Raw genomic sequence first — 55260 nt, 5'->3', positions numbered from 1 at the left:
ACTTCGTCGACGGCGCGTTCGACGAGGGCGGATCGACGTTCGCGAAGCTCAGTCCGGTCACCGGCGAGCAGATCTTCGACGTCTGTGAGGCGTCCGAGGAGACCGTGGACGCGGCCGTGCAGGCCGCTCAGGCTGCCCTGCGTGGTCCGTGGGGACGGATGAGCGAGCAGGAGCGCGCCGTCGTACTGCGCCGGGTCGCGGACGGGCTCGAGCGACGGTTCGAGGACCTTGTCGCGGCCGAGGTCGGCGACACCGGGAAGTCGATCAGCCAGGCGCGGACGCTCGACATCCCGCGGGGTGCGGCGAACTTCCGGGCCTTCGCGGACTTCGCGACGACTGCGCCGACCGAGTCGTACACGACCGCCCTGCCGGATGGCCGGCGGGCTCTGAACTACGCCGTACGCAAACCGGTCGGTGTCGTCGCGATCATCGTGCCCTGGAACCTGCCGTTGCTGCTGCTCACCTGGAAGGTCGCGCCGGCGCTGGCCTGCGGCAATACGGTGATCGTCAAGCCGTCCGAGGAGACGCCGGCCTCGGCGACCGTGCTGGCCGAGGTGATGGCCGAGGCCGGAGTACCGGCTGGGGTATTCAACCTCGTGCACGGCTTCGGTCCGTCGTCGGCGGGGGAGTACCTCACCCGGCACCCGGGGATCGACGCGATCACCTTCACGGGCGAGTCGGCCACCGGTACGGCGATCGCGAAGGTGGCCGCGGACCGGGTGAAGCCGGTGTCGTTCGAGCTCGGCGGGAAGAACGCCGGCCTGATCTTCGCCGACAGCGATCTGGACGCGGCGGTCGAGGGGTCGGTGCGGTCGGTCTTCACCAACGGCGGCCAGGTGTGCCTGTGCACCGAGCGGCTGTACGTCGAGCGGCCGGTGTTCGACGAGTTCTGCACCCGGCTGGCGCAGCGGGCATCGGAGCTGACTTACGGCTGGCCGGCCGACGAGGCGACGATGAACATGCCGCTGATCTCGAAGCAGCACCGCGACAAGGTCCTGTCGTACTACGACCTCGCCCGGGCCGAAGGTGCACAGATCCTGACCGGCGGCGGCGTACCCTCGTTCGGCGATGCCCGCGACGGCGGCTGCTACATCCAGCCGACCGTGGTGACCGGGCTGCCGCCCGAGGCCCGGACCAACACCGAGGAGATCTTCGGCCCGATCTGCCACATCGCCCCGTTCGACACCGAGGACGAGGCATACGCGCTGGCGAACGGCTCCGACTACGGGCTCGCGGCAACCGTCTGGACCCGCGACGTCGGCCGCGCCCACCGGGCCGGCTCGGCCCTGGACGTCGGCCTGGTCTGGGTCAACACCTGGTTCCTCCGCGACCTCCGCACCCCGTTCGGCGGCATGAAACTGTCCGGCATCGGCCGCGAGGGCGGCCGCCACTCCCTCGACTTCTACTCCGAACCCACCAACGTCTGCGTGGAGCTCTCGTGAACGAGCGAAGCGAGTTCACCATCAAGCACAGTCCGCTTCGTGTCTCATCGGCGCCCGGAGCGAAGCGAGGACGTCGATGACCGTCGTACCGGGGAAGGCGGTGCCGCGGGGGCGGTTTCCGCATGTGAAGGTCGTCAACGGGTTCGCGTACGTGTCGGGTACGTCGAGCCGGCGGCCGGACAACTCGATCGCCGGGGCCTCGGTGGACCCGCTGGGCACGGTGGCGCTGGACATCCGGGAGCAGACCCGCGCCGTACTGGAGAACATCCGGGACATCCTGGCCGCGGTCGGCGCCGGGCTCGAGGACCTGGTGTGCGTCACGACGTACCTGGTGTCGATGAACGACTTCGGGGGGTACAACGAGGTGTACGCCGAATTCTTCGACGAGTCCGGGCCGGCCCGGACAACCGTCGCAGTCCATCAGCTGCCACATCCCCAGCTGCTGATCGAGATACAGGCCGTTGCGGCCATCCCACCAGGACACAGCCCGCAAAGGAGCTAGAGATGGTCAATCTGGAGTCGACGAACTTTCCGCAGTGGATCGAGGAGAACAAGCACCTGCTCAAGCCGCCGGTCGGCAACAAGCAGATGTTCCCGACCGGTGACGACTTCATCACCATGGTGGTCGGCGGGCCGAACCAGCGCACCGACTTCCACGTCGATCCGTACGAGGAGTTCTTCTACCAGATCAAGGGACACCTGCACGTCAACGTGATGACCGAGGACGGACCGGCCCGGGTCGACATCGACGAAGGCCAGATGTGGGTGCTGCCGCGGAACATGCCGCACTCGCCCCAGCGCGGCCCGGACTCGATCGGCCTGGTGATCGAGCGCGTCCGCGAGCAGGGCACGCTGGAGAAGTTCCGCTGGTACTGCGAGAGCTGCAACGCGATCGTGCACGAGGTCGAGCTCCAGGTGAACGACATCGTCGCCGACCTGCCACCGGTCTTCAACGCCTTCTACGACAGCGAAGAGGCCCGCACCTGCCCGAACTGCGGCGCGATGCACCCAGGCAAAGGCTGATGACGGTTGATGTTCACACTCACCTGGTGCCGAAGGGCTGGCCGGATCTCTCGGTAGCGTGCGGCGGCTCCGGCTGGCCGTGGCTGCGGATCGACTCCGAGCGGGCCGCGATGATCATGGTGGGCTCGGAGGAGTTCCGGCCGATCGGCCCGCAGACGTGGGATCCGGCCGTCCGGCGGGCCGACATGGATGCCGACGGCATCGATGTCCAGGTGGTCTCGCCGACGCCGGTGTTCTTCGCCTACGACCGGCCGGCCGACCAGGCGGTCAAGGTGGCCCGGATCTTCAACGACCTCACCCTGGAGACACTTGCCGGGGACAACCGGTTCGTGCCGTTCTGCCAGGTGCCGTTGCAGGACCCGGACGCCGCCTGTGCCGAGCTCGACCGGTGTCTCGAGGCCGGCCACGCGGGCGTGGAGATCGGCAACCACGTCGGCGACAAGGACCTGGACGACGCCGGGATCGTTGCTTTCCTCAACCACTGTGCCGGGGTTGGGGCGCCGGTCCTGGTGCATCCGTGGGACATGCCGGGCGGGCCGCGACTCGACCGCTGGATGGCCCGCTGGCTGACCGGGATGCCCGCCGAGACGCATCTGTCGCTGCTGGCGATGATCCTGGGCGGCGCCTTCGACGGGCTGCCGCCGTCGCTGCGGATCTGTTTCGCCCACGGGGGCGGGAGTTTCGCGTTCTGGCTGGGACGGGTGGAGAACGCCTGGCACCGGCGCGGTGACATCGTGCGTGGTTGCTCGCAGCACCCACCGTCGTACTACCTGCACCGGTTCTTCGTCGACACGGTGGTGTTCGAATCGGCATCATTACGGCTTCTTGTGGATACCGTGGGGGAAGACCGCGTTCTGGTCGGCAGTGACTATCCCTATCCACTGGGTGAGCGGCCGGTCGGGGAGGTGGTACGGAAGGCCGGTTTCCTGACCGCGGACCAGCAGCACAAGCTGTTCTCCACGAACGCTCTGCACTTTTTAGGAGATAAGCACAGTCTCGGGAGGTCTGAATGAGCGAGGACCGATCGGTGCTCACGCGCGAGGCGCGCGAGCCGGACGAGCAGTTGCGGTACGGCGACCACGAGGACCACGTGATCGACCACTGGCACGCCAAGGAGTACCGCCCACTCGTCGTCTTCGTGCACGGCGGGTTCTGGCGGCCGGACTACGACCGGGTGCACGCCCGCCCGCTCTGCGAGGCGCTCGCCGACCTCGGCTGGCCCGTGGTGTCGCTGGAGTACCGGCGCGTGCCGGGCGATCCCGACGCCACCACGACAGACGTGCGTACGGCGCTGGACAGCCTGCCGGACCTGGTCGACGTACACGCCGGCTACCTGCTGGTGGGTCACTCCGCCGGCGGCCAACTCGCTCTGTGGGCGGCGTCGACGCTCAATCCGGTCCGGCTCCGTGGGGTGATCGCGCTGGCCCCGGTGGCGGATCTGCTCATGGCTGATCGCCTGGGGCTGGACGATGGCGCCGTACAGGACTTCATCGGCAGCGGCGTACGCAACGACCTCGACCCGGTGCACCTACCGGCCTCGATCGCCCCCGTCAGCCTCATCCACGGCACCACGGACCTCCGGGTCCCCATCACCATCACCGAGTCCTACTTCTCCGCCCACCCCACCGCCCGCTTCCACCGAGTCGAAGGCGCCGGCCACTACGAACTTATCGACCCCGAGTCCGAAGCCTTTCACGAGGTCACGGCCGAACTCACCCGCCTCAGCGGACACTAGAGCCTGAGGAGGGGGTTGGCATGCTCAACGGTGAAGTGGTCGTGCCGAGACCGGGTTCTGGGAGCGTGACGAGGGGACGCTGCTGATCTGGGACCGGGACGACGTGATGGTCGGCCACATCGAGTTCTTCCGGCAGGTCAGCTACTGGGACGCCTACGAGCTCTCGTACCAGCTCTACAGCACCGAGTACGCCGGCCGCGGCTACACCACCGAGGCAGTCCGCCTCCGACCCCCGCCCCTGGCACGACCTCAGCAGCTGATCAAGCCAGGTCAGGAATGCGACGCCAGACGGCGCCGCGGCCTGTCCCCTCCGGACTGACCTTTCCTTCGGACTTGAGCTGCTCCAGCACCAGGCGGATGGTCTGATCGCTCACACCCGGTAAGGCGGTGCGGACGTCGGCGAGCCGGAACACCGGCGCCGCGTGGCGGAGGACATGATCCCTGACTCGTTCTTGCTTAGTTCCGCTCGAGCGGTCCGATGCCGCTCGGTGTGCAAACGTTCGGTAGGCGTCCGCGAGGGTCGAGACGAAGTAGGACAGCCACGGCCAGGGATCTGACTCGTCCTCGTGCCAGTCGTGGGTCGACCGCAACAGGGCTTCGTAGTACGCATCGGCGGAGTCCGCCACGAGTTGCTCGAGAGAGACCCAGCGGCACACTTCGTAGCCTGCGTCGCTCAGCAAGGCGTTGGTCAGCGCGCGGGCGATCCGGCCGTTGCCGTCCGCGAACGGATGGATGACCAGGAGATCGAGGATCATCAACCCGACCAGGAGCACCGGATGATGCCGGCCTTCGCGTTGTGCGGCGAGGTAGCGATCGATGAGGTCGGTCAGGTAGGCGTCGGTCTTCGACGCCGGCACCGGGACGAAGCGGACGGTGGTGCTTCCGTCGGGAGACCGATCGACGACCAGGTTGTCGTCGGTCTTCAGCTGACCGCCCGGGTATGCCGTCTCAGACCAGAGTAGGCGGTGCAGATGGAGCAGCAGGCCGAGGTTCAGCGGATGCCAGTCCTCCTGGAACAGATAGTCGAGCGCCTTGCGGTAGCCGGCAAGCTCCTGCTCGCTGCGGTTGCGAAGCGCACCGGCCTTGCCGTCGATGATCCGTTCGGCCCGCTGGGCATCAGGTACGACGACACCTTCGATGGCCGATGATGCCGTAATGCTCTGGATCCGGGCCCGATACGCCAGGTCGGTGAGCAGCGCCGGAAGCTGATGGCGGTGCAGTGCCTCGCTGCCGCGACCGGTGTCGATCGAGCGGAGGCGCATGACGAGCTCCGCCGGAACGCGGCCGATGACGCGATCGAGGTCGGCGAATGATCGCAACCAATCCTCCAAAGAATCCGACAAACATACTAATCGAAGCTCATCTTAGTATGTTTGTTGGTTTCTTTGGCGGGTTTCTCCTCCTGGGGCCACGCTGAGTGTTTGCTCTGGAGCTCTCAGCTGAGGCGTTTGGCGGCGGTGAGGAGGCCTTCGGAGGTGGGGAGGAGGGCGGAGACCAGGTCGTCGTCGTCGCGGACGGCGCGGATCAGGTCGCGCAGGGCGGTGGTGTCGGGGTCGCGGTGGGCCGGGTCGGCGACGCGGCCGCCGGCGAGGACGCCGGCGAAGGCGACGACGCCGCCGGGGCGGAGCAGCCGGAGGGCCTCGTGCAGGTACGCCGTGTTCTCCCGCCGGTCGGCGTCGCAGAAGACCAGGTCGTAGTGGCCGTCGGTGAGCCGGGTGACCACGTCCAGCCCGGCGCCGGCGATCAGGCGGAACCGGTTCGACGGGACGCCGGCGTCCAGGAACGTCTTGCGGGCCAGTCGCTGGTTCTCGGCGTCGATGTCGACCGTGGTGAGGGTGCCGTCGGTGCGCATGCCGCGCAGCAGCGCCAGCCCGGACACACCGGTGCCGGTGCCGATCTCGACGACCGCCTTCGCGCCCACGCTGGCAGCCAGCATGCTGAGCGCGGCGGCCGCGCCCGGCCCGATCGCGGCGATCCCACTGTCCTGGGCGCTCGCCCGCGCACCGGTGACGACTTCGTCCTCACCGGTGTAGTCCTCGGCGTACGCCCAGGACGTCGGGTCGATGCCGGTGGCGATGGTGCCCTCCCAAGGATCGGCGGGGTGTTCTGCGGCTGCGCTGGTCATCCTGAGACCGAAGCCTAGCGGCACGAGGTCCCGGTTCCGTGTCTCCCACGCTGGGACTGCGCACTCTTGCTCATAAGATGCACCGAAGGATCAGATATGATCGTCCACAGCAGGCAATGCGCGGCCCAGTGAGGGGAGGTACGGCGGATGTGGTGTGAGCTGAACCTGGATTCAGGCCTGGATGACGTCGATGCCGGCTTCCTTGAAGATCGCCAGCTGGGTGTCGTCGGCCTGGGCGTCGGTGACGAGCGTGTCGATCTCGCTCAGCTCGCAGATCCGGGCGAAGGCGCGCTGGCCCAGCTTGGAGGAGTCGGCGACCACGACCACCTTGGCGGCCCGGCTGACGATCAGCTGGTTGATGTTCGCCTCGCCCTCGTGATGCGCGGTGGCGCCGGTCTCGTCGATCCCGTCGACGCCGATGAACGCGATGTCCAGCGACAGGTCGGACAGGATCCGGTGCGACAGCGGGCCGATCATCTCGTAGGACTGCGGCCGGGCCACGCCGCCGGTCAGCACCATCTTCACGTGCGGCCGGACGATCAGCTCGTTGGCGATGTTCAGCGCGTTCGTGACCAGGGTGAACGCGGGCTCGCCGTGTTCGGCGGACAGCTCCGGCCGGGTCGCCAGCGTGCGCGCCACCTCGGAGATCGTGGTGCCGCCGTTCATGCCGATCACCATGCCGCGCCGGACCAGGGTGGCCGCCGCCTGCGCGATCCGCTGCTTCTCCGACGCGAAACGCGCAGTCTTGTAGCGCAGCGGCAGGTCGTAGGACACCGCGTTCGCGACCGCGCCGCCGCGGGTCCGGGTGAGGAGTTGCTGTTTGCCCAGGTGATCCAGGTCGCGCCGGATCGTCGCCGCGGACACGTGCAACTGCTCGGCGAGCTCGTCGACGTCGATGGCGCCCTTCTCGGCGAGCGACTCGAGCAAGGTGTTCAGGCGTTCGTAACGCTTCACCCGGGGCTCCTCCTTCACACAATCGGTCAGCCGGATGGCGGCTGGTTGGACCATTCGATCACGTTTTGAGCAGTTTCGACCATGACAAGTGCGGAGACGACATGACCAACACGCCTTATGTGAGCACTGAGATCGCCACTCAGCCAGACCTCTGGCGGCAGGTCTCGGGCGGTTTCGCGCAGTACGGTGGCGCATTGCCCAACCCCGGTCAACGGGTTGCGGCGGTGGGCTGCGGCACGTCGTGGTTCATGGCGATGGCGTACGCCGCGCTCCGCGAGGACAGTGGTCAGGGCGAGACGGACGCGTTCGCCGGCTCGGAGTTCCCGGCCGGGCGCGCGTACGACGTCGTGGTCGTGATCAGCCGGTCCGGTACGACGACCGAGGTGCTGGACCTGATCCGGGCCACCGACCTGCCGACCGTGGCGATCACCGCGACCGCGGGCTCGCCGATCGTCGACCTGGCCGGCCACACCATCCTGCTGGACTTCGCCGACGAGCAGTCCGTCGTCCAGACCCGGTTCGCGACGACCACTCTGGCGCTGCTGCGCGCGTCGCTGGGGGAGGACCTGCAGCAGGCCGCGGTCGACGCGGAGACCGCGCTGACGGTGGACGTGGATGAGTTGGCGAAGCTGGAGCAGGTCACGTACGTCGGCACGCGCTGGACCGTCGGTCTGGCGCACGAGGCGGCGTTGAAGCAGCGGGAGGCTGCGTCGGCGTGGACCGAGGCCTACCCGGCGATGGACTACCGGCACGGCCCGATCGCCATCGCCCAGCCCGGCCGCGGCGTGTGGATCTTCGGCGAGTCGCCGGCCGGCCTGCTCCAGGACGTCACCGCCACCGGAGCCACGATCGTCCACCACGCCGACCTCGACCCCATGGCGTCCCTGGTGATCGCCCAGCGGGTCGCAGTCGCCAAGTCCCTCGCCCTCGGACTCAACCCGGATCAGCCCCGCAGCCTGAGCCGGTCCGTCATCCTTGACTGACCGCAGCGGTCATGGGCGAGCTGAGCGTCCAGCCCAGCGCGGAGTAGAGCGCCCGCCCGTCCTCGGTCGCCACCAGTACGCCGGTCGTCGCACCGGCGTACTGGGCTGCGGTCGACAGTGCGCCCATCACAGCCCGACCGAGCCCACGCCGCCGGTGCTGCGGGTCGGTCTCGATCTGGTCGAACACAGCGCAACCACCGGCGAGCCCCGCCTTCCCACGAGCAGCCACTGAGTCGTCTCCGGCCCGCACGACGACCTGGATCAGGCTGCTCTCCACTGCAGTGTCCAGTCGGTACGAGCCGCCGACGCGCACTGCCGTCTCAGCCAGCTCGGTCGTCATCAGGTACTCCGGCGGCTGGACCTGCCAGGGCGGATCCAGTGCGACAGTGCCGCAGACCTTCAGCCAGGTGTCCGGCTGGTGCTTCCCGCCAGTCAGTTCGGGGTAGTACATCGGCAGCACGTAGCGCACGTTGTGGCCGGGTTGGCCGACATCGATGCGGTAGCCGCCTCGGAACGCGACAGGGGTTGGGGTGTTGCGGCAGATCGCCCAGCCGTGGACCCAGGCGTCAAGAGGTGTGTGCATGAGCGGGAGCTTTCATCGAGAGGCGGCCGAGAGCCGCGGCGGCCATGACGGTCAGGGCGATGACGAACAAGGCTTTGTCCGTGCCGATGAGGGGAACGAGCAGGCCGGCGCTGACCTGGCCCAGTGCTGAGGTCCCGACGCGGAGGCTGGCGGCTGTGGTGCTCACGCGTCCCTGCAACACGTCCGGGCTGTACTGCTGCCGAGCGGCGAACATCGCCGGCAGCATCGGTCCCTCGGCAAGCCCGGCCAGAGCAGCAAGCAGCAGCAGTACGGCGAAGTTGGTCGCAAGCGGCCACGTGGTCATCACCAGGCCGGAGGCGGCTGCGGCAACGATGACGACGTACTCAGGCCGCCAGCGGGTCTGCAGGCGGCCGAGCAGGAGTGCAGTGACGACGCCACCGATCTCCAATGCGGTCCAGAGGTAGCCAGCCGCGGACTTCGGCATGCCGACCGCTGCCATGTGCAGCGGCAGCGTGATGAGCAGGAGGCCGGAGGCGCCCAGGACCAGCGTGGTGGTCGCTGTGGACGCGCGCAGTCGTGGCGTCCGGAACAGGTGGGTCAGCCCGCCTACAACCGACGGCAGGAACGGCTCTGCTGCGGCCTGTGTGGGCGGCAGGGCGGGCAGCCGGGTGATCGCCAGGATGCTGAGCGCCGTCGCGACGACGATGACCAGCGCTGCAGCCTCGACAGAGACCACGGACGCGATCGTGGCCGCCGCTGCAGGACCCGTGATCGTGGCAGCGCCGAAGCTGGCTGCCTCGAGGGAGTTCGCCCGGGCCAGCCGGTCCGCAGGAACCAGGCTGGGCAGCATGCTGGTGAAGCCGCCGCTCACCATCGGCAGCGTGGCTCCGGCGACGGCTGCGAGGGCCGGAGTCATCCAGTGCGCGCTGTGCCCGACCACAGCCAGCAAGCTGAGCATCACCACGCCGAGCACAGCCTGATTGAGCGCCAGCGCACTCCGCCGGTACGGCGTTCGGTCGAGCCAAGCACCGAGTAGCGGCCCGGTGACGACGGCCGGCAGTGCGTAGGCCGCTCCAGTGATACCTGCCAGAGCCGGGCTGTCAGTCCGCTCCAGCACCAGCAGGACGAGCGTGAACGCCACCATCTCGTCGGCCAACCTGGCTAGGGTCGCCGCCAAGTAGTAGCTGGGCACGCAGTCCTCCTGTAACGCGGAGCTGGCTGTTACGCGTTACGCTATCAAATACGTTACGAGAGGAGTGGCGTGGAGCTTCAGGCACCGGACCGGGCGGTCCGGCTGGCGGTGGACCTGGTCAACACCCGGACCCTTGACCCCGAGGAGCTGAACGCCCCTGGGGACGTCCGGACGTTCCTGCTCGAGCACGGCGAGTCCGAGCCGATCACGCTGGACGAGGGCGACCTGGCCGAGGTGCGGAACGTCCGGGAGCGGATCCGCCCCGTCTTCCACGCCGAGGCCCGGGATGCTGCGGCCGTGCTCAACGGGTTGCTCGAGGAGTACGCCGTACGGCCGTATCTGTCCGACCACGACGGGTCGCCGTGGCACCTGCACGTGGCCAAGCCGGGCGCTACGTGGGGTGACTGGCTGGCGGCGACCACTGCGCTCGGGCTGGCGAGTTTCGCGGCCGCGCACGGGTTCGACGCCATCGGCACGTGCGCTGCCGTCGACTGTGAGCGGGTCTACGTGAACGCAGCCGAGCGCAGGCCGCGGCGGTTCTGCTCGCCGACCTGCGCGAGCCGCACGCGGGTCGCGTCGTACCGGGCCCGCAAGGCCGGAAATCCCAGCGCCTAGGATCGAGGCAGACATCCGGGACTGAGGAGCGCGAGTTGAGTCACACCGTGGTGGCGGAGCTGGTCGCGAATGTGCTGAAGGTCACCGCCAAGGCAGGAGACACGGTGGGACCGGAGGACACCCTCGTCATCCTGGAGTCGATGAAGATGGAGATCCCGGTGCTGGCCGAGGTGGCCGGCACCATCACCGAGCTGAAGGTCGCCGAGGGTGAGGTCGTCCGGGACGGCGACCCGATCGCGGTGATCGAGGAGAAGTAGGGCTGCAACAAAAGTGGCTGCCATGGCGTCCGGTCTTCGGAGGGCACCGGCCGGGAACTTCCGGCCGGAGCGCCGCGTTGAGCCGTCGTACCAGAAACTCAGGGTCGAACCCGGGTGTTCCCGACGTGCGCAGAGGACGGTGACCGCGGCACCATGGCCTTCACGCTCATTGCCGAGAGGACCCAGGGAGGCGTTGCGGTGAAGCCGGCCGACACCTCTGTGGCGCCTGCGCTGCAGCCGGTCCCGGACGCGTTGCCGTCCTGGGACGAGATCGTCCGGACGCACTCCGCCCGGGTCTACCGGCTCGCGTACCGGCTGACCGGGAACAAGCACGACGCCGAGGACCTGACCCAGGAGGTCTTCGTCCGGGTCTTCCGCTCGCTGTCGTCGTACACCCCGGGCACCTTCGAGGGCTGGCTGTACCGGATCACCACGAACCTGTTCCTGGACGGCGCCCGGCGCAAGCAGCGGATCCGGTTCGACGGGCTGCCCGAGGACGCGCACGACCGGCTGCCGGCCAAGGGCGAGGGCCCGGCCGAGAAGCTGGACTCCGACCAGTTCGACCACGACGTGCAGGGCGCGCTGGACGCGCTGCCGGAGGACTTCCGGGCCGCCGTGGTGCTGTGCGACATCGAGGGCATGACGTATGACGAGATCGCCGACGTGCTGGACGTGAAGCTCGGCACGGTCCGCAGCCGGATCCACCGGGGCCGCTCGATGCTGCGCAAGCACCTCGAGCACCGGGCGCCGCGGTCCGGCCAGACCCGGGTCGGCGGTCCGCCCGCGGACGGAGCCTTCGGCGCCGGAGGTGAGTTCCGGTGACTCTGCAGCACCCCCTGGACAAGCTCAGCGCGGTCGTCGACGGCGCGCTCGACCACGACTCGCGAGATCGGGTCCTGAGCCACCTGGTGGGCTGCGACACCTGCCGTGCCGAGGTGGACGCCCAGCGCCGCCTCAAGGCCCGGATGGCGGCTCTGGAGACCCCGGATCCGTCCACCGACCTGATGCAGCGCCTGATGGGCGTCTCGTCGTTCTCGCCGGAGCCGCGCGAGGAAGTCCGGCCGGTGCTGACGCCGGCCATGTCGCTCTTCCCGCAGCGCTCCGCCTTCCCGGCCGGCCGCACGGGCGCCAGCCGCCCCGGTGCACCTCGGACGACGCGCTCCCGTCGCCGTACCGGCGTGCTGGGCGCTGCCGGCTCTGCAGCCGCCGTGGCCTCGCTGCTCGGTACGGCGTTCATCGTCGGCGACCCGTCCCGGGAGGAGCAGCCGCCGACGCTGCAGCCGCCCGTAGCGAGCTTCTCGTCCGACCATGCGACCACGTCGGGCGGAGCGCCGTTCGCCGACCCGGTCGCGCTGCTGAACTCCTACAACGGGGCTGGGTATGCAGGGCTGAGCCCGACGCTGCAGCCGGTGGCCCTGACAGGACGCTGAGCTGTGAGCCTCTCCCGGCTCGCCGTACTGGTCAGCACCGCACTGATCGGCTTCGGCCTGCCCGCACCCGCCGTCGCTGCCCCACCCACCTCGTCGCGTGAGGACTCGCCGCTCGCGATCAGCTGGCTGGCACGCGCCGCCGCAGCGCCGAACACGGTCTCGTACCACGGCACGCAGATCATCACCTCCTGGGGACCGCGGGGCGCGAGTTCGGCGATGCTGGACATCGTCCACGCGGCCTCGCAGGGCTCGGAGATCAGCGTGGTCGGCTCCTCGTCGTCACCGGGAGCCAAGGCTTTCGTGCAGCGTGCGACGAACGCAGGCGCCGCAGTCGACGGTGGGCCGCTGACGCTGCTCAGGGCGACGTACCAGCTCGTCTACAAGTGCTGCACGGACACCATCGGGCGGGCTGCAGTCCTGGTGGAGGCGCTGCGGGACGACCAGACGTTGGCTGCGCGGTTCTGGATCGACAAGGCGACCGGACTGCTGCTGCAGCGGCAGCTGTTCACCGTGGACGGCAAGACGATGGTCCGGGCCACGGTGTTCACCGAGCTCGAGATCGAGGAGTCGGAGTTCCTCGGGCACCTGCCGCCGATGGCGCCGAGCGGGGTCGAGTCACTGGGCCTCGGCAAGGTCGACGGGCTGCGCTCGGAGGGCTGGGTGTGCGCACCGGAGCTGCCCGCCTCCCTCAAGCTGTACGACGTCCACCAGGACACCACCAACGGGTCGCTGCAGTTCTCGTACTCCGACGGCCTGTTCAACGTCTCGCTGTTCGAGCAGCGCGGGGCGCTCGACCCGGCCGCGGTCGCCGGGTTCAGCACCACCGAGACCCCGGGCGTCTACCTGCGCTACGGAATGCCGTCGTACGTCGTCTGGTCGTCCGGTGGGATCGTCTACACGCTGATCGGGGACCTGCCGCCGGAGATGCTCGGGCAGGTGGTCCGCTCGTTCCCGCACGACGTGCCGGTCAAGCTCACCGCGGTCCAGCGGATGGGCGCCGGGCTTGCGAAAATCGCGACGTGGCTCACTCCGATGGGTGCGCTTTCGGGGAAGCTGGGATAATCGAATCCGGTAGTCGCTCCCGAGACCCGGGCGGTGGCCGCCGACCGACGACCACGACCACGACGTGAGGCGGGGGCACCGTGACCAGCGACGACGCCGAGCCGACAGTTCCGACTCCGAGCGCGGATCCGACCCGCATCCTCCCGGCCGAGTCCCCTGCCGCCTTCCAGACCCCGGCGGCCCCGCCCACCACGCCGCCCACCACGCCGCCCACCACGCCGCCCACCACGCCGCCGAGCTCGCCCGACGCCACGACGCCGCTGTCGGCGCTCAAGCCGCCTGCCGTGGATGGCGCCGCCCCACTGCCGTCGCCTGGTGTCGATGCGGCGTACCGGCAGTCGAACGGGCCGACCACCAACCAGCGGTCGGTGACGCAGCGCAGTTTCGGGCGGCCGCAGTCGCAGGAGCCGAACTTCCGGCCGGTGTACCCGGGCCAGGCCTGGCCGACGCAGCGGCCCACGTACCAGCCGTCGTACACGCCGCCCCCGCCGCCGGACTGGCACAACCAGCAGGCCCGCGCCTACACGCCGGAGCCGCCGCAGAAGGGCAACCGGATCATCGCCATCGCGGCCGCCGTGGCGCTCATCATCGGCATCGTCGCCGGCGCCGGCGCGGCCGCGACCGTCGTCGCGATCGACAACAACAACCCGGTCGCCGAGCAGCCCGGACCGCCGGTCGGCACCGGCGCGGACCCGAAGATCCGCAGCGGCTCGGTCTCCGCGGTCGCCTCGACGCTGCTGCCGAGCGTCGTCCAGCTCAAGGTCGAGGGCGCCGACAACACCAACGCGACCGGCTCCGGCTTCGTCATCGACAACGCCGGCCACATCCTGACCAACAACCACGTCGTCGCGTCCGCGGCCTCGGGTGGATCGATCCAGGTGCTCGGCCAGAAGGGCAAGGCGCTGACCGCGCGGCTGGTCGGGCGTTCCCCGGTCTACGACCTGGCCGTCGTCCAGGTCAGCGGCCTGGACGCGCCGTCGGTGCAGTTCGGCCGCTCCGACCTGGCCGTCGTCGGGCAGGACGTGGTCGCGATCGGATCGCCGCTCGGCCTGGCCGGCACGGTCACCTCGGGCATCATCTCGGCCAAGAACCGGCCGGTCACGACCGGCGACGAGTCCGGTGAGACCTCGTTCATCAGTGCGCTGCAGACCGACGCGGCGATCAACCCGGGCAACTCCGGCGGCCCGCTGGTCGACATGAACGCGCGCGTGATCGGGGTCAACTCCGCGATCGCGACGGTCCCCGGCACCAGCGAGCAGAGCGGCAACATCGGGCTCGGGTTCGCGATCCCGATCGACCAGGCCCGGCGGACGGCGCAACAGCTGATCGCGACCGGCAAGGCGTCGTACCCGGTGATCGGGGCGCAGGTCGACATGCAGTTCGAGGGTGGCGCGCGGGTGAGCCGGGTCGAGCCCGCGTCGCCGGCGTTGCGGGCCGGGCTGCGGGTCGGTGACGTGATCACCTCGATCAACAACCTGGCGGTGGCCAGCGCCGAGGAGCTGATCGTGGCGATCCGGACGCACCAGCCGGGGGAGAGCGTCCGGCTGGTGTACGAGCGCGGCGGCAAGGCGCGCTCGGTGACGGTCACGCTCGGGCAGCAGACCGGTTGATTTTGTTGGGGTTGTCCGGAATCGGTTGACCCGGCAGGCGGTGTCACCAGGGTGCGGCTACGCTGGTCGCCGTCGCAGACGACCTGCAGAGAGGTGGGGACATGTTCGGCATCGGGCCACTCGAGCTGGTGGTGATCGCGATCGTCGCCGTGCTCGTCTTCGGCCCGGATCGGCTGCCGGAGTTCGCCCGGACGGCCGGCCGGTTGCTGCGCCAGGTGCGCCAGATGGTCACCAACGCGCAGAACGACCTGCGCAACGAGCTCGGCCCGGAGTTCGCCGACCTGGAGCTGCAGGACCTGAACCCGCGCAACTTCGTCCGCAAGCACCTGCTCGAGGGCACCGACGAGTACGACGACGACAAGCCGGTCAGCAACCCGGACTTCTCCGACGCTCCCCAGCGCCTCCCGGCCGGGCAGCGCGCGCCGTTCGACCCCGAGTCCACCTGACCCTGTCTCACTCCAAGGCGCGGGCGTAGCGGGCTGCCAGCTTGCGCACCTCGTCAGCCAGTTCGGGAGCCTCGGCGACGGAGAAGTCCAGGTCGAGCATGCTCAGGTAGCGCAGCAGCATGCCGGGGTCGTCGGAGCCGGCGTCGAGGTAGCACGAGGACTCGTCGATCTCGGTCAGCACGCCCGCGGTCGCGGGCAGCCGGGCCGCGACGACGGCCAGCGGAGCGAACAGCCGGATCCGGGCCCGGAACTCCCACATCGCCGTCGACACCTTTTGATCGACGTACGACGCGACGCCCTCGGCCGGCAGGTCCCGCGGCTCGAAGCGCGGGCCGGTCGGGATCCTCGGCGTCAGCCGGTCCACGCGGAACGTCCGCCAGTCCGCACGGTCCAGGTCGAACGCGACCAGGTACCACCGGCCACGCAGGTGCGCGAGCCGGTACGGCTCCACGGTCCGGACTGACGCCGTACCCGCGTGCGAGGCGTAGTCGAACCGGAGCCGCTCATGGTCGCGGCAGACCGTGGTCAGGGTCGTGAGCACCGACGGATCCACCACTGGTCCCGACCCCGGGACCTGCACCGTGTAGCTGTGCAGGGTGCTGACCCGGTGCCGCAGCCGTGACGGCAGCACCTGCTCCAGCTTCGCCAGCGCCCGGACCGAGGTCTCCTCGATGCCGGCGACCGAGCCGCCCGCCGCCGTACGGAGTCCGACCGCGACCGCCACGGCCTCCTCGTCGTCGAGCAGCAACGGCGGCAGCGCGGCGCCGGCGCCGAGCCTGTAGCCGCCCGCGACGCCGGGAGACGCCTCCACCGGGTATCCGAGTGACCGCAGTCGTTCGACGTCGTTGCGCACGGTCCGCGTCGTCACGCCAAGCCGCGTGGCCAACTCCGGGCCGGTCCAGTGCTGGTGCGCCTGCAACAAGGAGAGCAGCAGCAGCAGTCGTGCCGAGGTTTCCAGCATTTCTCCAGGATAGTTTCAAACGCGGAACGATCCTTTCCGCATTGGTTCCTAGAGTTGTGGGCATGACGACGAACACAGCAGTTGACAGCCGGATCCGCCCGTTCCGCATCGACGTACCGCAGGCCGAGCTCGACGACCTCCGCGCGCGGCTCGCGAACACCCGGTGGCCCCGCGAGCTCCCCGGCCTCGGCTGGAGCCGCGGTGTCCCGACCAGCTATCTGCAGCGGATCGCGGAGTACTGGCAGAACACCTACGACTGGCGCAAGGCCGAGGCCCGGCTGAACGAGCTGCCGCAGTTCGTGACCGAGGTCGACGGCCAGTCGATCCACTTCGCCCACGTCCAGTCGAAGGAGCCGACCGCCCGGCCGATGCTGATGGTGCACGGCTGGCCGAGCTCGTACACGGAGTTCCTCCGGGTCATCGGCCCGCTGACCGATCCGGTCGCGCACGGCGGCAAGGCCGAGGACGCCGTCCACCTGGTGCTGCCGTCGATTCCCGGGTACGGCTTCTCGCCGGTCACGGAAGCCGGCTGGGGCAACCTGTTCCGCGTCGCCGGGGCGTTCGCCGAGGTCATGACGCGGCTCGGGTATGAGCGCTTCCTGGCACAGGGCACCGACGTCGGCTCCGGGGTCGTCGGGATGCTCGGCATGATCGCGGCGGGTCGCGTGATCGCCGCGCACATCAACGGACCGGCGCCGTTCCCGTTCGGCCCCGAGCTGTCGCTGGGCGGGCTCGAGGGATCCCAGCGCGAGCGCGCCGAGCGGTTCAACGCGTGGCGCGAGGACGGTGTCGGCTACCTGTCCATCCAGGCGACCCGCCCGCAGACGCTGGCGTACGGACTCACCGACTCGCCGGTCGCCCAGCTCGCCTGGATCATCGAGAAGTTCAAGGAGTGGACGGACCCCGAGCGCGAATTGCCCGAGGACGCGGTCGACCTCGACCAGCTGCTGACGAACGTGAGCATCTACTGGTTCAACCAGGTCGGGGCGTCGGCGGCGCACTCGGTGTACGAGGGGATGCAGGCCTACCGCGAGTTCGTCACCAAGTCGGGAGAGCCGTCGAACGGCGGCTGGGAAGCCCCGCAGTTGCCGCCGACCGGGGTGGCGGTCTTCGCCGCCGACATGTCAGTCCGCCGCGACGTCGACCCGTACGGCGCCTACACCTCGTGGAACGAGTACGACGCCGGCGGCCACTTCCCGGCCATGGAGGTCCCGGACGTGCTGGTCAACGACATCCGGACGTTCTTCCGCGACCACCGCTGACGCGGCGAGCGTCAGCGGCCGAGTCTCAGCGGCCGACGGGGGAGAGGCCGAGCTGGCGGCCGAGCAGGCCGCGGGGGCGGCCGCCCAGCTTGGCAGCGATCTGGTCGAGGACCTGGGCGGCGGGGGTGTCGGGGGCGGCTTCGGTGAGCGGGTTGCCCAGGTCGCCGCCGCTGCGCAGGCGCTCCTCGAGCGGGATCTCGCCGAGCAGCGGGATCGGGTAGCCCAGGCGGGCACTCAGGGTCTCGGCGACCCGGGTGCCGCCGCCGGTGCCGAAGATCTCGATCCGGTGCTCGGGGCCGCAGTGCGGGCAGGGCAGGAACGACATGTTCTCGATCACCCCGGCAACCCGCTGGTGCACCATCTGCGCCATCGTGCCGGCCCGCTCGGCCACCTCGGCGGCGGCCTCCTGCGGTGTCGTCACCACGATGACCTCCGCGCTGGTCAGCCGCTGGCCGACCGAGATCGCGATGTCACCGGTGCCCGGCGGCAGGTCGAGCAGCAGGACGTCGAGGTCGCCCCAGTACACGTCCGCCAGCATCTGCACCAGCGCGCGGTCCAGGATCGGGCCGCGCCAGGCGACCACCTGGTCGCGCTTCGGCTTCAGCATGCCGATCGAGATCACCTTCACGCCGTGCGAGGGCACCGGCATGATCATGTCGTCCACCGCGGTCGGCCGCTGGTCGGCGACGCCGAACATGGCCGGCACCGAGTGCCCGTAGATGTCCGCGTCCAGGACGCCGACCGACAACCCCTGCCGGGCCATCGCGACCGCGAGGTTGACCGTCACCGACGACTTGCCGACGCCGCCCTTGCCGGAGGCGATCGCGAACACCTTGGTCAGCGAGTCCGGCCGGGAGAACGGGATCTCCTTCTCCGCCACGCCGCCGCGCAACTGCGTCTGCAGGGCGGCGCGCTGCTCGGCCGACATCACGCCGAGGTCGACCTCGACCCCGGTGACGCCGTCGAGCTTGGTGATCGCGGCCGTGGTGTCGCGCCGCAGCGTGTCCTTCATCGGACAGCCCGCGACGGTCAGCAGGATCCGTACGGCGACGACGCCGTCGTCACGGACGACGACCGACTCGACCATGCCGAGGTCCGTGATCGGCTTCTTGATCTCCGGATCCAGCACACCACCGAGCGCCGTGGTCACCTGATCAGCAGTAGGAGCCATACCCCAAGGCTACGTGCTCGCCCGAAGGCCGCCGACCACGGTCCGTGTGACGTAGGTCCGGGAAGGCAACCCTAACTTCTACAGGCCGGGCGCCCCATAGACCGGGAACCAGCGGGCCAGGTCGGCCTCGAAGCGTAGATCGCTGCCGACGACCGACTTGATCTGGAGCTCGGTGGCGTTGTCGCGGCGGTCGGCGCCGACCGGGACGAACGGGTACCACGAGCCGCGCTTGTACAGGTAGACGAGCCCCAGCGACTTGCTGCCGTTGGTGAACGCGACCAGCGTGCACAGCAGCGCCGACCCGAAGCCCGCGTCGACCAGCGAGGTGTTGACCGCGTGCAGGTCGGTGACGAGCCCCTCGAGGTTGTCCGGGGAAGTGTCCCGGACCAGCCAGGTGAAGCCGTAGGAGTCGGTCTGGCTGGTGAACTTGCCGTTGTCCAGGGCGAGCAGCTTGTCGACCTCCTCGCGCAGCGCCGAGAACCCGCCGCCCTCCGCGGCCTTGAAGCAGACCGACCCGCTGCCGGTCGGCTTGTACCCGGCCGCGGTGTCCAGGGTGATCGCGGCCGAGGGCAGCGAGAAGAGCTGGTCGAGGTTCGGCGGGACGGCTTTGCTCCGGCCGAGCAGGATGTCGAGAAGACCCATGAACCCAATCCTGCTCTAAGCCTGCTCGCCCAGCTCGCGGGACAGCACGCCGAGCCGGTCGAGCCGCGTCTCCAGGGCCGGGTGCGTCGAGAACAGCGACGACAGGCTCGCTCCCTTGCCCGAGATCGCCGGCGCGAAGAAGAACGCGTTGAACGCCTCCGCCTGCCGCAGGTCGCGCGACGGTATCCGGGCGATGTCCCCGCTGATCTTGGTCAGCGCCGAGGCCAACGCCGACGGCCTCCCGGTGAGCATCGCCCCGGCCCGGTCCGCGGCGAGCTCGCGGTACCGCGACAGCGCCCGCGTCAGCAGGAACGAGATCGCGTAGACGGCGACCGACACCAAGATGACGGTCAGCACGACCACGGTGGCGTTCTGGTCGCGGTTGCGGCTCAGCCCGCCGTACAGACCGAAGCGAGTGATCAGGCCGGCGAGTACGCCCAGGAACGACGCGATCGTCATCACCGCGACGTCGCGGTGGGCGACATGGGAGAGCTCGTGTGACAACACACCCTCGAGCTCGTCGGCGTCGAGCCGGCGCATGATCCCGGTGGTCACGCAGACGACGGCGCTCTTCGGGTTCCGCCCGGTGGCGAACGCGTTCGGGAAATCGACGTCGGCGATCGCGACCCGCGGCTTCGGCATGTCGGCCAGCGCGCACAGCCGGTCGATCGCGCCGTGCAGTTGCGGCGCCTCCTCCGGAGTGACGATCCGCCCGCGCATCGCGTACAGGGCGATCCGGTCCGAGAACCAGTACTGCGCGAACAGCGCGCCGCCCGCAATCACGATGGCCAGCACAGCGCTCTTCGTCAGGGCGATCAGCAGCGCGACGAAGCCGACGTACAGCAGGCCGAGCAGGAAACTGGTCACCAGCATCCGGCGGGACAGCCCACGATCAGGCGCGAATCGAGTCTTCATTTCCCACGTCCTCCTCACCTGTGAGCCAGGCTAGCTCGACGCGGAAAGTCAGACCCGGTCGTCCTCGCGGCGATTGACGTCCAGGTCGGCCAGCAGCGAGCGCAGTTCGGAGCGCAGGTAGTCGCGGGTGGCGACCTCGCCGACGGCCATCCGCAGCGCGGCCATCTCGCGGGCCAGGAACTCCATGTCCGCGCGGGCCCGGGCGTCGACGTCGCGGTCGCGCTCGTACTGCACCCGGTCGCGCGCCTCCTGCCGGTTCTGCGCGAGCAGGATGAGCGGAGCGGCGTACGACGCCTGCAGGCTGAGCGCCAGGGTGAGGAAGATGAACGGGTACTCGTCGAACCGCAGCTGGTGCGGCGCGAAGATGTTCCAGCCGACCCAGAACAGGATCGTGCCGGTCATGTAGACCAGGAACTGCCCGGTGCCGAGGAAACGGGCGATCCGCTCGGACAGCCGCCCGAACGCGTCGGCGTCGTACGTCGGCCGGAGCACGAAGGTGCGGCGCAGGTCGCGGGGCACGTCCAGCCGGGCGCTGCTACGGAGCAATCGGCGGTCGTCGGTGCTGCGGTCGTCACGGGGCATGGCGGTCCACCTCCTGCTGTTCCGATTCGCGCCAGTCTTCGGGGAGCAGGTGGTCGAGGACGTCGTCCACGGTCACCGCTCCGAGCAGCCGGCCCTCGTCGTCGAGCACCGGCGCGGCCACCAGGTTGTAGGTGGCGAGGTACTTGCTGACCACGTGCAGGCTGTCGTCCGGCCGCAGTCCGTCGAGGTCGGTGTCCAGTGCGGCGGACACCAGCTCGGACGGCGGTTCGCGCAGCAGCCGCTGGATGTGGCCGACCCCGATGAACCGCCCGGTGGGGGTCTCCAGCGGTGGGCGGCAGACGTAGACCATCGCGGCCAGCGCCGGGCTGAGCTCCGCGTTGCGCACCTGGGCCAGTGCGTCCGCCACGGTCGCGTCGGCCGGCAGGATCACCGGCTCCGACGTCATCAGTCCGCCGGCTGTGCGCTCCTCGTAGGTCAGCAGGCGCCGAACGTCCTCGGCCTCGTCCGGCTCCATCAGCGTCAGCAGTCGCTCGGCCGTGTCGGTAGGCAGCTCGGCGATCAGGTCGGCCGCGTCGTCCGGGGACATCTCCTCGAGCACGTCCGCGGCGCGCTCGGTGTCCAGGGCGGCGAGGATCTCGACCTGGTCGTCCTCGGGCAGCTCCTCCAGGACGTCGGCCAGCCGCTCGTCGTTCAGCGCTGCGGCGATCTCCTTGCGCCGCTTCGGGGACAGGTCCTGCAGCACGCCGGCCAGGTCGGCCGCCTTCATCGATTCGAACGCGGCCAGGATGTGGGTCGCGCCCTGACCTTCCTCGCTCTGGGCGAAGCCGCTCACGTCGATCCAGTCGAGCACATGGGACTGACCGCGCCGCCGGAACCGCTTGGCGCCCTCCCGGACCGCCACCTTGGACAGCACCCAGTCACGCGTCCGCCACTGCTCCATGGCCATGTCGAACACCACTGCGGTCGCACCGGACTCGCGGATGGTGACAGTGCGGTCCAGCATCTCGCCGAGCACCAGCACCTCGGTCGGCCGCTGTTCGAAGCGACGCATGTTCACCAGGCCGGTGATGATCACGTGGCCGACGTCGATCGAGGTCACCCGGGTCATCGGCAGGAAGATGCGCCGCCGGGTGAACACCTCCACGACCAGGCCCAGCACCCGCGGCGGCTGGGTGCCCTGCCGCAGCATCACGACGACGTCGCGGACCTTGCCGACCTGGTCACCGTTCGGTGCGAACACCGGAAGACCAGCCAGCCGGGCCACGTACACGCGCGACGACTGCGAGCCACTCATGTTCGAAGGCTAACCCCCGAACGTGCACTCTCAGCTCAGGCGCGGGCGGCGGCGGATGCCGCGGTGCAGGGTGACCGGTGGCTTGCCCCTGGTGGTCGCCGGCGTTCCGATGGGCGCCTCGGCCCGCGGGCGGTCGTCGTACTGGCCTGTTCGCTCGGTGATCTGACCGGTGGGCTCCAGGACGAGCAGGTCGGCCTCGGTCTTCCAGCGCTCCAGTTGGGTGTCCAGCTCGGCCGCGTTCAGCCGCTCGGTCCGCAGTACCAAGGCTGCTGCGGTCCACTCCTCGCTGCCGGGCTCCAGCCGCCGTACTGTCGCCGTCCAGCTCGCCAGCCGGTTGGTGGCGGGCTTGGCCGGTACGACGATCTCCGCCGTACCCGCCGTGGCCAGTCCGGGGAGTGGCTGCTCGGCGCTGTCGGCAGCATCGGCCAGTACGACGAACTGCCCGTCGACTGTGGAGAACCAGGCCGGTGCGGGCCGGCCGCCGTTCCAGGACAGCCAGACGAGGCCGGCCTTCTTCATGACACCGGCGATCTCGGCAGCAGCGTCCTCGATGGTCACGGCTCCAAGGGTGTCACACCCAGCTCCCGGATGGCGGCCTGCGCGCGACCAGAGTCTCGTGGTCGCTCGACTCCACCGGCAGCGCACGCTCCCACAGTTGCTCGAACAGCTCGGCATAGGCGTCGAACAGTCCGCACGGCTGCAGGATCACCGCGGAGTCCGCACTCAGCAGCACCGGCGCCAGCCGGTCGTCCGCCAGGTACAGCTGGAGCGGCACCGACGGCAGCACCCGAGCGGCCTCGTTGCCAGAAGCATCGAGTACGGCGGTTTCGCATACGGTCCGGCAGTCAGCGCGGTGTGGTGCCGGTACTCCTCGGCCAATTGATCCACCCGTGCACGCGCGTCCCGCAACAACCGCTCTTGGTCGAGCAGCAGCACCTCCAGCGCGATGTCCGGGGCGACTGCGAAGTAGCAGCCGTCCAGGCCTGCAAGCGGGTGTCTGCGCTCAGCCGGTGCCGCATTCCGACGATGCGCGTCCGGACCGTCCGCTCGCTCAAGCCGAGGTGCGCCGCCATCTCGAGATCGGTGAAGCCGGACATCAGCAGCGCCAGCAGGTCGCGCTCCTCTGGTGTCGGGCGGTCGACGACGGGCTGGCCGACGTACGTGGCCAGCGGGACGGCTCTGTCCCAGTACAGCTCGAACAGCGTGGCCAGTCCGGCCACCATGACAGGGTCGTGGACCAGCAGCGCGGTCTGCCGCGGCGGTCGTAGACCACGCGGAACGTGACACCGCGCTTGAGCTGGTCCAGCTCGAGCTGATTCACGTGGTTGGGGTCGTCCCGGTACGGCGGGGCGTCCCAGCCGCACACCTCCCTACGGGCGCTGAGCAACAAGCTGGTCATGCCCTGGACGATCTCCTGCTCGCCGTGCAGCACCTCCATCAGGACAGCGCCTCGCGGCGCGCCGTACTGCCGTGGAACCACACGTCAGCTCCACCATCTTCCGGCGGGCACCCGCCAGCTCCCGCTCGCGTCGACGTGCCAGCACGTCGAGTGCAGTGTCCGGCGGCAGTACGACGTACTTCGGCGGCTCGGTGTCGATCGGAGTCACCAGGCTGAGCTCGACGAGCCGGCAGAGCGCCGGGCTGTCCGGTGCATTGGTCGGCGGACCGGACACGACCGACTCGTACGGGTCCCGTACGTCTACTCGCTGTCGTACCCGGTCGAAGGCCGCATCCCCGCCCAACTCCAGAAGTCCGTCAGCTCTCGAGACCTCTACCAGTTCGACAGCCGCCACCACGCCGATGCGCCGGGCGAGCTCAGCTTTAGCTGGGGTCCGGCGATGAAGCCCGCCCGCAGCCTTGGCTCGGTGAAGCTGACCATGCGAGCCCAGGCACCCTCACGGAGTACGTCGGCCCGATGCAGGACGGCGTACTGCGCACTCGCGGAGTGAGCATCATGTACGACGCACCCGCCGACATGAACGCCTTCCACCGCAACGGCTGGCTGCAGAGCCGCGAAGACGTGCTGACGCGGCCCGGACGCCGTACCGACATCTTCGGCGCCCAGCCGCTCGTGCACGCGGCGACGCGATCGATCACGCCGGAGAGGCGAGCTACCCGGCGCCGTTCAAGCCGCAGCGCTGGGCACGCTTTGTGGAGTCGAGTGGACGTTCACGACGGGCAAGCCCACCAACGGGTACACCTCAGCCCGCGATGACCTTGAGAAGCCACCGACCGTTTTCGCGGCGCCGAAATGGTCGGTGGCTTCTCAAGGTGGTGAATCGGGACACACTGGGGCGGGAAGTGAGCGGGGTCACCGAGGGGTCGGGGGGTTCGTCGTACGCTGCGGTGACCGGCGGGTAACCCGAGGAGAGGACGCGGTGATGGCGGAGCAGGTCCTACGCAGCAGGCGGTCTTGTCTGGCGACTCCGGGGTCGAACCCGCGGTTCCTGGCCAAGGCGAAGGGGCTGGACGCCGACCAGGTGTTCCTCGACCTGGAGGACTCGGTCGCGCCGATCGCCAAGGTGGACGCGCGCAAGAACATCGTCGCCGCGCTGAACGAGGGCGGCTGGGGGACCAAGCTGCGGGTCGTCCGGGTGAACGACTGGACCACCGAGTGGACGTACGCCGACGTGATCGAGGTGGTCGGCGGAGCCGGCGCGAACCTGGACTGCATCATGCTGCCGAAGGTGCAGACCGCCGAGCAGGTGGTCGCGCTCGACCTGCTGCTCACCCAACTGGAGAAGGTGCACGGCCTGGAGCCGGGCCGGATCGGGATCGAGGCGCAGATCGAGAACGCGCTCGGCCTGACCAACGTGAACGCGATCGCGCAGGCGTCGCCGCGGGTGGAGACGATCATCTTCGGCCCGGCCGACTTCATGGCGTCGATCAACATGAAGTCGCTGGTCGTCGGCGAGCAGCCGCCCGGGTACGACGTCGGCGACGCCTACCACTACATCCTGATGCAGATCCTGATGGCCGCGCGGGCGCACGGGAAGCAGGCGATCGACGGACCGTACCTGCAGATCAAGGACGTCGACGGGTTCCGCCGGGTGGCCGGCCGGTCGGCCGCGCTCGGGTTCGACGGCAAGTGGGTGCTGCACCCGGACCAGATCGCCGCCGCGAACGAGGTGTACTCGCCGCGCCAGGACGACTACGACCACGCCGAGAACATCCTGGACGCCTACGACCACTACACCTCCGCGGCCGGCGGCGCCCGCGGCGCGGTGATGCTCGGCGACGAGATGATCGACGAGGCCTCCCGCAAGATGGCCCTGGTCATCTCCGCCAAGGGCCGCGCCGCCGGCATGACCCGCACCGACATCTGGCAGCCGGCCGACTAGCCGGGCGCGACCTGCGCCATGATCGCGAGCAGCTGACCATCGGGGTCGGGGAAGAACGCCATCCATTCCTCGACCCCGTTGTCGTGCTTGTGGATCAGGTGCGGCGCGTTCTCGAACTCCACGCCCCGCCCGCGCAACTCGTCGTACGCCACCCGGATGTCCTCCACCTGGAAGTACAGGCACGACGCCCCCGCAGGCTCGTCGGAGGCGCTCAGGAACAACCGGGTCCCGCCACAGTCGAAGAACGCCAGGTCCCCGAACGTGTAGAGATGCGGAAGTCCGAGCACCTTTCCGTAGAACTCGACCGCGACCTGAATGTCGCGTACTGGCCGGGCGATCTGCCCGATCGCTCCAAGCTGCACCGCCATCGCCGGGCCTCCCTGTCGTCGCAGAGCACTGTCCGCGGGCACACCACGCCAGGTCCGAAGCTCGGCCCGGCGCTCCAGGCCGAGCTTCAGCAACGCGTTCGCGACGTGGAACTTCACCGCGTCGACGCTGACTCCGCGCCGCCGGGCGATCTCCCGGTTCGGCATCCCGTGCCGCACCATGTCGACGACCTGCCACTCGGCAGGAGTCAGTACGTCGGGATGCCTCGGCCGGCCGCGTGTGCCCACGACCTCAAGCTAGCGCCGTGGGGGCCGGAATTACCCTCCCCTAGCGGGACCAGACTTTGTAGATGTGGATGGGCTTGGCGGGTGGGCCGTCCTGGTCGGGGTCGGCGATGCCGGCGGCGACCATGCGGTCGAAGGTGGACATGCCGAAGACGACCTGGCCGAGGACGGTGTAGTTCGGGGCGATGTTGGCGTGCGAGTGGACGACGAAGAACTCACTGCCGTTGGTCCCCGGTCCCTGGTTGCCGTAGGCAACGGTGCCGCGCGGGTAGGTCTCCTGGCCGGTGACCTCGTCGGGGAACTTGTATCCCGGCCCGCCTTCCTCCTGCCGGTAGATGTCGCCGCACTGCAGCACCCCGAGGCGCGCGGAGTTGGTCAGCCGGAAGCACTGGGTGAGGTCGTAGAACCGGCTCTTCACCAGGTGCACGAAGTTGTGCACCCCGCACGGCGCGTTCGACCGGTCCATCCGGACCACGAACGGCCCGTAGTTGGTCACGAAGAACACGTCCACCGTGCCCTTCGCGCGGGCGACCGGCGACGGGATCCGGACCGGTTTGGCGGCCGGGTTCTCCGGCGTCGGGGTGAACTCGCACTTGACCACCGGCTTCGGGGGTCTCGCCGGTGCGGCAGCGGCTGTGCCGGCGGTCGTGGTGGTGAGCGTCGTCGCGACCAGGGCGGCCGCGATCAGGGCGGTAATCGATCGCTTCATGCTGCTCACCGTAGTACTCCGATCGCTCTCTGCAGAGGTTGATGAAGGTTTCCGGCCAGAACTCGCCCTTCAACGCATGCCCCGCCTAAGGTGTTGCGGTCCGCTGCGGAAGGTGTTGTGTGTGAACGGCGAGGTACTGGCAGGGCGTTACCGGTTGCTGACCCTGCTGGGCAGGGGCGGCGCGGGTGAGGTGTGGCAGGCCGAGGACACCGTGCTCGCCCGGCAGGTCGCGGTCAAGCTGCTCCGGCGGCTCGAGGGCGACCCGATGGACGCGGTCGAGCGGTTCCGCGCCGAGGCGCAGGCAGCCGCGCGCCTGATGCACCCGAACGTCGTCGCGACGTACGACGTCGGCGCCGCAGGCGATCACGTGTTCCTGGTGATGGAGCTGGTGTCCGGCCCGGACCTGTCGCAGCTGATGCGCACCTCCGGCCTGCCGAGCGGCAAGCTGGTCGCCGACATCGCCGTCCAGGGCGCACGGGCCCTCGACGCGGCCCACGGAGCCGGCATCGTGCACCGGGACGTGAAGCCCGGCAACCTGATGCTCGCCGCGGACGGCACGCTCAAGATGACCGACTTCGGCATCGCGAAGGGCGTCGGCGCGGAGAACACCGGAGTCGGAGTCCTCCTGGGTACGGCGTCGTACGTGTCACCGGAGCAGGTCCGTGGCCGGCCAGCCACCCCGGCCAGCGACTGGTACGCCTTCGGCTGCGTCCTCTACGAGCTCCTGGCCGGTACGCCGCCCTTCACCGGACCCGACGTGGAGTCGGTGATGCGGCAGCACCTGGACGCGGCCCCGCAGCCCATCACCCGGGCCGACGTGGAGCCCGCGCTGGCCAATCTGGTCCTGCAACTCCTGGCGAAGGACCCCGAGGACCGCCCGTCCTCGGTTGCCGACGTGACCGCCCTGCTGACCGAAGCCCCGAACACGCAGGTGCTGCCGCTGCTCCCCACCAACGACGTCCTCGACGTCGGCACGTGGGAGGAGGAGCCGGAGCAACCTGCGACTGCGACCCACCGCGCGCCGAGCAAGGGGATCCCGTACGCCAAGGTGCTCGTGGCGATGGCCGTCGTACTGGCCGCTGTCATCGGTGGGCTGATGCTGCGCGAGAGCGTGAGCACCAACCCGCCCGCCGCGGCCGGTGGTACGCCGTCAGCGCCGGCTGTGACGGCGACCAACGCCCCGAAGACCACAGCGAAGCCCACACCGTCCAAGACGCCGTCGAAGACGCCGTCCGCCAAGCCGAAGCCGAAGGAGACGCCGCAGAACCCGCGAGCGGCGCTGGTGCAGACGCTGCGGACGCTGGCCGCGCAGGTGCGGGCGACGCAGGAGGGCAGTCGGACCAGGGCGCCGCGAGAGGCCGCGAACGACCTCGACCAGGCCGCCGAGGCGCTGGACAACGGGAACACCGAGCAGGCGGCCAAGAAGTTCTACGAGGCCCGGCAGCGCCTGTACGAGGCGCAGCAGCGGCAGCGCTGGCAGGCCACGCCGCAGATCGCCGCACTGTTCCAGGTGGTCGGCCAGAGCCTGCCGCGCCCCGACGGCGACGGTGGAGACGGCGATCGCGGCGACGAGTGAGCCACGCGACCTTCGGCAGGTGGCCGGTGTCACAGCGGGTGTCGGCCTCGTGCCGGGATGCTGAGAACCGCGATACTCGCGGGTAAGGCGTCCACCGGACCGAAGGAGCCGACGATGAGCAGGTTGCAGCAGACCGACGGGCTGACCGACATCCAGGAGGAGATCCTGAAGACGGTCCGCGCGTTCGTCGAGTCGGAGATCCTCCCGGTCGCCACCGAGCTCGAGCACCGCGACGAGTACCCGACCGAGATCGTCGAGGGCCTCAAGGAACTGGGCCTGTTCGGGCTGATGATCCCGGAGGAGTACGGCGGCCTGGGCGAGTCGCTGCTCACCTACGCGCTGTGCGTGGAGGAGATCGCGCGCGGCTGGATGAGCGTGTCCGGCATCATCAACACGCACTTCATCGTCGCGTACATGCTGCTCCAGCACGGCACCGACGAGCAGAAGCAGAAGTACCTGCCGCGGATGGCCACCGGCGAGGTGCGCGGCGCGTTCTCGATGTCCGAGCCCGGCTGCGGGTCGGACGTGTCCGCGATCAAGACCAAGGCCGTGCGCGACGGCGAGGCCTACACGATCAACGGCCAGAAGATGTGGCTGACCAACGGCGGCTCGTCGAACCTGGTCGCCGTACTGGTGAAGACCGACGAGGGTGCGGACTCGGTCTACAAGAACATGACGACGTTCCTGGTCGAGAAGGAGCCTGGGTTCGGTGAGGTGGACAAGGGCCTCAGCGTGCCGGGCAAGATCGAGAAGATGGGCTACAAGGGCGTCGACACCACCGAGCTGGTCTTCGACGGCTACCGGATCGACGCCGGCCAGATCCTCGGCGGCGTCCCGGGCAAGGGCTTCTACCAGATGATGGACGGTGTCGAGGTCGGCCGGGTGAACGTGGCCGCCCGCGGCTGCGGGGTGGCCCGGCGCGCGTTCGAGCTGGGCATCGCGTATGCGCAGCAGCGGGAGACGTTCGGCAAGAAGATCGCCGAGCACCAGGCGGTGCTGTTCCGGCTGGCCGACATGGCGGTGAAGGTCGAGGCCGCGCACGAGCTGATGGTGAAGGCGGCCCGGAAGAAGGACGCCGGCTCCCGCAACGACTTCGAGGCCGGGGTGGCGAAATACCTGGCCAGCGAGTACTGCGCCCAGGTGGTGGAGGACTCGTTCCGGATCCACGGCGGGTACGGGTTCTCGAAGGAGTACGAGATCGAGCGGCTCTACCGGGAGGCGCCGATGCTGCTGATCGGCGAGGGCACGGCCGACATCCAGCGGATGATCATCGGCCGCCGGCTACTGGAAGACTACAAGCTCTGACCGGCCGGCGTGCTGGGTCGACGGGCGGGGCGGTGCCAGTCGGCCCAAGCACGCGGCGGGGCAGGGTCCAGGGCCGCTACGCGGTGAGGCGTGGCGGCGACGTAGTTGCGGGCAGGCGTGAGTTGCCGGAACCGTGGCCGGACAGCAGCCAGATCCCGAGCTGAGTGATCTCGTGGCGCACGGACGCACCGACCCGGCGCGTGGTGATCAGCCCGGCTTCCCGCAGCACTGTCGCTTGGTGGCTGGCGGCGGCCGGTGAGATCTTGCAGCGCTTCGCCAGCTCGGTCGTCGTACAACCGACGACGGCGGCCTCCAGCGCGGCGGCCCGGGTCGAGCCGAGCAGCGAGCTCAGCGCGTCACTCGACGGGCAGTCGTCCGTCGACTGCTGCCGCAGCATGCCCGGCGCGTGGTGGATCGGGTACACCAGGATCGGCTTCAGGTCCGGGTCGCGCAGCTTGGTCGGCACCTGCCAGCAGAACGCCGACGGCTGCAGCTCGATCCCGCGCCCGTCCAGGTAGAGATCGCGGTCGTGCATGTCCAGCACCTGCAGCACCGGCGCGACCCACTTCACCCGCGGGTGCAGGGTCGACAGCAGCCGGTCCACCCCGTGCCGGGACAGCGCCTCGCCGCGATGCGCGTGGTCCGCCGACACATGCGTCCCGATCGACTTCCAGTACGGCGCGATCGCGGCGTCGTGGTAGGTACGGATGGCCCGGCCGAGCTTGTTCAGCGAACTCCGCTCGCCGCGCGCCAGCTCTCGCGTCCACGGCGACACCGGGCGGTACTTGCTCAGCAGCTCCAGCTGCTCGCGGATCTCCTGGCGCGGTGTGGCCAGCGCCATCTCCAGCGTGGTCTCGAAGTCCGGCGCGGCCTCGGCCGGGGTCAGGAAATCGGGGGAGTAGCCCTTCGGCGGCGTCAGCTCCAGCAGCAGCCGCATCTGGTCCGGGGCGACCTTGGCCCGCACGTACCGGCGCCAGTCGTCGAAGATCAGCCGGCCGTCGGTCTGCTGCAGCATGTGCAGGCTGAGCAGCACCTCCCAGAGCGGGGCGGGAGTGGCGGCGACCGTGACGCGGGCAAGATCACGTGGCGTGAAATGGATGCGGAGCACGGCGGACCCTCCCTGGTACTGACGTGTCACGGCATCCCCACCTGCCGTCGGTCGCAGAATGTGGTTGATCGCTGACCGAAAGCGATGGCGGCATTCAATCAAGGCGCTCGAACGCGGCACAACCGTTTGAACATTCCAAACCGTCGGGACTGGCGGCCATGGCAGAAGGCTGCCAGGTCAGCGACTGGGGCGTGTCTGATGGTCCAGCCCTGCAGCGCTCAAAGCCAGTGGTTGCGCTTGAACAGCCGGTAAAGCACGGTGCACGCGGTGGCCATCACGCCGAGAACGACGAAGTACGCGTACCTCATCCGCAACTCCGGCATGTAGTCGAAGTTCATCCCGTAGATCCCGGCGATCATCGTCGGCACCGCCAGGATGGCCACGTACGCCGCGATCCGGCGCATGTCCTCGTTCTCCGACACCTGCACCTGGGCCAGGCCGGCCTGCAGGATCGAGCTGAGCAGCTCGTCGAACGAGATCACCTGCTCCTTCACCCGCAGCAGGTGGTCGTCGACGTCGCGGAAGTAGTTCCGGGTCTCGTCGCTGATCAGCGGGTGCCGCAGCGTCGACAGCGCCCGCATCGGCCCGGCCAGCGGCGCCACCGCCCGCTTCAGCTCCAGCACCTCGCGCTTGAGCTGGTAGACCTGGTCGATCTTGCGCCAGCCGCGCGGGGTGAACATCTCGCTCTCGATCAGGTCGATGTCGGCCTGGACCGAGTCCGCGACCTCCAGGTACCGGTCCACCACGTGGTCGGCGATCGCGTGCAGTACGGCGCCCGGGCCGGCCGCCAGCCGCTCCGGCTCCTGCTCCAGCCCGTGCCGCAGGCCGGTCAACTCGCTGTGATCGCCGTGTCGCACGGTCACCACGAACCCGGCGCCGCAGAACACCATCACCTCACCGGTCGCCACCACCTCGCTGGTGGCCGTCAGATCCCCGTGCGGCACGTAGGTGACGGTCTTCAGTACGGCGAACAGCGTGTCGTCGTACCGCTCGAGCTTGGGCCGCTGGTGCGCCTCGGTGGCGTCCTCCAGGGCCAGCGGGTGCAGGCCGAACTCCTCGCCGACGATGGCCAACTGCCGCTCGTTGGGCTGGAACAGGCCGATCCAGACGAACCCCTGCCCGCGCCGGGCCCGGGTGAGCGCCTCGGTGTAGGAGTTGATCTTGAGGTCGCGGCGGCCGTCGCGGTAGAAGGCCCAGTCGACCAGAGCGCCGTCCAGCTTGCCGCTGGCGACCAGGTCGACCGGCTCCGGGACGCCTGGAGACCGCCGGGCGAAGACTCGTCCCATCCGGCGTGTCGCGCCCATGTCCCACCGTCGCCCGGTCATCACCGGCGAGGCTATCAAGGCGTGGTAACCAGCCGTCGGCAATGATGGGGGTGGAAGCACGTGGAGAGGAACGACGATGACCACGCAGGGCATGCCCTCGATGGACCCCCGGCCGAGCGGCCTGACGATCGGGACCTATGACACCTACCGGGAGGCGCAGCGAGCTGTCGACTACCTCTCGGACGAGAAGTTCCCGGTCGAGCACACGACCATCGTCGGCAACAACCTGCGCCAGGTGGAGAAGATCACCGGCCGGCTCACCTGGGGCAAGGCGCTCGGCGCGGGTGTGGCCAGCGGCGCCTGGTTCGGTCTGTTCGTGGGTCTGCTGCTGGGGCTGTTCACCAACGGCAACTGGCTGGCGGCCTTGCTCACCGGCGTCGTCCTGGGTGCGTTCTTCGGCCTGGTGTTCGGCGGCCTCGGTTACGCCCAGTCGGCCGGCCGGCGGGACTTCACATCGCGGACCGCGGTGGTGGCGACGACGTACGACGTACTGTGCGACTTCAAGTACGCCGAGGAGGCCCGCAACCACCTGGCCAAGCTGGCCCTCAAGGGTGAGGTCAACCCGCGACTGCCCGACCAGCCGATCCAGCAGCAGACGCCGCTGCAGCAGCCGCACGAGTGACGCCCGAGTGACGCCCGAGTGACGCCCGAGTGACGCCCGAGTGACGAAGGTCTCGCGCGGGTGAGAGGTAGGCCACGCGCGGGCTACTGCCCAGTCACGTCGACTTTCGGCAGCATGGGGTCCGGGGATACCGGAAGGAGCCGAGGGCATGCAGTTCGGGCGTAGCTACGAGGAGTTCGAGGTCGGCGCGGTCTACAAGCACTGGCCGGGCAAGACGGTGACCGAGTACGACGACCACCTGTTCTGCCTGCTCACGATGAACCACCACCCGCTGCACCTGGACGCGAGCTACGCCGAGCAGACCACCCAGTTCGGCAAGAACGTTGTGGTGGGCAACTACATCTACTCGATCCTGCTCGGGATGTCGGTCCCGGACGTCAGCGGCAAGGCGATCGCGAACCTGGAGATCGAGTCGCTGCGGCACGTCGCGCCGACCTTCCACGGCGACACGATCTATGGCGAGACCGTGGTGCTGGACAAGTGGGAGTCGAAGTCGAAGGACGACCGCGGCGTCGTCTACGTGGAGACCAAGGGCTACAAGCAGGACGGCACCGTCGTCTGCCTGTTCCGCCGCAAGGTGATGGTCCCCAAGAACAACTACCTGGAAGCCCGGGGTGGGGAACAGCCCGGCCGCCCCACCCCTGCCTCCTAGGCGAGCGTCAGCTCAGGAAGATCTCGATCACCGGGACCAGCACGTCCGGGCGCTGGATCGGGAGCTTGAGGGTGAGGGTGTCCGCGGACACGCCGCCCATGGTCGTGTTCTGCGCCTTGCGCTTCGGGTCGTTGACGATCCGCTTGATCTCCGAGGCGTCGTTCAGGAGCTGGGCGTACTTCACCTTGCCGGCCAGGCCAGCAAGGTGGATGTGGCCCATCGGCCAGGAGAACAGGTGCAGGTAGAGCCGGTCACCCTTCTGGGTGTAGCGGCAGTCGGCCGGTGCGGTCAGCTCGCTCGGCCGCGCGCCGCGGACCGACCGCTCGTGCAGCCGCATCCACTCGCCGATCGACGCCAGCGTGTTCAGCGCCCGAGGGTCGAACTCGCCGCGCCCGGTCGGGCCGACGTTCAGCAGCAGGTTGCCGTCCTTGGAGACCGAGTCGACCAGCATCTTCACCAGCGTCTCGGGTGACTTCCAGTCCAGGTTGTCCCGGTCGTAGCCCCAGCTGCCGTTCAGCGTCTGGCAGGCCTCCCACAGCACCGGCTGCCCGTCGCGGGTCATCGGCCCGTCCGGCTGGTACTGCTCGGGGGTGACGAAGTCGCCCGGGATGTCCAGCCGGTCGTTGATCAGGATGTCCGGCTGCAGCTCGCGGCACATCGCCATCAGTTCCTCGGACCGCCACTCGTCGCGGCCCTTGCCGTTGCCCGGACCTGGCTGTCCGTCCTCGCGGTTGCGGTTGGGGTAGGAGAAGTCGAACCACATGATGTCGATCGGGCCGTAGTTCGTCAGCAGCTCACGCGTCTGCGCGTGCAGGTAGTCGGCGTACACCTGGACGTCCCGTCCGGCCGCCTTCGCCCAGGCCTCCTCGTCGTACCGCTGCGGGTGCACGACGTCGATCGGGAACTCCTTGTGGTGCCAGTCGATCAGCGAGTGGTAGAACCCGACACCGAGCCCCTCCTCCCGGCATGCCTCGACGAACGGGCCGACCAAATCCTTACCCCACGGGGTTTTCGCGACCGTGTAGTCGGACACCGCCGAGTCCCACAGGCAGAAACCCTCGTGGTGCTTGGTCGTCAGTACGGCGTATCGCATGCCGGCCTCGCGGGCGGCCCGGGCCCACTTGCGCGGGTCGTACAGGTCGGGCTCGAAGTGGTCGAAGTACGGCTGGTAGTCCTCGTCGGTCAGCCGCTCGCGGTTCTTCACCCACTCGTGGCGGGCCGGCAGGGCGTACAGGCCCCAGTGGACGAACAGGCCGAACCGCCAGTCACGGAACTTCTCGACGGAGTGCGCAGGAGGCGCGTCGGTCATTTCGGATCTCCTCGGAGGTAGTTAACGGCCGCCCAGACCAGTGACGAGCAGGCCGCGGACAAGGTGCTTCTGCAGCAGGATGACGAGCAGGACGGTGGGCAGCATGGCCAGCACGGAGGCCGCCATCATCAGGTTCCACTGGGTGCCCTGCTGGCCGATGAACTGGGCCAGGCCGAGCGGCACCGTGCCCTTGTCCGCAACGCTGTTGATGATGATCAGCGGCCACAGGAAGCTGCCCCAGAAGCTGATGAAGGTGAAGACGGTCAGTACGGCGATGGCCGGCCGGGCCAGCGGCAGCATGATCCGCAGGAACGTGCCGAACGGGCCGCACCCGTCCACCCGGGCCGCCTCCTCGAGCTCGGCCGGCACGGTCAGGAAGAACTGCCGGAGCAGGAACGTGCCGAACGCGGTGAACGCCCAGGGCAGGATCAGCGCCCAGTAGCTGTCCACCCAGCCGAGCGACTGCATCAGCCAGTACATCGGGACGATCAGCACCTCCTGCGGCACCATCAGGGTGCCCAGGAACAGCACGAACAGTTGCTCACGGCCCGTGAACTTCAGCCGGGCGAACGCGTACGCCGACATGCTCGAGGCGATCACCACGACCAGGGTGCCGACGATCGCGACGAACAGGCTGTTCAGGAAGTACCGGCCGAACGGAGCGAACGTGAAGGCGTCGGCGTAGTTCTGCCAGCGGATCTCGGACCCGAACAGCTCCGGGGTCGGCGTGAACACCTCGTCCGCGGGTTTCAGCGAGGTGGACACGGCGTACACCAGCGGCACCAGGAACAGGATCGCGACGATCACCAGCAGGACGTGCGACACCCCGTTGCGGACGCGGCGCCCGACGTGGGCGGTGGTCTCAGACGTCATAGTTCACCCACTTGCGCTGGCCCAGGAACTGGATCGCGGTGATGCCCATGATGATCACGAACAGCACCCAGCCGGCCGCCGAGGCCAGCCCCATGGTGAGGAACTGCCAGCCCTGGTTGTAGACGTACATGACGATGGTCTGGGTGGACACGCCCGGCCCGCCCTGGGTCAGGATGAACGGCTGGGCGAACACCTGGAACGAGGTGATCAGCGTCATCGTGGTGGCGAAGAAGATCGACGGCGTGATCATCGGCCAGGTGACGTACCGGAACCGCTGCCACACCCCGGCGCCGTCGATCTGCGCCGACTCCAGTTGCGACTGCGGCACCTGGTCGAGCGCGGCGGAGAAGACCAGGAAGTTGTACCCGAAGCCCTGCCAGACCGACATCGCGACGATCGCCGGCATCGCCCAGGCCGACGAGCCGAGGAAGTTCGGCGCGCTCACCCCGAACCAGGTCTGCATCGTGCTGTCGATCAGCCCGCCGGGCTGGAACAGCAGCCGCCAGACCATCACGTTGGCCACCATCGGCGTCATCACCGGGATGAAGAACAGCACCCGGAACGCCTGCCGGCCCTTGATCTTCGGCCCGAGCCAGAGCGCCAGACCGAGCGAGACGACCACGTTCAGCGGGACGTACAGCACCACGAACAGCGCGGTGTTCAGCACCACCCGGCGGAACACCGGGTCGTTCATCAGCTGGGTGTAGTTGTCGAGGCCGAGGAACTGGCGCTCGCCGAACACCGGCCAGTCGAACAGGCTGATCGCGAGCGCCATCGCGGTCGGGAACAGCGTGAACAGCGCCAGGCCGCCCAGGCTCGGGGCCAGGAAGACGCTGGCGTGCCGGCCGTCCCGCCGCAGCGCGGGCCGCCGCCCCGCCCGGTCCGTCCGGGACGGCGGGCTGGGCGGAGCAGCGGTCGTGGTGTTGAGCGCGGCCATCAGGATCCGGCGCCCGCCTGGTCCTGGATGGTCTTCAGCGCCTGGTCCGGCGGGATCTCGCCGTTCAGCGCCTGGGTGCCGAACCGGTTGAGCAGGTCGGCGACCTGGACCCAGTTCTTCGAGGTGACCAGAGCGACGGAGTTCTCCGAGGCATAGTCGATGGTCTCCTTCGCGCCGTCGATCTTCGCGGCGGTGAACCAGGCGTCGTGAGCGGCGATCCGGGCCGGGTACGCGCGGCCGGCCGCGGCCAGTGTCGTCAGCGGCTTCTCACTCGTCATCGACATGATCGCCTGGAAGGCGGCGTCCGGCGTCTTGCAGGACCGGGAGATGCCGAAACCGGAGCCGGCGGTGTAGGTCTTGGACCCGTCCGGGCCGGCCGGGATCGGCGCGATGCCGAGCTGGAACTTGACCTTGCCCTTGGTGTCGATCAGCGACCACGGCCCGTTCAGCTGCATCGCGGCCTTGCCGGCGGCGAACTGCTGCGCCTCGAAGTCGGGGTTGCCGGACGGCACCTGCGGCGCGATCTTGTCGGTCTTGACGAAGTCGGCGTACTGCGAGAACCCGTCGACGAACTTCTGGTCGGTCAGCGCGAGCTTGCCGTCGGCGAGCGGCTCCGCGCCGGTCGTCGTCCGCACCCAGGAGGTGACGCCGAGGTCACCGGGCGCCGTCACCAGGCCGGTCCGCCCGGCGGCGGTGAGCTTCTTCGCGGCCGCCTTGAACTCGTCCATCGTCCAGCCCGGCTTCGGCTCGGCCACGCCGGCCGCCTTGAACATGTCCTTGTTGTAGAAGATCACCATCGGGCCGGAGTCGTACGGGATCGCGATCTGCTTCCCGTCCACCTTGAGGCCGTCCATGATCGGCTTGTCGAAGTCCTCGGCCTTCAGGCCGTACTTGCTCATCAGGTCGTCCAGCGGCAGCATCGCACCGGCGTACGACGCGGTCCGCAGGCTCTGCATGCCGATGATGCAGGGCGCCTTGCCGCCGGCCAGCAGGGTGCCGATCTTGGCCCAGTAGTTGTTCCAGTCGGTGCCCTGGAGCTTGACGGTGATACCGGGGTGGTCGGCGGTGGCCTGGTCGGCGACCTTCTGCCAGGCCGCCTGGTCCTCGGTGCCGCCGATCCAGAACGACCAGGTCAGGTCGGCCTTGTCGGCGGATCCGGAACTGTCACCGCCTCCACTGCCGTCATTGCCCCCGCACGCAGCCACCGCCGTGAGGGCGAGGGCCGAGAGGGTGGCGATCGCCCAGCGGCGCACCCGCGCTGGTGTTCGGTTCATCCTGACCTCCAGGGGAACTGGTACCTCGAAGAACGAGTTGATTCATCCGATCTATATGCTGTCCTCTTGACATGAGTCAACAGTTCGTGTCCTTAATTCAGGGACGAAACCTAGCGCTGAGCCTGAAAAAGTCGCTCAGACATCCGATGTGTGCGTGATTGACATCGGATGTCTGGCGCCGTTCCTGTGAAGGAGGTGGGTGTGCGGGTCACCGATGAGGCGATCGACCGGATCAAGCAGATGATCGTGACCGGCGAGCTGCGACCCGGCGATCGGCTGCCGCGCGAGCCGGACCTGGCCGCGCGCCTGGGCCTGTCCCGCAGCTCGTTGCGTGAGGCGGTGAAGGCGCTCGCGCTGATCCGGGTGCTCGAGGTGCGTCAGGGTGACGGCACGTTCGTGACGAGTCTCGACCCGGCGCTGCTGATGGAGACGATGGGCTTCGTCCTCGACCTGCACCAGGATGCGTCGGTGCTGGAGTTCTTCGAGGTACGGCGCATCCTCGAGCCGGCCGCGGCCGCCCGGGCCGCGCTGCGGATGGCGGACGCGGACATCGCCGAGTTGCGCCAGTTGCTCGACGACCTCGGCCCGGAGCCGTCGGTGGAGGACCTGCTCGCCAGTGACGTGGAGTTCCACCGGCTGCTCGCGGTCGGCAGCGGCAACCGCGCGCTCGCGTCGATCATCGACAGCCTGCGCCAGCCCACCTACCGGGCCCGGATCTGGCGCGGCCTGACCCAGAACGACGCCGTCGCCCGGACCTTGGCCGAGCACCGGGCGATCCTCGACGCGATCGAGGGGCGCGAACCGGAGGTGGCCAGGTCCTGGGCGACGGTGCACATTGCCGGCGTCGAACGCTGGATACAGGAAGCCGTCAACCTCGACGGGGAGGACGAAGCTCCAGAAGCACCGCAGAAGGCATCGGGAGGGTCAGTTCGACTGCTGCGCCGCTCGACTCCAGCGGAGTACTGACCAGCCGGGTGCGCTCGGCCAGCTCGGCGAGCTGCTCGTCGGTCGGCCAGTCCTCGACGCCCAGCTCGACCGCGGCCGTGGCGACATCGCCGACGCCGATCCCGAGCGTGGTCGCGGTCGCCTCCCAGGCCGGATCGACGCCGGGCACCTCGACGCGGACCGTCCTGGACAGTTCCGGCGCACCGCCCGCCTTGGTCTGGTCGAGGGTGAGATTCCACAGCAGTACGGCGATCCGCTCGTCGTCCCGTGATGCCCAGGCCTCGACCAGGCTGCCGCCGCCGTCCCCGGTCAGCGTGACCGGCAGCTCGACCGGGCCGAGCCGGCTGAGCAGGCTCATCGCGTGGAACCGCGGCTTCGCCACGCCACCCACGGTCTGCAGGCCGAACCCGCCGTGCAGGAAGCGTGGTGGGCGGCCCAGCTCCTCGAAGTGGTCCGACGCGACCCAGTAGGCCAGCGCGTCCACCCGCCCGGCCGCCGACTTCATCCCGCGGAGCAGGAACACCCCGGAGAACACCGAGTCGTTGATCGGGTTGAAGTGCGTCGGCGTCACTCCCCACTCGGTCCACAGGATCCGCGCGTCGCTGAACCCGTGCCGGTCCAGCGAGGCCTGCACGTCGAGCGGCGGGCTCCCGTAGGTGTGCGTCGACACGAAGTCCACCGGGGTGCCGTGAGCGGCGGCGTGCGCGAGGAGGTCGTCGACCCATCCGGCCGCGGCCGACGACGGGCCACCGATCGCGAGCCGGGTGTCGACCGACTTCACGGCCGCCGCGGTCACGTCGTACAGGTGCAGCCACTCGGTCTTCGTGCCAGACCAGAAGACCTCGAGATTGGCTTCGTTCCAGACCTCGAAGTCCCAGGTCAGCACCTCGTCGAGGCCGTAGCGCTCCACCAGGTGCTCGACGAGGGCACGGACCAGGTCGTACCAGGCGTCGTACGACGACGGCGGCGAGATGATCGCGCCGTACTCGAAGACCGTCTTGGCCGGATCGCTGGCCAGCTCCCGGGGCATGAAGCCGAGCTCGACCACCGGCCGCAGGCCGATCCCGAGCAGCTTGTCGTAGATCGCGTCCACGACCGAGAAGTCGTAGCCCGACGCGCCGAACACGTGCGTGTCGTCGTGGAAGATCGCGTGCGCCCGGACCGTCCGGACACCGATCTCGTCATGCATCCGGCGGAGCGCCTGCTCCAGTTCGGCGCCGATCTCCCGGCCGCCGCTGCGGTCCGTGCAGAGCAGCTGGCTGAGCCGTTCGCTGCCGATCATCGGCACCCACGGCATGGCCAGCTCGGTGCCCTCGGCAACGGCATCGACGGCCACGGTCACCACGGGCACCTCGTTGCCAGCGACCAGCGGCACCGCGTTGACGACCTGGCCGGCGCGGCCGGCCACGGTCACCTCGGGCACACTCGCGACCGCATAGCGGTACGGCGTCCCCGGGGTGCAAGTGGTGTCGACGTACGGCGGCGCCGGGACCGACAGGACGTCACCGCTGTGGTGGTCGACCGGCTCGAGTGGACCGTGGTCGCCGGTGCCGCGCAGGATCAGGTATCCCGCCGCCCCGTCGACCGGTGACCAGTCGATCGTGACCTGGCCGGCCCCGCCGACCGCGGTGACCTCCTTGGGTGGATCGAGGTCCGGGAAGCTGAACTCCCGCTCCTCGTCGCTGCGGATCGCGATCCGCGCGTCCCAGTCGGCCTTGGCGTCGTCGTGCTGCATAGAGAATCTCCTGTGGTGTCTACTCGAGGCCGGACTCGAACTGCTCCATCGCGATCAGCGGCCGGATCCGCTGCTCGACCTGCCGGGTGCTGAAGTTCCGCCGGATCACGTCACCGGCGAAGACGTTGCCGATGGCTCCCATCACCATGGCCTGGTCCAGCGACAGGTAGCGGCGGGCGATCGTCGCGGACCGGACCGCGACCGAGTCGAAGAAGCCGCCACCGCCGTACGCCTTCAGGTTGTTCTCGATCCGGGCCAGATTGTCGATCGCCTGCCGCGGCGCGTACTGCATCGCGAGGAAGGCCGCGTGCGGGGTGACCACGCCGTCGCCGAACGTCGGGTTCGGGTTGGTGCCCTCGCGGCAGCCCTCGAAGCCGGCGTCGTAGTTGGTCGCCTCCAGGTCGGACGGGTAGCCGCCCGGGTCCATGCCGATCGCGTCGACGCCGTACACGGAGTACCCGCCCTTGGGGTTCGAGGCGGGGGAGAAGCCCCAGTAGCCGTACTTGGCGTCGTCCATGCCGTGCTCGATGTGCGCGCGAACGGTGAGCGGGTGGTTGATCCCCCAGCTCCGCGGCGCCCACGTCGACTCGGGGATGAACAGGTCCGGCATCAGCGACTCGAACATGTCGCCGCCCCAGGACGGGACCAGCCGCATCCCGCGGTACGAGTACGTGCCCTCGAAGACGTCCAGGCCGAGGTACGTGCGGTGCACACCCTTCGGGCGCTGCTCCACCCAGGACCAGTCGCACGAGTCCGGGAAGGTCCGGTAGGTGGCGAAGTACTGCGTGTGCGGCACCTGCCCGAGCGCGAACCCGATGTACGGCGCGATCCGCGCCTCGGTGTTGCAGGTGTCGTAGTGGAACTTGCGGTAGTACACGTCCGGACCGGTGCCGGCGTGGTTGCCCTTGTCGGTCTCCTCGTCCGGCGGCGGGGTCTCGAAGAAGCCACCGCGCATCAGGCCACCGGGCCGGGCCGCGGGGTTGTAGTAGTAGGCGAAGTTCATCTTGCTCAGCAGGGACTCCGCGAGACCGCGGGCGAGCGGCTCGGCGTTGCGCACCACCATCAGCGCGGCCGCGAACCAGCCGTTGTCGACACTCGAGACGAACGGCGTGATCGGCCTGGTCCCGTCCGGGTCGGTGTACAGCACCTCACCGGTCGACTCGTCGTACCAGTTGAAGTACATGCCACTCGGCTCGTGGTGGTCGACCCTGGTCATCGTGGTCAGGGTCTGGACGATCCTGCGGTACGACTCCTGCGGCGAGATGATGCCGAGCCGGCGGGCGACGACCGTGCTCCACAGGTAGCCGCCGATGTTGGTGGGAGACGTGTAGCGGCTGCGGACCGGGCTCGTGACCGACTCGCCGATGTTGTCGGCGGGCAGCCCGGTCTTCTCGTCGGTCATCGCGACCAGGCTGCGCCAGGTGTCACGGGCCCAACGCCCGACCAGAGCTTTGTCTGCAGTGCTCGGCTTCCAGCCACCCTTCAGAAGCTCTGCAGGTGATGGCGTTCCACCGAAGGCGGGTGTGGCGGTTCCGGCCAGGGCGGCGGCGCCCGTGGCGGCTAACAGGGTGCGGCGACTGATGTTGGCGGTCATCTGTCTCTCCAGAAAGGGGTCTATTTGAGTCCGGTGATCGCAATGCCCTTGGTGACGTGGCGCTGGAAGATCAGGAACATGACCAGCACCGGTATGACGACCACGACCGCGCCGGCCATCAGCAGGCCGTAGTTCTGCGCGTTCTGGCCCTTCGAGTACAGCGCCAGGGCGACCGGGAGGGTGTACTTGTCCTGGGTCTGGGCGATCACCAGCGGCCACAGGAAGTTGTTCCAGGACCCGAGGAAGGTGAGGATGCCGAGCGTGGCCAGGGCCGGCTTGGTCAGCGGCAGCATGATCCGGGCGAAGATACCGAGCTCACTGCTGCCGTCCACCCGGCCGGCGTCCATCAGGTCGTCCGGCAGCCCGAGGAAGAACTGCCGCATCAGGAACACGCCGAACGGCGAGACCAGGAACGGCAGGATCAGGCCCGGGTAGCTGTTGGCCAGGCCGGCGTTGGTGACGAGCACGAACAGCGGCACGAACGTGACCATGCCGGGGATCATCAAGGTGGCCATCACCAGCACGAACAGCGCGTTGCGGCCCTTGAACCGCAGCTTGGCCAGCGCATAGCCGATCATCGAGCAGAACGCCAGGTTCCCGGCCGTCACCGCCAGCGCGACCACGGTCGAGTTGAAGAAGTACCGCGGGAAGCTCTCCTTGCTGAACAGGTCGGAGTAGTTCTGCGAGGTGGCATGCTCCGGCCACCAGGTCGGCGGGACCCGGAGCAGCTCGCCCTGGGTCTTGAAGCTGCCGAGCAGCATCCAGACGAACGGCGCGGCGACGGCGACCAGGCCGAGCACGCCGATCAGATAGATCCACCAGGTACGGCGCATCACTTCTCCCTCAGCAGCCGGAACTGGATGAACGTGACCACCGCGATCACGACGAACAGCAGGTAGGCCATCGCCGTGGCCAGGCCGTAGTTGCCGAAACCGAACTGCTCGTAGGTGTACATCGACACCGACAGCGTGCTGTTCAGCGGACCGCCGTCGGTCATCACGAACGGCTCCTCGAAGAACTGCAGGTAGCCGATGCCGGTGGTCACGCAGTTGAACAGGATGGTCAGCCGGAGCAACGGCAGGATCAGGTACCGGAACCGTTGCCACGGGCCCGCGCCGTCGATCTGGCCGGCCTCCTCGACGGACTGCGGGATGCCCTGCAGCCCGGCCAGGAAGATGATCATCGCGGCCCCGAAGTTCCGCCAGACCGCCATCGCGATCAGCGACGGCATCGCCCAGGTCTCCGACGCCAGCCAGTTCGGTCCCTGGATGCCGAACCAGCCGAGCACGGTGTTCAGCAGGCCGGCGTCCGGGGCGAGCACGAACCGCCAGATCACCGCGATCGCGACGATCGAGGTCACCACCGGGAGGTAGTAGCCGACCTTGAAAAGCGCCTGGAACCGCTTGATGCCACGGTCCAGCAGCACCGCGGCGGCGAGTGCGACGACCAGCGTCAGCGGTACGCCGAGCAGCACGAAGTACGCGGTGTTGAACGCGGCCTTCCGGAACGTCTCGTCCTGAAAAGCCTTCACGTAGTTGTCGAACCCGACCGGATCCACCGCGAACGGCGTCCGCAGGTCCCGCTGCCGCATGTCGGTGAAGCTGGTCAGCAACGACCCGACCACCGGCCCCGCCGTGAACGCCAAGAACAAAACCGCAAACGGCAAAACCAGGATCCACGCAGCAGCAGTCTGATGATCCAGGCGGCCACGGCGGGGTGGGCGCCCGCCGGCTCCAGCCGAGGCGGGCTCAGCCCGGCCCGTCGGCGGGGCGCCCGATCGCCTTTCCTGCTTTCCTCCTGCCGGGGCGCGCAGCGCCCCGGCAGGAGCTGTCTCTCGACTCATCGCGATCAGCTACCGGTGCCGATCGACGAGGCCTGGGTCTGGATCGCCTTGGCGGTGTCGGCGGGGGACTGGCCGGCCTTGGCCATCTTCTCGACCTCGGTGTCGAAGACGGTCGCCACCTGCTCCCAGTTCACGATCGCCGGCGGCGCCTTCGCGGACTCCAGCTGCTTGCCGAACACCGGCAGCAACGGGTCGCTGGAGATGCTCGGGTCGTCCCACGAGCTCTTCACCGCAGGCAGGTCCGACGACATCTTGAACCAGCTCGCCTGCGTCTTCGGGTCGCTCAGGAACTTGACCAGCTTCCACGCGCTGTCCTTGTTCTTCGAGGTCTTGAAGACCACGAAGTTCGACCCACCGACGAACGACGTCGAGGTCTTGTTCTTCGGGATCTCGAAGACCCCGATGTTCGGCTTGATCGCGTCTCCGCCGAGCTTGGCCACCGAGCCCGCCATCCACGGCCCGGAGATGAACATCGGCACCTGCCCGCTGACGAACTGCGCCTCGGTCTGGTTCGGCGGCAGGTCGGTCCCGGCCAGCTTCTCGGTGAAGAAGCTCTGGTAGTACTTCAGCCCCTCCTGCATCTCCGGCGTGTCGAAGGTGAACTCCTTCTGGTCCTCGCCGGTGATCTCGGCGCCCGCGGACCAGGCGAACGGCATCACCGTCTGCCAGGACCCGTTGCCGCCCGGCTGCAGGTTGATCCCGTACTTCGCGCCGGCCTTGTCCTGCATCGCCTTCGCCATCGCCTTCAGGCCGTCCCAGTCGGTCGGCGGCGTGGTGATCCCGGCCTTCGCGGCCAGGTCCTTGCGGTAGTACACCAACCGCGTCTCGACGTACCAGGGAACGCCGTACTGCGTCCCGCCGACCTTGGTGGTGTCGAGCGCGCCGGGGTAGAAGCCCTCGCTGTCGAAGCCCTGCGGGGTCGGGTCGAGCGCGCCGAGGTCGGCGAACTCGCCCATCCAGGTGGTGCCGACCATCGCGGCGTCCGGCAGCGTCTGCGCGGTGATCGCGGTGGTGAACTTGTTGTGCGCGGCGTCCCACGGGATCGGCGTGACGGTGACCTTCACGCCCGGGTTGGCCTGCTGGAACTCCTGCATCAGCTTGGGCAGGTTCTCGCCCTCGGTGCCCATCGCCCAGACGGTCAGGTTGCCGGTGGCAGGTCCTTCGCTGACCGTTGTCGTCGCCTGCGAACCCCCGCTGGGGGAGTCCTCCGACCTGCCACACCCTGTCAGCGCAAGGGCTGTGGCGGTGATCGCAGCGCTGCCGATCACCAGTCGGCGGCGGATGCTGTGGGTGATCATCTGTGTCTCCTCACTCGGTTACTTCCGCAGCTGTTTCATTCGTTGCCCGCCCCACCGCCCCGGTCAGGGCTCCCGTGCCGCAGCTGTCCCGCAGCACGAGTTGTGTTGCCAGTACGTCGTTGCGCGCCCGGGTCCGCTCTCCGGTCACCCGCTCGTGCAGTCGCTGTGCCGCCAGCCGCCCCAGTTCGGTCATCGGCTGCCGCACCGTCGTCAACCCCGGCGACACGTACCGCGCCGCCATCACGTCGTCCCACCCCGTCACCACGATCTCCCGAGGTACGGCGACGCCCGCCGCCAGCAACGCCTGCACCGCAGCGAGCGCGAGCTCGTCGTTGGCGCAGACCAGCCCGTCGGGCCGCTTCTTTGCCGTCAGCAACCTCGTGGCGACGGTCGTGCCGGCTTCCTCGGTCATCGGCACGCGCTCTGGTTTCGGCACGTTCATCCCACGACTGCGGAGAGCTTGTGCGAACCCGGCGTACCGTTCGCCGACGTCGTACCCGCTGTCGGGATCACCGACGAAGAGCAGGCCGGTCCGGCCGTGGTTCAGTAGTCTTGTGGTGAGCTGCTCCGCGCTCGCCGCGCTCTCGCTGCGGATCGAGTCGCAGCCGGTCACCGGCGGATGCGCGATCAGCACCAGCGGCACCCCGGCCTTGCGCAGCCCCTGGATCGTCGGCAGGTCCAGCGCGTTGCCGTGGACAACTATCCCGTCAACCCGCCCGGCCAGGTCGCGGACGGTGCGGTTCGGATCCGGGTTGCCGTGTGTGACGGTGATGATGACGCTCTGGCCGTGCTCGCCGGCCCAGCGCTCGTACCCCATCAGCAGGTCGCCGTAGAACGGGCCGGCCAGGTCGGGCAGCACGAGCCCGTGCGCCTCGTGACGTTGGACCGCCAGGCTGCGGGCGGCGCGCAGCGGTACGTAGTTGAGCTCGCGTGCCGCCTGGTCGACCCGGGCCTTCGCCTTCTCCGACACCGGCCCGGTCCCTTGCAGGACACGCGAAACCGTCGCGATCGACAGCTTCGCGAGGGCCGCGACGTCGTAGATCGTCGCGGGCCTGCCGGTGGGTCCGGGTGCCACGTTCTCGCTCCTGGGAGGTTGGAGTGGAAGCGCTTACAGTTTTCGACCCTGCCTTGTCCGGGGTGGGTTGGTCAAGGGGTCGACATCGATCTGGGACCATGAAATCGTGACCATCAACGAACGACAGGACCAGCTGTTCCTGATCCGCCACGGCGAGACCGAGTGGAGCAGGTCGGGCAAGCACACGTCGGTGACAGACCTCCCGCTGACCGCGGAAGGTGAGCGCGTGGCCGCCTCGCTGAAGACACGGCTGGCCGGTGAGACCTTCGAGCTGGTGCTGACCTCGCCACGGGAGCGGGCCCGCCGTACGGCGGAGCTCGCGGGGTTCCCGGACGCGGAGGTCGTCGAAGACCTGGTCGAGTGGGACTACGGGGACTACGAAGGCATCACCACCGCGGAGATCCGCAAGACCGTGCCGGGGTGGACGGTCTGGTCGCATCCAGTACCCAACGGCGAAACGCCCGCGCAGGTCGCGTCCCGGCTCGACCGCGTGAACGCTCGCATCGCCGCCGTACCCGGTGATGTCCTCGTCTTCGGCCACTCACATGCCCTGCGCGGCCTCACCGCCCGCTGGCTCGAGCTCGACGTCACCGAGGGCCGTCACTTCGTCCTCAACACCGCCACCATCTCGACCCTCGGCTGGGAACGCGGCTCACCTGCGGTCCACCGCTGGAACAACGAATAGGTCGACCAGCAGGTCCGCGCGGGCCTGGCGGTGCTCCGGTCGCAGCCGTGCACCCCGGTTGAGTGTCGCTTGCCCGTGCAGCGCACTCCAGAACACCTCGGTCGCCGTCTCGGCATCTGTCGTCACGTACGGCGTGACTCCGGCCAGGATCTCGGTGAACGCCTCCCGGAGCACCGCCGGCGTGTCCGTCGTCCCGAACACCAGCTCGGTCCGCCGGACGAACATCGCGTCGTACATCGCCGGATGCTCTTCGGCGTACCCGAGGTAGGCCCTCGTCAGCCCGCGCAACCCATCGTCCGCACGCCCCTCACGCAGTACGACGGCCAGCTCCTCGAATCCTTGCAGCGCAACGGCCGCGGCGATCGCGTCCATGTTCGCGAAGTGCCCGTAGAGCACCGGCTGGCTGTAGTCGACCTGCTCCGCGAGCCGCCGCGTGGTGACTGCCTCCCACCCCTCGGCCTCCGCCAGCTCCCGGGCCGTCCGGACGATCAGCTCCCGGCGCTCCGCCCGGGCCCGCTCCCTGCGTGACTCACTCGGCATAGCCGAACTCTAGCACTGCTAGACAATCTAGCGATGGCAGTGCTAGCGTCGCTAGAAAAGTTAGCGACGCTAGATTCAGGAGTTCACCATGCGCCGTTTCACCACTGTTCTCACCATCCTGCTCGGCCTGTTCCCGATCTCGTTCGGCGTGCGGTTCCTGCTGCTCGATCCGCAGGGCGCCGCCGCGGGATTCGGCACCGAGTCCTGGCCCACCGGCGCGGCGGCCGGCTACCTGGCCGTCAAGGGGATCCGTGACATCGCCTTCGGGCTGATCATCCTGGCCCTGCTCGCTCTTGGTGAGCGGCGCGCGACCGGAGTGGTGCTGGCCGTCGGGGCGATCATTCCGTTCGTCGACATGGTCGTCGTACTGACCCATGGCGGCACCGTCGCGACCGCCCTCGGCGTCCATGCCCTGACCGGCGTCGTCGTACTCGTCAACGCCTACCTGCTACTGCGCGAGCGTCCCTCAGTTCGCCGCCCACTCGTAGAGGTCGATCGTGCAGTGCTCCTGGAACCCGAGCGCGGCGTAGACGGACCGTCCGGCCGGTGACGAGCCGAGTACGGCGTACTCGACACCATGCGCCTGTCGTAGCGCGGTGTACGTGATCGCGGCCCCGATCCCGCGTCGGCGGGCTTCGGGGACGGTCATCACGAAGTACACCCCGGCGGCGTCGGCCGCGTGAAAGACGGTGGTCGTCGCGACCGGTTCGCCGTCCAGCCGGCCGAGGTAGTGCCGCCACGGGAATCCGAGGCCGAGGCGGCGGTAGATGTCGGCGACCCAGCGGGCTTCGCGCTCACCCTCGCCGAAGCCGCGACCGAGTGTGTCCGCCCAGATCTTCAGCTGGTCCTCGGTGTCCACCAACGTCATCTCGAGCCCGGGAACCGTGGCCGGCTGGCGCAGCTCGGTCAGCTTCACCGCCATGCCCGGTTCGCTACCGCCGTACGTGAAACCGGCGTCGAGCAACCGCGAGCCGAGATCCGTCGGCCGCATCGACGGTCCCACGTGCCAGCACCCCGGCAGGGCCCGATCCCTCAACTCCTGCAGGGATTCCGCGATCACCCGATCAGCCTCGGCGTCCGGCAGGTCAGCCGCGACGACCGCATTGTGGTAGTCGATCGGCGACCCGCCGATCGTCCACCGGACCGCGCCGTCATCGCGCTGCACCCCACCACCGGCAGCCCCCATCGCCATCAGCAACTCGGCTGCGTTCTCCTCGATCGCCCGTACCACGGAGCTGTCATCCATCCGGCCAGTGTCATTCACCACCCGGGCGCGGCGCGATCGGATTCCAGCTGCCACCATGAGTTCCATGGGCCCGGCGGACACGCTCGGCGGGTTGTTGGCAGCATGGCGGCACGACCTCTTCGTGGGTCGCGCGGCTGAGCTCGACCTGTTCCGAGCCGCCTTGGGAGCCGAGGAGCCGGCCTTCCGGATGCTGTTCCTGGTCGGGCCCGGAGGAGTCGGAAAGACGACGTTGCTCGACGCGTACGCCGCAATCGTCGACGAGGCGGTCACCTGCGTCGTCCGCATCGACGGCCGGGACGTCGTCGGCACTCCCGCCGGGGTGACCGAGGCACTCGCGGGCACCGTCGACATCGCGCCGGGCGACGCTGCGATTCGGCTGCCGTACGGCGAGCGGCTGGTCCTGCTCGTCGACGGCTGGGAGCGGCTCAGCCCGGTCGAGAGCTGGCTGCGGGAGCGGCTGTTGCCCCGGCTGCCGGCGTCGACGATCGTGGTCGTCGCGAGCCGCGAGCCGCCAGGACCGGAGTGGCGGGCCGATCCGGCGTGGTCCGAGTTGCTGCGCATCGTCTCGCTGCGGAATCTCGAGCAGGCCGACGTCCGCCGGTACCTGGATCGGCGTGGCGTCCGCGCCGACCGGCATGCCGACGTACTCAGCCTCACCTACGGTCATCCGCTGGCGCTGTCACTGCTCGCTGACCGGCTCCGGCGGGACCCGGACGCGGACCTGACCACGTTGCCGATGGACGTGGTGGCCGGGTTGCTCCGATGGCTCGTCGCCGACGTGCCGTCGGTTGCCCACCAGCGAGCCCTCGAGGTGTCCGCTGTCGCGCGTACGACGAGCGAAGGCCTGCTGCGCGCAGTGGTCGCCGACACGGGTGACCCGCACCTGGTGTTCCAATGGCTGGCCGGGCTCTCCGTCACGGAGCTCCGAACCGGCGGCCTGGTGCCGCACGATCTCGTCCGCGACGTGCTCGACGCCGACCTGCGCCGGCGTGATCCGGACGGCTACCGCGAGGTGTTCCGCGCGGTGCGTGCCGATACGTTGGCGCGGATCCGCGGCAGCGAGGGCCGGGCACAGCAGCACGCGATCGCGGACCTGAAGTTCCTGTTCCGCAACCTGCGCAGCGTCCTCGCACCGGTGGAGTGGCAGACCTGGGGCAACGAGTACCCCGACCGGGCCCGGCCGGCCGATCATCAGGCGATCGAAGACCTCGTCCGCACCGGGGAGGGCGACGACTCGGCCGCGCTGGTCAGGCGGTGGCTGGACCGCCAGCCGGACGGGTTCCACGTGATCCGGGGGATGGACGGGACCGTTCGCGGCGTCCTCGCGCTGCTCGACCTCACCGTCGCGACGCCGGCGGATCGCGACGCCGATCCGGGTACTGCGGCCGCCTGGCGCTTTGCCCAGAGTACGGCGCCGGTGCGAGCCGGTGAGTCCGTCGGACACTGCCGGTTCATCGTCGATTCCGAGGTGTACCAAGGCCCGTCTGCCACGCTGAACGCCGTACCGGTCCTCACCCTGCAGCGGCAGCTGGCCACTCCACACCTGGCCTGGGACTTCGTCACCCTGGCCGAGCCGGACCGGTGGAACGACTACTTCGCCGCCGCGGACATGCCGCGGGCAGTGGGTGCGGACTTCGTCGTGGGTGGCCGTCGCTACGGGCTGTTCGGCCACGACTTCCGGCGGGTCCCGGTCGAGCTGATGACCGAACGCTGGACCGAGCGTGCCCTGGCGGACGACGCCCTGCTGCAGCCGGCCGCGGTCCCGGAGCCTGAGTTGCTTGTGCTCGCCCGCGGTGACTTCGCCGATGCCGTCAAGCAGGCGTTGCGAGACCTGCACCGCCCCGACCTGCTGAGGCGCAATCCGTTGCTGCGCACGCGTTGTGTCTCCGGCCACGAGGATGCCGACGGACTGGGGAAGCTGCTGCACACCGCCGTCGCCACCTTGGCCGACGATCCTCGCGACGACCGGCTGTACCGCGCGCTGCAGACGACGTACGTCCGGGCGTCTCGCACCCAGGAAGCAGCGGCCGCGGCGCTCGGCCTCCCGTTCAGCACCTACCGTCGGCACCTGCGGCAAGGGCACGACCGCGTCGTCGCCTGGTTGTGGCGACGAGAGCTCGGCCTGAGTGAGCACAGGTGAACAGTCTTTGACCTGGTAGCCGGACCGGGATCGTCGGCACCTTCGCTACAGGAGGTTTGCCATGACATCGACCGATCGGGACCGCGCCGTCGTCCTCGGCGGCAGCATCGCCGGCATGCTCGCGGCGAGGGTCCTCTCCGAGACGTACGCCGAGGTCGTCGTGGTCGACCGTGACGAACTCGGCCCCGAGCTGGCGCCTCGCCGCGGCACGCCGCAGTCGCGGCACCTGCACGGCTTGCTCTCGCGTGGCCACACAGTGCTGGAGGATCTCTTTCCGGGGCTGACCGCCGAGCTGAGCGCGGATGGAGCGCGGGTCGGCGACATGCTCGCGGACACCCGCCTGTGCTTCGGCGGGCACCGTTTCCGGCAGGGAGTCTCTGGCCTCCCCGCGATCTGCGTGAGCCGCCCGGCCCTGGAGACGACGGTACGGCGCCGCGTCCTGGCGCTGCCGTCCGTCAGGGTGCTCGGGCGGCACGACGTCGCCGGTGTGATCGCCGAGGGCCGGCGGATCGTGGGCGCCCGGGTGGTCGGCCGCGCCGATGGCAGCGCGCCGGTCGAACTGCCCGGCGACCTCGTCGTCGACGCGACCGGTCGCGGATCGCGGCTTCCGGTGTGGCTCGAGGCGCTCGGCTTTCCGGCGCCGAGGCAGGACCGGCTCGCGGTCGGCGTCGGCTACGCCAGCCGGCGCTACCGGCTCCGTCCTGGTGCCCTGGGCAACGACCTGGTGGTGATCTCCGCTCCCTGCCCGGCGCGGCCGCGAGGTGGTGGCCTGTCGCTGATCGAGGACGGGAACTGTCTCGTCACGCTGATGGGCGTCCTCGGCGATCATCCCCCGACCGACCCGGACGGCTTCCTGCGGTTCGCCGCCGACCTCGCGCTACCGGACCTGTCCCGGATCCTGGCGACAGCCGACCCCTTGGACGATCCGGTCGCCTACCGGTACCCGGCGTCGCGGTGGTGCCGATATGACCGGCTGGACCGCTTTCCGGCCGGCCTGGCCGTACTCGGCGACGCGGTCTGCACGCTCAACCCCGTCTACGGACAGGGAATGACGGTCGCGGCGCTCGAGGCCGAGGCGCTTCGCCGGCACCCGGCCGACGGCCGCCCACTTCTCGGCCACCTTCGCGAGACCGGCCGGATCGCCGGCGCCGCCTGGGCCCTGGCGAGAGGAGCCGACCTGTCGTTCCCCGAGATCCCCGGCCGGCGGACGGCCCCTGACCGCCTCTTCGGCCGGTACGTCGGGATGCTGCAGGCCGGCGCCGCCCGCGACGTGCACCTCGGACGAGCGTTCCTCCGGGTGACCAGCCTGGTCGATCCGCCGACGGCCTTGCTCCGTCCCGCGGTCGTGGCCCGGGCATTGGCGGCAGCTAGCCCGGTAGCGCGTTCCACTGCTCGAGCGTCGAGGCCAGGAGCGTCGTGGTCGGCAGGGTCAGGAACTCCGCGCGGGTGACGAACCTCGCATCGGAGGCGTCGTCACCCGGCGTGAGGCTGCCACCGACAGCCGTCGCCTCGTAGTCGCGGATCACGTAGAGCGTGCCCTTCGGGCCGTCGCGCTCGACCTCGCCGACCAGCTCGCCGACCTCGACGGTGAGACCGGTTTCCTCCGCGACCTCCCGCGCCACTGCGGCCGGGTCGTCCTCTCCCGGCTCGACCCGCCCGCCCGGGACCGACCAGAGCCCACGGCCGGGCTCGTTCGCTCTCCGGACCACGAGCAGCCGGTGCTGGTCGTCGTACACGAGGGCCCCGACGCAGTCGACGCGGTGCGCATCCATGCCAACCCACGATAGGGGCACCCTGGGGACAACGGGCGGGTTCTGGGGAAGACGCGGATAGCATCAGCCGTGACAGTTGTCCATGGAAGGGATCCGGCACCGCTCGTGCGTATCGACCTGCACACCCATTCGAACCGCTCGGACGGCACCGACCCGGTGGACGTCCTGATGGCGCACGCCAAGCGGGCCGGCCTGGACGTGATCGCGCTCACGGATCACGACACCGCCGACGGGTGGGCCGACGGCCGTCGCGCCGCGGAGCAACTCGGCCTCGGGTTCGTCCCCGGGCTCGAGATCTCCTGCAAGCTCGACTACATCAGCGTGCACCTGCTCGGGTACCTGCCGGATCCGTCGTACCCGGCGCTGGCCGAGGAGCTGCGGATCGTCCGCGACGGCCGCACCGACCGGATCCCGTCCATCGTCGCCCGGCTGAACGGCCTCGGCGTCACCCTGACCGTGGACGAGGTCCTCGCCCAGGCGACCGGTACGCCGTCGGTCGGCCGGCCGCACGTGGCCGACGCGCTGGTCGCGAACGGGACGGTCGCCAACCGCAGCGAAGCGTTCGACCGGTTCCTGGCCGACGGCAAACCGGGACACGTGTCGCACTACGCGATCGAGCCCGGGCGCGCGATCGACCTGGTCCGCGAGGCCGGCGGAGTCCCGATCATCGCCCACCCCTGGGGCCGGTCCAGCTACAAGGTGATGACCGCGGACACCATCGCCCGCCTGGTCGACGACCACGGGCTGGCCGGGATCGAGGTCGATCACCAGGACCACTCCGAGGAGTCCCGGACGGCGTTGCGCGGTATCGCGCGGGACCTCGACATCATCTACACCGGCTCCAGCGACCACCACGGCGTCGGGAAGATCGACCACGACCTGGGCGTGAACTCCACCGAGCCGGAGCAGTTCGAGCGGCTCCTCGAGGTCGCCAAGGCCAATGCAGCCGCCGCTACCGAGGCTCGGGTGCCCGAGGCCTACCTGCCGTGAACAATGTCATCAACCTGGCGTTGCTCAGCGAGGTGGTGGTCACGCTGTTCGTGATCATGGACCCGCCGGGCACGGTGCCGGTGTTCATCTCGCTGACCGCCGGCCAGTCCCGCGCGGTCCGGAAGAAGGCCGCCTGGCAGGCGGTGCTGGTCGCGTTCGGCGTGATCGTCGTGTTCGCCGCCTTCGGCCAGCAGATCCTGCACCACCTCGGCATCACGCTGCCCGCCCTGCAGTGCGCGGGCGGTCTGCTGCTCCTGCTGATCGCGCTGCAACTGCTGACCGACACGGCGGAGGATCCGGTCCAGACCAAGAACGTGAACATCGCGTTCGTCCCGCTCGGCACGCCGTTGCTCGCCGGGCCGGGCGCAATCGTGGCCACGATGGTGTTCGTGCAGCGCGCGGACGGCGCGTTGCCGGACGTGGTCGCGATCTCGGTCGGCATCGTCCTGATCCACCTGGTGATGTGGCTGACGCTGCGGTTCTCCGGCGTGATCATGCGGATCCTGGGCGAGAACGGTGTGCTCCTGGTCACCCGGATCGCCGGTCTGCTGCTGAGCGCGATCGCCGTACAACTGGTCGCGGACGCGGTCACCGACTTCATCAAGGCGGGCTGACATGAGCGACGACATGCTGCCCGGGATGCCGACGCGGTTGTTCGTCGCGACGCCGACGAAGCTGCTCACCTTCGCCGACTGCAAGCGGAAGTATCGCTACACCTACCTGGAGACGCCGCGTCCGTCGAAGGGCCCGCCGTGGGCGCACAACACGGTCGGCGCGGTCGTCCACGAGGTGCTTGCCGACTTCTTCGGTCGTTGGCCGGCCTCCCGCCGTACTCCGGACGAAGTGGTCGCCAAGATGCGGTCGAGCTGGCGCAGCGAGGGCTTCCGGGACGAGGTGCAGTCGCTCGACTGGCGGGAGCGGTCCACGTCGATGGTGCTGGCGTACCTGCGGGATTCCGATCCGTACTACGAGCCGCGGGGAGTGGAGCGTACGGTCGCCTTCACGACCGAGCGGGCGTCGTTGCGCGGGCGGGTTGACCGGATCGACGAGCGGCCGGCGCGGGACGGGACTGGTGGGACCGAGCTGGCGATCGTCGACTACAAGACCGGGCGTCGGCCGTTGACGACCGATGACGCGCGGTCGTCGCTGGCGTTGGCGGTGTACGTGCTGGGCGCGCGGCGGCTGCTGCACAAGCCGTGCACGCGGGTCGAGCTGCATCACTTGCCGACGAACACGGTTGCTGGTGCTGATCACGACGATGCTTCGCTGGCTCGGCATCAGCGGCGGGCGGAGTCTATTGCCGATGACGCCGCGGCGGCTGAGGCTCGATGGCAGGAGGGTCTGACTCCGGCTCAGGTCGATGAGGCGTTTCCGCCGGAGCCTTCGCCGATGTGCGGGTGGTGCGACTTCGTCCGGATCTGCCCGGAGGGGCGGCGGGTCGCGCCGCCGCGTGAGTCGTGGGCCGGGCTGGACGACAGCGTGCCGGTCGCGATGGAGGACGCTAGCTGATCTTGGCCCGCTTTCGCGTTCGTGCCAGCGCTGTGTGCGT

General features: G+C 69.2%; 60 protein-coding genes (1 of these 60 running past the window's edge). 27 read left to right on the top strand and 33 right to left on the bottom strand.

From position 1 onward, the window contains the following. The 5 genes from AB0H36_RS17095 to AB0H36_RS17075 form a co-directional block, all read left to right on the top strand. Window positions 1-1442, top strand: the 3' portion of a protein-coding gene (locus AB0H36_RS17095; RefSeq protein ID WP_360523322.1) for a 2-hydroxymuconic semialdehyde dehydrogenase. The gene continues 61 nt to the left of window position 1, outside the view; only the last 1442 of its 1503 coding nucleotides appear in the window; the start codon falls outside the window, past its left edge; its stop codon occupies window positions 1440-1442. Window positions 1443-1518: 76 nt separating this feature from the next. Continuing rightward, the gene (locus AB0H36_RS17090) at window positions 1519-1944 is read left to right on the top strand and encodes a RidA family protein (RefSeq protein WP_360523319.1); all 426 of its coding nucleotides are present in this window, start codon (window positions 1519-1521) and stop codon (window positions 1942-1944) included. A gap of 2 nt (window positions 1945-1946) precedes the next feature. Then, window positions 1947-2465: a 3-hydroxyanthranilate 3,4-dioxygenase gene (locus AB0H36_RS17085; RefSeq protein WP_360523316.1), complete on the top strand. Its 519-nt coding sequence runs from the start codon at window positions 1947-1949 to the stop codon at window positions 2463-2465. Then, window positions 2465-3478: an amidohydrolase family protein gene (locus AB0H36_RS17080; RefSeq protein ID WP_360523313.1), complete on the top strand. Its 1014-nt coding sequence runs from the start codon at window positions 2465-2467 to the stop codon at window positions 3476-3478. The genes AB0H36_RS17085 and AB0H36_RS17080 overlap by 1 nt, the downstream gene beginning before the upstream one ends. Continuing rightward, window positions 3475-4200 carry an alpha/beta hydrolase gene (locus AB0H36_RS17075; RefSeq protein WP_360523309.1) on the top strand — a complete coding sequence of 242 codons (726 nt, stop codon included), beginning with the start codon at window positions 3475-3477 and terminating at the stop codon, window positions 4198-4200. The genes AB0H36_RS17080 and AB0H36_RS17075 overlap by 4 nt, the downstream gene beginning before the upstream one ends. A 260-nt stretch (window positions 4201-4460) precedes the next feature. On the opposite strand, the gene AB0H36_RS17070 is transcribed toward AB0H36_RS17075, so the two are convergent. The 3 genes from AB0H36_RS17070 to AB0H36_RS17060 form a co-directional block, all read right to left on the bottom strand. Further along, window positions 4461-5519, bottom strand: coding sequence for a Fic family protein (locus AB0H36_RS17070; protein ID WP_360523306.1), 1059 nt, complete (start codon window positions 5517-5519; stop codon window positions 4461-4463). A gap of 116 nt (window positions 5520-5635) precedes the next feature. Next, entirely contained in the window at window positions 5636-6325 is a 690-nt protein-coding gene (locus AB0H36_RS17065; RefSeq protein ID WP_360523303.1) for an O-methyltransferase, read from the bottom strand. A 171-nt stretch (window positions 6326-6496) separates the two neighbouring features. Next, the gene (locus AB0H36_RS17060) at window positions 6497-7279 is read right to left on the bottom strand and encodes a DeoR/GlpR family DNA-binding transcription regulator (protein ID WP_360523300.1); all 783 of its coding nucleotides are present in this window, start codon (window positions 7277-7279) and stop codon (window positions 6497-6499) included. Between the two features lie 101 nt (window positions 7280-7380). Here AB0H36_RS17060 and AB0H36_RS17055 point away from each other — a divergent pair, with 101 nt between their 5' ends. Beyond that, entirely contained in the window at window positions 7381-8262 is an 882-nt protein-coding gene (locus AB0H36_RS17055) for an SIS domain-containing protein (protein WP_360523297.1), read from the top strand. Here AB0H36_RS17055 and AB0H36_RS17050 read toward each other — a convergent pair. Both AB0H36_RS17050 and AB0H36_RS17045 read right to left on the bottom strand, forming a co-directional pair. Then, window positions 8249-8845: a GNAT family N-acetyltransferase gene (locus tag AB0H36_RS17050; protein ID WP_360523294.1), complete on the bottom strand. Its 597-nt coding sequence runs from the start codon at window positions 8843-8845 to the stop codon at window positions 8249-8251. The two genes, AB0H36_RS17055 and AB0H36_RS17050, sit on opposite strands and share 14 nt — an antisense overlap. Next, entirely contained in the window at window positions 8829-9998 is a 1170-nt protein-coding gene (locus AB0H36_RS17045; RefSeq protein ID WP_360523291.1) for an MFS transporter, read from the bottom strand. The genes AB0H36_RS17050 and AB0H36_RS17045 overlap by 17 nt, the downstream gene beginning before the upstream one ends. Before the next feature lie 69 nt (window positions 9999-10067). On the opposite strand from AB0H36_RS17045, the gene AB0H36_RS17040 reads away from it, so the two are divergent. The 7 genes from AB0H36_RS17040 (at window position 10068) to AB0H36_RS17010 (ending at window position 15418) form a co-directional block, all read left to right on the top strand. Then, window positions 10068-10613, top strand: a complete 546-nt coding sequence (locus tag AB0H36_RS17040) for a CGNR zinc finger domain-containing protein (protein ID WP_360523288.1) — start codon at window positions 10068-10070, stop codon at window positions 10611-10613. A 35-nt stretch (window positions 10614-10648) separates the two neighbouring features. After that, complete coding sequence (locus tag AB0H36_RS17035) at window positions 10649-10870, top strand: biotin/lipoyl-binding carrier protein (protein ID WP_360523285.1); 222 nt, start codon at window positions 10649-10651, stop codon at window positions 10868-10870. A gap of 153 nt (window positions 10871-11023) precedes the next feature. Continuing rightward, on the top strand, window positions 11024-11692 hold the full coding sequence (gene sigE / locus AB0H36_RS17030; protein WP_360523282.1) for an RNA polymerase sigma factor SigE: 669 nt from the start codon (window positions 11024-11026) through the stop codon (window positions 11690-11692). Further along, a complete protein-coding gene (locus AB0H36_RS17025; RefSeq protein WP_360523279.1) occupies window positions 11689-12300 on the top strand; it encodes a zf-HC2 domain-containing protein in 612 nt (203 codons plus the stop codon). The genes sigE and AB0H36_RS17025 overlap by 4 nt, the downstream gene beginning before the upstream one ends. A gap of 3 nt (window positions 12301-12303) precedes the next feature. Then, the gene (locus AB0H36_RS17020; protein WP_360523276.1) at window positions 12304-13362 is read left to right on the top strand and encodes a transcriptional regulator; all 1059 of its coding nucleotides are present in this window, start codon (window positions 12304-12306) and stop codon (window positions 13360-13362) included. Between the two features lie 80 nt (window positions 13363-13442). Continuing rightward, the gene (locus AB0H36_RS17015) at window positions 13443-14972 is read left to right on the top strand and encodes a trypsin-like peptidase domain-containing protein (protein ID WP_360523273.1); all 1530 of its coding nucleotides are present in this window, start codon (window positions 13443-13445) and stop codon (window positions 14970-14972) included. Window positions 14973-15073: 101 nt separating this feature from the next. Beyond that, window positions 15074-15418, top strand: coding sequence for a sec-independent translocase (locus tag AB0H36_RS17010; protein WP_360523270.1), 345 nt, complete (start codon window positions 15074-15076; stop codon window positions 15416-15418). Between the two features lie 7 nt (window positions 15419-15425). Here AB0H36_RS17010 and AB0H36_RS17005 read toward each other — a convergent pair whose 3' ends face one another. Next, entirely contained in the window at window positions 15426-16379 is a 954-nt protein-coding gene (locus AB0H36_RS17005) for a YafY family protein (protein WP_360523267.1), read from the bottom strand. Window positions 16380-16441: 62 nt separating this feature from the next. Between AB0H36_RS17005 and AB0H36_RS17000 the strand changes: the two genes are divergently transcribed. Further along, complete coding sequence (locus tag AB0H36_RS17000) at window positions 16442-17641, top strand: epoxide hydrolase family protein (protein ID WP_360523264.1); 1200 nt, start codon at window positions 16442-16444, stop codon at window positions 17639-17641. A gap of 25 nt (window positions 17642-17666) precedes the next feature. On the opposite strand, the gene AB0H36_RS16995 is transcribed toward AB0H36_RS17000, so the two are convergent. The 10 genes from AB0H36_RS16995 to AB0H36_RS16950 form a co-directional block, all read right to left on the bottom strand. Next, window positions 17667-18812: an Mrp/NBP35 family ATP-binding protein gene (locus tag AB0H36_RS16995; protein ID WP_360523261.1), complete on the bottom strand. Its 1146-nt coding sequence runs from the start codon at window positions 18810-18812 to the stop codon at window positions 17667-17669. A 78-nt stretch (window positions 18813-18890) separates the two neighbouring features. Beyond that, window positions 18891-19454, bottom strand: a complete 564-nt coding sequence (locus AB0H36_RS16990) for a hypothetical protein (protein WP_360523258.1) — start codon at window positions 19452-19454, stop codon at window positions 18891-18893. Between the two features lie 15 nt (window positions 19455-19469). Continuing rightward, on the bottom strand, window positions 19470-20369 hold the full coding sequence (gene htpX, locus AB0H36_RS16985) for a zinc metalloprotease HtpX (RefSeq protein WP_360523255.1): 900 nt from the start codon (window positions 20367-20369) through the stop codon (window positions 19470-19472). 48 nt (window positions 20370-20417) lie between these two features. Next, window positions 20418-20951: a DUF1003 domain-containing protein gene (locus tag AB0H36_RS16980; RefSeq protein WP_360523252.1), complete on the bottom strand. Its 534-nt coding sequence runs from the start codon at window positions 20949-20951 to the stop codon at window positions 20418-20420. Further along, window positions 20941-22206, bottom strand: a complete 1266-nt coding sequence (locus tag AB0H36_RS16975; protein WP_360523249.1) for a CBS domain-containing protein — start codon at window positions 22204-22206, stop codon at window positions 20941-20943. Before AB0H36_RS16975 ends, AB0H36_RS16980 begins: the two co-directional genes overlap by 11 nt. A 30-nt stretch (window positions 22207-22236) precedes the next feature. After that, window positions 22237-22764: a hypothetical protein gene (locus AB0H36_RS16970; RefSeq protein WP_360523246.1), complete on the bottom strand. Its 528-nt coding sequence runs from the start codon at window positions 22762-22764 to the stop codon at window positions 22237-22239. 13 nt (window positions 22765-22777) lie between these two features. Continuing rightward, window positions 22778-22981 (bottom strand): hypothetical protein, encoded by a 204-nt coding sequence (locus tag AB0H36_RS16965; protein WP_360523243.1) that lies wholly within the window; start codon window positions 22979-22981, stop codon window positions 22778-22780. 70 nt (window positions 22982-23051) lie between these two features. Next, window positions 23052-23429, bottom strand: coding sequence for a helix-turn-helix transcriptional regulator (locus AB0H36_RS16960; protein ID WP_360523240.1), 378 nt, complete (start codon window positions 23427-23429; stop codon window positions 23052-23054). A 147-nt stretch (window positions 23430-23576) separates the two neighbouring features. Beyond that, window positions 23577-23999 carry a hypothetical protein gene (locus tag AB0H36_RS16955; protein WP_360523237.1) on the bottom strand — a complete coding sequence of 141 codons (423 nt, stop codon included), beginning with the start codon at window positions 23997-23999 and terminating at the stop codon, window positions 23577-23579. Further along, window positions 23978-24283, bottom strand: a complete 306-nt coding sequence (locus AB0H36_RS16950; RefSeq protein ID WP_360523234.1) for a hypothetical protein — start codon at window positions 24281-24283, stop codon at window positions 23978-23980. The genes AB0H36_RS16955 and AB0H36_RS16950 overlap by 22 nt, the downstream gene beginning before the upstream one ends. A 304-nt stretch (window positions 24284-24587) precedes the next feature. Between AB0H36_RS16950 and AB0H36_RS16945 the strand changes: the two genes are divergently transcribed. Further along, complete coding sequence (locus AB0H36_RS16945) at window positions 24588-25547, top strand: CoA ester lyase (RefSeq protein WP_360523231.1); 960 nt, start codon at window positions 24588-24590, stop codon at window positions 25545-25547. Here AB0H36_RS16945 and AB0H36_RS16940 read toward each other — a convergent pair. Both AB0H36_RS16940 and AB0H36_RS16935 read right to left on the bottom strand, forming a co-directional pair. Next, window positions 25544-26161 (bottom strand): VOC family protein, encoded by a 618-nt coding sequence (locus tag AB0H36_RS16940; RefSeq protein WP_360523228.1) that lies wholly within the window; start codon window positions 26159-26161, stop codon window positions 25544-25546. The genes AB0H36_RS16945 and AB0H36_RS16940 overlap by 4 nt on opposite strands. A 40-nt stretch (window positions 26162-26201) precedes the next feature. After that, window positions 26202-26867, bottom strand: a complete 666-nt coding sequence (locus AB0H36_RS16935) for a peptidylprolyl isomerase (protein WP_360523225.1) — start codon at window positions 26865-26867, stop codon at window positions 26202-26204. A 121-nt stretch (window positions 26868-26988) separates the two neighbouring features. On the opposite strand from AB0H36_RS16935, the gene AB0H36_RS16930 reads away from it, so the two are divergent. Together AB0H36_RS16930 and AB0H36_RS16925 are read left to right on the top strand one after the other, a co-directional pair. Continuing rightward, a complete protein-coding gene (locus AB0H36_RS16930) occupies window positions 26989-28443 on the top strand; it encodes a protein kinase (protein WP_360523222.1) in 1455 nt (484 codons plus the stop codon). A 114-nt stretch (window positions 28444-28557) separates the two neighbouring features. Beyond that, entirely contained in the window at window positions 28558-29748 is a 1191-nt protein-coding gene (locus AB0H36_RS16925) for an acyl-CoA dehydrogenase family protein (protein ID WP_360523219.1), read from the top strand. Window positions 29749-29824: 76 nt separating this feature from the next. On the opposite strand, the gene AB0H36_RS16920 is transcribed toward AB0H36_RS16925, so the two are convergent. Then, window positions 29825-30856, bottom strand: coding sequence for a helix-turn-helix domain-containing protein (locus tag AB0H36_RS16920; RefSeq protein ID WP_360523216.1), 1032 nt, complete (start codon window positions 30854-30856; stop codon window positions 29825-29827). A gap of 218 nt (window positions 30857-31074) precedes the next feature. Further along, entirely contained in the window at window positions 31075-32181 is a 1107-nt protein-coding gene (locus AB0H36_RS16915; RefSeq protein ID WP_360523213.1) for a magnesium and cobalt transport protein CorA, read from the bottom strand. A gap of 76 nt (window positions 32182-32257) precedes the next feature. Between AB0H36_RS16915 and AB0H36_RS16910 the strand changes: the two genes are divergently transcribed. Both AB0H36_RS16910 and AB0H36_RS16905 read left to right on the top strand, forming a co-directional pair. Further along, window positions 32258-32803, top strand: coding sequence for a general stress protein (locus tag AB0H36_RS16910; protein ID WP_360523210.1), 546 nt, complete (start codon window positions 32258-32260; stop codon window positions 32801-32803). A gap of 148 nt (window positions 32804-32951) precedes the next feature. Further along, window positions 32952-33455, top strand: a complete 504-nt coding sequence (locus tag AB0H36_RS16905) for a MaoC family dehydratase (protein ID WP_360523207.1) — start codon at window positions 32952-32954, stop codon at window positions 33453-33455. A gap of 7 nt (window positions 33456-33462) precedes the next feature. Here the strand turns inward: AB0H36_RS16905 and AB0H36_RS16900 are convergent, their stop codons facing one another. From AB0H36_RS16900 to AB0H36_RS16885, 4 genes are read right to left on the bottom strand one after another with little or no spacing between them, the layout of a single operon-like run. After that, window positions 33463-34764 carry an alpha-L-fucosidase gene (locus tag AB0H36_RS16900; protein ID WP_360523204.1) on the bottom strand — a complete coding sequence of 434 codons (1302 nt, stop codon included), beginning with the start codon at window positions 34762-34764 and terminating at the stop codon, window positions 33463-33465. A gap of 21 nt (window positions 34765-34785) precedes the next feature. Next, window positions 34786-35637: a carbohydrate ABC transporter permease gene (locus AB0H36_RS16895; RefSeq protein ID WP_360523201.1), complete on the bottom strand. Its 852-nt coding sequence runs from the start codon at window positions 35635-35637 to the stop codon at window positions 34786-34788. After that, window positions 35627-36574 (bottom strand): sugar ABC transporter permease, encoded by a 948-nt coding sequence (locus AB0H36_RS16890; RefSeq protein ID WP_360523198.1) that lies wholly within the window; start codon window positions 36572-36574, stop codon window positions 35627-35629. The genes AB0H36_RS16895 and AB0H36_RS16890 overlap by 11 nt, the downstream gene beginning before the upstream one ends. Continuing rightward, a complete protein-coding gene (locus tag AB0H36_RS16885; RefSeq protein WP_360523195.1) occupies window positions 36574-37848 on the bottom strand; it encodes a sugar ABC transporter substrate-binding protein in 1275 nt (424 codons plus the stop codon). The genes AB0H36_RS16890 and AB0H36_RS16885 overlap by 1 nt, the downstream gene beginning before the upstream one ends. A gap of 201 nt (window positions 37849-38049) precedes the next feature. Between AB0H36_RS16885 and AB0H36_RS16880 the strand changes: the two genes are divergently transcribed. Beyond that, window positions 38050-38814 (top strand): FadR/GntR family transcriptional regulator, encoded by a 765-nt coding sequence (locus AB0H36_RS16880; protein ID WP_360523192.1) that lies wholly within the window; start codon window positions 38050-38052, stop codon window positions 38812-38814. On the opposite strand, the gene AB0H36_RS16875 is transcribed toward AB0H36_RS16880, so the two are convergent. The 6 genes from AB0H36_RS16875 to AB0H36_RS16850 all read right to left on the bottom strand — a co-directional run bounded on the left by AB0H36_RS16875 (window position 38717) and on the right by AB0H36_RS16850 (window position 46338). Next, a complete protein-coding gene (locus AB0H36_RS16875) occupies window positions 38717-40528 on the bottom strand; it encodes a xylan 1,4-beta-xylosidase (RefSeq protein WP_360523189.1) in 1812 nt (603 codons plus the stop codon). The two genes, AB0H36_RS16880 and AB0H36_RS16875, sit on opposite strands and share 98 nt — an antisense overlap. Window positions 40529-40547: 19 nt before the next feature. Then, the gene (locus AB0H36_RS16870; RefSeq protein WP_360523186.1) at window positions 40548-42122 is read right to left on the bottom strand and encodes a glucoamylase family protein; all 1575 of its coding nucleotides are present in this window, start codon (window positions 42120-42122) and stop codon (window positions 40548-40550) included. 20 nt (window positions 42123-42142) lie between these two features. Next, window positions 42143-42955, bottom strand: a complete 813-nt coding sequence (locus AB0H36_RS16865) for a carbohydrate ABC transporter permease (RefSeq protein ID WP_360523183.1) — start codon at window positions 42953-42955, stop codon at window positions 42143-42145. Then, window positions 42955-43767, bottom strand: a complete 813-nt coding sequence (locus AB0H36_RS16860) for a sugar ABC transporter permease (RefSeq protein WP_360523180.1) — start codon at window positions 43765-43767, stop codon at window positions 42955-42957. Before AB0H36_RS16860 ends, AB0H36_RS16865 begins: the two co-directional genes overlap by 1 nt. A gap of 203 nt (window positions 43768-43970) precedes the next feature. Next, window positions 43971-45263, bottom strand: coding sequence for a sugar ABC transporter substrate-binding protein (locus AB0H36_RS16855; protein ID WP_360523177.1), 1293 nt, complete (start codon window positions 45261-45263; stop codon window positions 43971-43973). 10 nt (window positions 45264-45273) lie between these two features. Beyond that, window positions 45274-46338: a LacI family DNA-binding transcriptional regulator gene (locus AB0H36_RS16850; RefSeq protein WP_360523174.1), complete on the bottom strand. Its 1065-nt coding sequence runs from the start codon at window positions 46336-46338 to the stop codon at window positions 45274-45276. A gap of 112 nt (window positions 46339-46450) precedes the next feature. Here AB0H36_RS16850 and AB0H36_RS16845 point away from each other — a divergent pair, with 112 nt between their 5' ends. After that, window positions 46451-47023 carry a histidine phosphatase family protein gene (locus AB0H36_RS16845; RefSeq protein WP_360523399.1) on the top strand — a complete coding sequence of 191 codons (573 nt, stop codon included), beginning with the start codon at window positions 46451-46453 and terminating at the stop codon, window positions 47021-47023. Here AB0H36_RS16845 and AB0H36_RS16840 read toward each other — a convergent pair. Next, complete coding sequence (locus AB0H36_RS16840) at window positions 46991-47563, bottom strand: TetR/AcrR family transcriptional regulator (protein ID WP_360523171.1); 573 nt, start codon at window positions 47561-47563, stop codon at window positions 46991-46993. The genes AB0H36_RS16845 and AB0H36_RS16840 overlap by 33 nt on opposite strands. A gap of 88 nt (window positions 47564-47651) precedes the next feature. Between AB0H36_RS16840 and AB0H36_RS16835 the strand changes: the two genes are divergently transcribed. After that, window positions 47652-48113, top strand: coding sequence for a DUF4267 domain-containing protein (locus AB0H36_RS16835; RefSeq protein ID WP_360523168.1), 462 nt, complete (start codon window positions 47652-47654; stop codon window positions 48111-48113). On the opposite strand, the gene AB0H36_RS16830 is transcribed toward AB0H36_RS16835, so the two are convergent. Next, window positions 48030-48809 carry a GNAT family N-acetyltransferase gene (locus AB0H36_RS16830; RefSeq protein ID WP_360523165.1) on the bottom strand — a complete coding sequence of 260 codons (780 nt, stop codon included), beginning with the start codon at window positions 48807-48809 and terminating at the stop codon, window positions 48030-48032. The two genes, AB0H36_RS16835 and AB0H36_RS16830, sit on opposite strands and share 84 nt — an antisense overlap. 55 nt (window positions 48810-48864) lie before the next feature. Between AB0H36_RS16830 and AB0H36_RS16825 the strand changes: the two genes are divergently transcribed. Both AB0H36_RS16825 and AB0H36_RS16820 read left to right on the top strand, forming a co-directional pair. Continuing rightward, the gene (locus AB0H36_RS16825; protein ID WP_360523162.1) at window positions 48865-50949 is read left to right on the top strand and encodes an AAA family ATPase; all 2085 of its coding nucleotides are present in this window, start codon (window positions 48865-48867) and stop codon (window positions 50947-50949) included. Between the two features lie 61 nt (window positions 50950-51010). Beyond that, window positions 51011-52399, top strand: a complete 1389-nt coding sequence (locus AB0H36_RS16820; protein ID WP_360523159.1) for a hypothetical protein — start codon at window positions 51011-51013, stop codon at window positions 52397-52399. On the opposite strand, the gene AB0H36_RS16815 is transcribed toward AB0H36_RS16820, so the two are convergent. Continuing rightward, window positions 52317-52721, bottom strand: a complete 405-nt coding sequence (locus AB0H36_RS16815) for an NUDIX domain-containing protein (protein ID WP_360523156.1) — start codon at window positions 52719-52721, stop codon at window positions 52317-52319. The genes AB0H36_RS16820 and AB0H36_RS16815 overlap by 83 nt on opposite strands. 105 nt (window positions 52722-52826) lie before the next feature. Here AB0H36_RS16815 and AB0H36_RS16810 point away from each other — a divergent pair, with 105 nt between their 5' ends. The 3 genes from AB0H36_RS16810 to AB0H36_RS16800 are packed head-to-tail and all read left to right on the top strand — an operon-like array spanning window position 52827 to window position 55220. Beyond that, window positions 52827-53711 (top strand): PHP domain-containing protein, encoded by an 885-nt coding sequence (locus AB0H36_RS16810; RefSeq protein ID WP_360523153.1) that lies wholly within the window; start codon window positions 52827-52829, stop codon window positions 53709-53711. After that, window positions 53708-54325, top strand: coding sequence for a MarC family protein (locus tag AB0H36_RS16805; RefSeq protein ID WP_360523150.1), 618 nt, complete (start codon window positions 53708-53710; stop codon window positions 54323-54325). Before AB0H36_RS16810 ends, AB0H36_RS16805 begins: the two co-directional genes overlap by 4 nt. A gap of 1 nt (window position 54326) precedes the next feature. Continuing rightward, the gene (locus tag AB0H36_RS16800; RefSeq protein ID WP_360523147.1) at window positions 54327-55220 is read left to right on the top strand and encodes a PD-(D/E)XK nuclease family protein; all 894 of its coding nucleotides are present in this window, start codon (window positions 54327-54329) and stop codon (window positions 55218-55220) included. The last annotated feature ends 40 nt before the right edge of the window (window positions 55221-55260 follow it).

It is taken from the genome of Kribbella sp. NPDC050820, assembly GCF_040653975.1.
Lineage (GTDB): Bacteria > Actinomycetota > Actinomycetes > Propionibacteriales > Kribbellaceae > Kribbella.
This window is presented reverse-complemented; position numbering and strand designations above follow the sequence as displayed.

Bases quoted from the DNA above. Each gene is read 5' to 3' on its own strand.
- AB0H36_RS17090 (WP_360523319.1), top strand. From the start codon at position 1,519: ATGACCGTCGTACCGGGGAAGGCGGTGCCGCGGGGGCGGTTTCCGCAT.
- AB0H36_RS17085 (WP_360523316.1), top strand. From the start codon at position 1,947: ATGGTCAATCTGGAGTCGACGAACTTTCCGCAGTGGATCGAGGAGAAC.
- AB0H36_RS17080 (WP_360523313.1), top strand. From the start codon at position 2,465: ATGACGGTTGATGTTCACACTCACCTGGTGCCGAAGGGCTGGCCGGAT.
- AB0H36_RS17075 (WP_360523309.1), top strand. From the start codon at position 3,475: ATGAGCGAGGACCGATCGGTGCTCACGCGCGAGGCGCGCGAGCCGGAC.
- AB0H36_RS17065 (WP_360523303.1), bottom strand. From the start codon at position 6,325: ATGACCAGCGCAGCCGCAGAACACCCCGCCGATCCTTGGGAGGGCACC.
- AB0H36_RS17055 (WP_360523297.1), top strand. From the start codon at position 7,381: ATGACCAACACGCCTTATGTGAGCACTGAGATCGCCACTCAGCCAGAC.
- AB0H36_RS17050 (WP_360523294.1), bottom strand. From the start codon at position 8,845: ATGCACACACCTCTTGACGCCTGGGTCCACGGCTGGGCGATCTGCCGC.
- sigE (WP_360523282.1), top strand. From the start codon at position 11,024: ATGGCCTTCACGCTCATTGCCGAGAGGACCCAGGGAGGCGTTGCGGTG.
- AB0H36_RS17010 (WP_360523270.1), top strand. From the start codon at position 15,074: ATGTTCGGCATCGGGCCACTCGAGCTGGTGGTGATCGCGATCGTCGCC.
- AB0H36_RS17005 (WP_360523267.1), bottom strand. From the start codon at position 16,379: ATGCTGGAAACCTCGGCACGACTGCTGCTGCTGCTCTCCTTGTTGCAG.
- AB0H36_RS17000 (WP_360523264.1), top strand. From the start codon at position 16,442: ATGACGACGAACACAGCAGTTGACAGCCGGATCCGCCCGTTCCGCATC.
- AB0H36_RS16995 (WP_360523261.1), bottom strand. From the start codon at position 18,812: ATGGCTCCTACTGCTGATCAGGTGACCACGGCGCTCGGTGGTGTGCTG.
- AB0H36_RS16990 (WP_360523258.1), bottom strand. From the start codon at position 19,454: ATGGGTCTTCTCGACATCCTGCTCGGCCGGAGCAAAGCCGTCCCGCCG.
- htpX (WP_360523255.1), bottom strand. From the start codon at position 20,369: ATGAAGACTCGATTCGCGCCTGATCGTGGGCTGTCCCGCCGGATGCTG.
- AB0H36_RS16980 (WP_360523252.1), bottom strand. From the start codon at position 20,951: ATGCCCCGTGACGACCGCAGCACCGACGACCGCCGATTGCTCCGTAGC.
- AB0H36_RS16975 (WP_360523249.1), bottom strand. From the start codon at position 22,206: ATGAGTGGCTCGCAGTCGTCGCGCGTGTACGTGGCCCGGCTGGCTGGT.
- AB0H36_RS16960 (WP_360523240.1), bottom strand. From the start codon at position 23,429: ATGGTGGCCGGACTGGCCACGCTGTTCGAGCTGTACTGGGACAGAGCC.
- AB0H36_RS16945 (WP_360523231.1), top strand. From the start codon at position 24,588: ATGGCGGAGCAGGTCCTACGCAGCAGGCGGTCTTGTCTGGCGACTCCG.
- AB0H36_RS16935 (WP_360523225.1), bottom strand. From the start codon at position 26,867: ATGAAGCGATCGATTACCGCCCTGATCGCGGCCGCCCTGGTCGCGACG.
- AB0H36_RS16925 (WP_360523219.1), top strand. From the start codon at position 28,558: ATGAGCAGGTTGCAGCAGACCGACGGGCTGACCGACATCCAGGAGGAG.
- AB0H36_RS16915 (WP_360523213.1), bottom strand. From the start codon at position 32,181: ATGACCGGGCGACGGTGGGACATGGGCGCGACACGCCGGATGGGACGA.
- AB0H36_RS16910 (WP_360523210.1), top strand. From the start codon at position 32,258: ATGACCACGCAGGGCATGCCCTCGATGGACCCCCGGCCGAGCGGCCTG.
- AB0H36_RS16905 (WP_360523207.1), top strand. From the start codon at position 32,952: ATGCAGTTCGGGCGTAGCTACGAGGAGTTCGAGGTCGGCGCGGTCTAC.
- AB0H36_RS16900 (WP_360523204.1), bottom strand. From the start codon at position 34,764: ATGACCGACGCGCCTCCTGCGCACTCCGTCGAGAAGTTCCGTGACTGG.
- AB0H36_RS16895 (WP_360523201.1), bottom strand. From the start codon at position 35,637: ATGACGTCTGAGACCACCGCCCACGTCGGGCGCCGCGTCCGCAACGGG.
- AB0H36_RS16890 (WP_360523198.1), bottom strand. From the start codon at position 36,574: ATGGCCGCGCTCAACACCACGACCGCTGCTCCGCCCAGCCCGCCGTCC.
- AB0H36_RS16885 (WP_360523195.1), bottom strand. From the start codon at position 37,848: ATGAACCGAACACCAGCGCGGGTGCGCCGCTGGGCGATCGCCACCCTC.
- AB0H36_RS16875 (WP_360523189.1), bottom strand. From the start codon at position 40,528: ATGCAGCACGACGACGCCAAGGCCGACTGGGACGCGCGGATCGCGATC.
- AB0H36_RS16870 (WP_360523186.1), bottom strand. From the start codon at position 42,122: ATGACCGCCAACATCAGTCGCCGCACCCTGTTAGCCGCCACGGGCGCC.
- AB0H36_RS16865 (WP_360523183.1), bottom strand. From the start codon at position 42,955: ATGCGCCGTACCTGGTGGATCTATCTGATCGGCGTGCTCGGCCTGGTC.
- AB0H36_RS16855 (WP_360523177.1), bottom strand. From the start codon at position 45,263: ATGATCACCCACAGCATCCGCCGCCGACTGGTGATCGGCAGCGCTGCG.
- AB0H36_RS16840 (WP_360523171.1), bottom strand. From the start codon at position 47,563: ATGCCGAGTGAGTCACGCAGGGAGCGGGCCCGGGCGGAGCGCCGGGAG.
- AB0H36_RS16835 (WP_360523168.1), top strand. From the start codon at position 47,652: ATGCGCCGTTTCACCACTGTTCTCACCATCCTGCTCGGCCTGTTCCCG.
- AB0H36_RS16830 (WP_360523165.1), bottom strand. From the start codon at position 48,809: ATGGATGACAGCTCCGTGGTACGGGCGATCGAGGAGAACGCAGCCGAG.
- AB0H36_RS16825 (WP_360523162.1), top strand. From the start codon at position 48,865: ATGAGTTCCATGGGCCCGGCGGACACGCTCGGCGGGTTGTTGGCAGCA.
- AB0H36_RS16820 (WP_360523159.1), top strand. From the start codon at position 51,011: ATGACATCGACCGATCGGGACCGCGCCGTCGTCCTCGGCGGCAGCATC.
- AB0H36_RS16815 (WP_360523156.1), bottom strand. From the start codon at position 52,721: ATGGATGCGCACCGCGTCGACTGCGTCGGGGCCCTCGTGTACGACGAC.
- AB0H36_RS16800 (WP_360523147.1), top strand. From the start codon at position 54,327: ATGAGCGACGACATGCTGCCCGGGATGCCGACGCGGTTGTTCGTCGCG.